The following is a 57671-nucleotide window of genomic DNA, read 5'->3' on the forward strand; positions in this document are numbered from 1 at the left end:
AAAGCCTGGGCAGGCAAATACAAACCCTAAAACAACACGACACGCCACCAATAGACACACAAATTGTCCGGTAACCCTTCATTTTGATACAAAGTGAGCGTCCTATTTTTGTGTTGCGCGGAGGGGCGGTTTGGCTTGTCAGCGCAGGTTTGTGGATTTTACTCGCTTGTCTATATGCGTCTGCGGGGGTCGCCGAGGTGATGCGCCTGAGGCTGATTTCAGCTAGTGGGTGCGTGCCTGGGAGTAGCCGCTAAAAAGTGTTGCTGGCGCTAAAAGGTTTGTATAGTGAACAGACTTCTTAGATCCTTTTTCTATTTTCTACTGGTAATCATGCGCGAGATCCGAGGCGTAGAGCATTATAGCTTCCCCAGCTTGGCGGATGGCTTGGCGTATATGTTCGCGTTTGAGGTCCAGTGAGCGTAGCTGGCCGTCTACTTCTGCGAGAGCTTCGATACGGCGGTATTGGGAACCGTGTCTTTCAGCGTAATCTGCATAGCCACCGTCCCCAACGAGGCAACCGCGCCATCCTCGCTTTTCAGTCGTTTCGATATCCGATTCATGGACTTTCCTATCTAAAGGATCTTGATAGATTTAGCGACTTTATCCAGATTTGCCTGGTTCTCTTTTTCGAACATGGCAGCAATGGAAACCACCGTATTGTCGTCAATCTTTATAAACCAGGCACGGCTCGTCAGGTTTTGATCACTAATCGTGAAGTCCAGGGTACGCACGTCATGTCCCTGCATTTTGATGTTTTCCACCCGACCTGGCTGTAGGTTGTACTCAAACCCGGTCGCTTGGGAAACGAACGTACCTTCTGCCTGTGGAATCTCAGTTACGTTAGGATCCTGATTACCGACCACATAGTTATACAGGTTTTTTGAAGCGTGGATATTGCTCCAGTTAAAGAATTCTCCTTCCGTATTGTCATAATCCTTTGGATAGGCAAACTCAACCTTGCCAGCAACTGTGTCAGTCATCCAGCCGTCGGGTACTTCCGGCGCTGCCTCTCCACCACCGGCGCAACCGGCCAGAGAAACTGCACAGACCGCAAACATGGCCCAAATCGCTTTGTGCTTCATTACACCCCTTTCTATCAACACCGACAATACACCACTACGTGAGTGTTACCACTGGTTTAGTGGACACCCAATTGGTACGGATGTTGTGTCCGTAGGAGAGGATGTTCATTGTGAGTCAGCAACGTAAGGGGGTTACACCGGAGTACCGGCGCGAGGCCGCGTATCTAGTGATTGAGTCCCAGCGCCCGATTGCTCATGTGGCGAGGGAAATTGGTGTCGCTCCTGGGCTTTTGGGCAAGTGGGTCAAAATGAGAGGGAGTGCCGAGGTGCCTGCGATGGGATGAGCGGGGCGGATCTTCGGGCTGAGAATGCTCGTCTGCGTCGTGAGTTGGCAGAGGCCAGGATGGACAACGAGTTTTTGCCAAAAGCGATACCCTTCTTCGCTGCGAAGCAACGCGAACGAAAAAGTTCGAACTAATGTGGCAGGAGAAGGCGAATTAAAGTTTCAAGCGTATGGCACGCCTGTTGAGGGTGTCTCGGTCCGGATACTACAAATGGGCTGGCAATCAGCAACTATTACAAGGAAGAACAACGGTTGATTTTTGCGTATTCTCCGAGCCGTGCGAGCGGTTCGGTGGCTGAGAAAGGGATGCAATCCGCGGCGGCGCAACGCTACATTGCTTTTCACGAGGCTGGCAAGGCTCAATGGCAGGGAATTCTTGATGAGGCTAAGCAGCCTTCGAGTGGTGTGTCTGGGATTCCTGGGGCTGTGGGTGGTGTGTCGAAGGTGTCGAGTGATCCGAAGGATGTTTTTGCGAAGTATGCGGATCGTCTGGAGGGCCTGACGGATGCTTTGAATGATTCCCAGAAGGCGACTTTGGGCATGATGTATAAGCTCGCTTCGAAGAAGGGAGGCGAGGACTCTATGCAGAAGGTTGAGGAGAAACTCGGTATTGACCTCGGTTCGAAAGCGGGTCTGGACAAACCAACCGCTGCAACGTCGTCGCATATTGAAACCGAGGCATAGCGCTTTGGAAGTATTTACGAAGCACCCTCGTGATTTCAACTATTTCCTGCGTTGTTGACTCACAATGAACATCCTCTCTTACGGACACATCATCCGTACTACTTGGGTGTCCACTAAACGAGGGTAACCTCTAAACCGTAATCTCCGTCTCGTTGACCGAAAAATCGAAATCTACGAAACTGACGGAAACGAGGAAGACCTTTTCAACCTCTTTCGTTCTAACAGCTGTGAATAGTTACCCCAATGGCATACGGGATCACTTCAGGTGTAGGAATTTGATGAGGAGCCACATGAATCGAGCAGAATTCCTGAAAATGATGGCTGCTGGCCAGGCACTCACACCCGGAAGTGAAGCCACGGAGTTCATGCATGCCCGCGCAGTCCAGACCCGGCTTCTGTGTCAGCAGCTGAACTCAGGGGTGCACAGCGCCGAGTAGCTCTGCGACATCATTCAGCAGATCACCGGCGAACCCGCCAATCCAACACTTAACGTGGTGACTCCCCTGACTATCGACTGCGGCATCAACCTGCATTTTGACGAGGGCGACTCACACGGATGCGAAATGTGCAATCACCGCGCCCGCTGACGGGTCAAGCGTGATTTCACCACCATAGGGCAGGACAAGTTGCGGTCGCGTATGGCCAAACGGCAACCCGATACACACCAGCAGGTCGCGCGTGTAGTCAACGATGTTGGACAGAAGGTACTCGGTGTAGGCCTCGCGGCGAGCCGTGACCACAGCTTCCGGCTCGTCGGGCATCTCCCGATTACGCACCACAGGACGGGCGAACACCAGACCTGCGGCGGCGTCCAGATACCCACGCTCCCCCATCGCGCGCACCCAGCGTCCCACGTAATCCGGCGGTGGCAGCATTTCGGATGTCTCCAGCAGAAGAATCGCACCTTCGAGTTCACGCGCCGCCGGCAGACGGTCCGCGAGCGCCAGCTGATCGATCACTTCCATGCAGCCGCCCCAGGTGCGCCCTCGTACAAGTGCGTCAGGGCCGATAAACTCGAGGGGAATTGCGCTTTCTCGTCGGACAGGCTCAGTCAGTGCCTGTGGCGTCGACCAGTCCCACCCGTAGTCCTCACTGTCTTCAGGCATGGGCAAGGGCAGGTCTTCCTGACCAAAAAGCGCTGCACGCACCGTTGCCAGGTGCTCGCTATCCACACCAGGGCCACTTCCGAAATGCACCATGGAGGCGCCACCGTGATATGACGCGATTTCGTTGCGCCACAACCAGTTCAGGATATTTGTGTTGTCACTGTATCCGAACACCGGTTTTGGGTCACGTCGGGCCAGAACAGGGTCAAGGAACCGGGTGATCCGGATCTGATCGTCGCCGCCCACGGTGGTGAAAATGGCGCGGATCTGCGGATCAGCAAGTGCGGCATTGAAGTCCCTAGCGCGATCAGCTGGTGACGCATTCATTGCCGCCGTGGTGGGGTATTCAACCACTTCCACATTCAGCAGCTCTTCCATGCGCGAGACCGCCTGGCGGTGAACCTCCGGGAAATAAGCCGGTGCCGCCCACGCAGGTGACAGCAGTGCCACTTTGTCGCCAGGCTCTGCAGGAACAGGTGCCGAAATCTGGTGTGCCATGGTTGCCATCGTAGAGCCACCGCGGGCACCTCTCCATGCACTCAGGCCCTGGCTGCGCCGAGCCAGGGCCTGAGATGTGTCCGCACCAAAGGTTCCAGTGCTTCTAGTCCTCCGTGGTGAACAGCGGATGGTCGATAAGTGAGACCGAGGGGTGCTCACATTCCAGATCCAGCACGGTGATCCGATGTCTGCCGGGTTTGAGCAGCGGCGACGGGACGTACAGTGCGTGCTGTGGCCCGATATTCCAGAAACGCCCCAGGCAGAAGTCATCAATCCAGGCGATGCCGTGACCGCATTGCGATACGTCCAGGTAGGCGTCCGCCTCGTCCTCGACGTCAAATGCCGCCGAGGCAAGAACTGGCAACCCGGCCGAAGCGCTGTGCTCAGAATTCGCCCCGTTCGCTTCCTCGCATGCGGCAAGGAGCGATTCTGGCGAAAGCGAGACAACCTGCCAATTGTTCAGGAAACGCACCCCGTACCAGATTCCTCGAACGACTCCCTTAGGATCGCCCAGGTGGGGGCCAAAGTTCACACGCCCCAGGTTCTCGACGAGTATTTCCAGCTCAACCGTTGTCCCCTCGAGCGATTGCCTCTCCGCAACATCGCCCAGCGCAGGCTCCAGCGATATTTCCTGGTCAGGATCGTTGCGATCAGCAACTCCCAGGAAGACCCCATTACCCCACACGTAGGCCCTGTCGTGCAGCTCCATGAACCGAAGCGGCACAATGGCGCCGTCAGACCAGGGGAAGACCGTGATCTCGCGTTTGAGCAGTTGGAATCCCAGGTCGATTCCCGCTTCTTCAAAGGTGGGAACCCACGGCCAGCCTTCACCTTCACTGTGCCACAAGGGCAGTGTGCGCAGGTTGTGGGAATGCTCGAGCTGCAGATCCAGGCGCGGCTGCATTGTGGGATTTTCCGTGATCCCCAGGCGTTCGCGTTCTGCCTCGTAATCGGGAAGATCCCGGTAGCGTGCGATCGTCTGTCGGTAGGCGTGGAATTTTGCCGTGAGCCTTCCGTCTTCAGCAATGGGAGCGTCGTAGTCGTAGCTGGTCGTGGTCGGCTGGTAGTCCTCCGCCTGGTTCGCACCGGCCCACAGGCCAAAGTTGGTGCCTCCGTGCGCCATATAGAAATTGACACTCATGCCGTGCGAGAGCATGAAATCAAGTTCGTTCGCACAGTCCTGGGCGTCTCTGTCGTGGTGGGGTTCTCCCCAATGGTCAAACCACCCGTTCCAGAACTCCATGCACATCCCCGGCCCGCCGTCTGTCCACTGAGACAGCACGGGGAGGACCTGTTCAGCTCGCGACCCGAAGTTACCGGTCGGATACGCGCCCTCCACGGTTCCGGCAGATAGCCACAGGGAAGCACCGCCGTCGCTTGTCACCAAGAGTTCATCGATCCCACGGTCGGTGACCATATCTCGCATAATCGCGAGGTATTGCGCGTCATCCCCCCATGAACCATATTCGTTTTCCACCTGGACGGCGACGACGTTGCCACCCCTGTTGGATTGGCGCTGCGCCACAATCGGGATGAGCTGATCGAACCAGCGGGACACTTCCGACAGGAACTTCTCATCGCGGCAGCGCAGCCGCAGGGATTTGTCGTGCGTCAACCACGACGGCAGACCGCCGTTTTCCCATTCGGCACAAATGTAAGGCCCTGGTCGCACAATTGCGTCCAGGCCAAGCTCCGCCGCAATGTCGAGGAAGCGGCCGAGGTCTCTGCCACCTTCAAATGACACAACCCCGGAAGCCGGGGCGTGAAAGTTCCACGCCACATATGTCTCGACGGTATTGCAGCCCATCAGGGCCAGCCGTTTGAGACGGTCTTCCCACAAATCCGGGTGCACTCGGAAATAATGCAGTGCACCGGAAATGATGAGATGCGGTTCATTGCCAAGCAGGAACTGCGCGCCCCGTACTTCCAGTGTTGGTCGCGTCATGATGATTTCAGATTCAAAATAGTGAGAATAGCATCTGCCGGCAAGGTGTTATTCGGTACCCAGGTAGTTTCTCCCTGAACAGGCCAGCCTGTCCACCTCATCGAGTTGAGCTCGGCTTTCCAGCCGGCAGTTGCTGTGGCGATGAACGGGGCCTCCTCAACCAGGATCTCCTGTGCTTCGACAGCCAGCTTCTTGAATGCATCATCCGTGCTTCCCGGTGGGAATTCTCCAAGCTTGACGCCGATCTCATCGAGACGCTCGTTCTTGAAGAACATCTCGTTGCCGTCATTCTTTTCTCCAGGCGTTCCGACGCGCGCCGAGTCAAAGTGCGTAACGATGTCCGTGATCTGCAGACCCTGCGTCGGGCTCGAGGACATCATGCCGTAGTCGCCCGATTCGACCAGCTGAGAAAATGGCTGGTCAGCCAGCTGGTTGATTCCCACTGTCAGGCCGAGGTTCTGCTTCCACTGGTCAGCTAGGATCTGCGCCGTCAGCACCCATTCGGTGTAGGGCTGGTAGACATCATATTGCAGAGTGTAGGACTGTCCGTCCTTCACCAGATTGCCGTCGACAACCTCCCATCCGGCGTCAGCCAGATCTTTCTTGGCGGCTTCGACATCCAGCTTTGCTTCCTGACCACTCGCGAGGATATCTCCGTACACGCTGGGGTCAAGACCAGCCTTCGTCGGCACTGAGTATCCAACGTTGACAGCCTTCGCGGCAGCTTCCAGGTCAATCGAATCGCGCAGCGCACGCCTGACTGCGGGATCGTCGTACGGTGCTTTCATCGTGTTGAAGACGATTCCGTCGCTGGTGCCCACCGGGTAGAAGGTATAGCTGAAGTGCTCGGGGTCCTTGCTGACGTATTCTTCATCAGCGTTTTCCCACCCGGCCGTGCCGTAGTCAATTGTCCCCTTCTTCAGGGCGTCCTTGGCGGCGTCAGCACTCATAGCCATGATCTTCACGGTCTTGACGTCAGTGGATGTGTCACCCCAGTAGTCGTCGCGCATCTTCAGTGTCAGCTGCTGAGGCGAGAAGGAATCAAGGACGAGGGGACCCGTCCCGATCGGCTCAGGGTTGGTGAAGGTAGCCGGATCCTCGTCTTTCCACACGTGCTCCGGAATGATCTGGCGCTTTGCGAATGAAACCAGGTCAGCGAACGCCGGTTCGTCGTACACGACCTTCACATGAGTGTCGTCGATAGCGCTGACTTCCTTGAATGGGTAGTACGCCTTGGTCTTTCCGTCGATCACGAGCTGCCAGGTGAACGCCACATCCTTCGCGGTGAATGGTTCACCGTCGCTCCACGTCGCATCGTTACGCAGGGTGAATGTCAGTTCTGTTCCATCCTCATTGAATTCCCATGATTCAGCAAGGAAGGGAAGAACCTCGCCGGCCTTGGTGCGATCAAGACGAACCAACGGCTCGTAGAAGAACGCTGTGCCCGGCGTAACCGCAGTTGCTGTCGGGGAGAACAGGTTGAAGTTCTGACTCCAGGTGGTTCCGCCCCAGCCGGCAATCTTAACCTCGGAGCTCGATGCGTCTCCGGAGGCACTCGACGATGCCCCGTCTCCCTTGTCGAAGGAGCACCCGACGCCGGTCAGCGTCACCGCTGACAACAGGCCGACTGCCAGTGCTCGTCTCCATCTCCTCATCATTGTGTGACCTTTCTGGTACGTAGTTGGATTTCTTTTATCGTTTTTTCGTTCTCTTGACTCGCCTGCTCGGATCCGGTGCAGCGCCAATCAGAACCCGCGTATAGTCGTGCTCAGGTTCGTGCACAATCTGTTCGGTCTGGCCCACTTCAACCAGCTTCCCGTGGTACATCACGGCCATCCGGTCAGACAGGTATCGCGCACTGGCGATGTCGTGCGTGATGTACAGGATGGACACGCCACGTTCATGACGCAGCTCATCGAGCAGATTCAGCACACCGATTCGTATCGACACGTCCAGCATCGACGTGGGTTCATCTGCCAGCAGCACAGACGGCTCCACAGCCAACGACCGCGCGATGGAGACGCGTTGCCGCTGCCCACCGGACATGGAACTGGGATACCGGTCGATGAACTCTGAGGCAGGAGTCAGATGCACGGTCTCCAGCAGTTCCAACGTTCGCTGCTCAACTTCCTGCCGACTAGTGGCGCGGCCATGCAGTTTCAACGCTCTGCCGATGATGTGACGCACCGTCTTCAGGTTGTTGAGCGAGGCAAACGGGTCCTGGAAGATCATCTGCACCTGCCCGTAGTACTCAATAGGCTTGATGCGGTTCGGCCCGCTGAGGTTCACCGTCTTGCCGTGCAGCAAAATCTGCCCGGAATCGATGTCACCGAGGAGGGCAAGGGCACGCGCCAGCGTCGTTTTTCCAGATCCCGATTCACCGACGAGGGCGACCACTTCACCCTTGTGCAGCTCGAGGCTGACATGATCGCAGGCAGTGACAGTGCTGCGTCCACCTGATTGCGCCTTGCCTTCAAAGGTGACGGTCACATCTTCAGCGGCGAGAACCACTTCAGTTTCGGGCATGGTCGTTCCTCCTCTCCACCATGACGGGGCAGGCCACTGAGCGCCTACCGCCAAGTTCAATCAGAGCGGGCGGTTTTTCCTCGCACCGCGCTTCTCTGAATTCACAGCGCGGCGCAAAGGGGCAGCCTGGTGGCAGATTCAACAGGTCGGGAGGGGTGCCAGGAATCTCGTGGAACTTACGCTTGGGCTGGGTCAACGAGGGGAAAGCATCCCGCAGACCACGCGAATACGGGTGGATCGGGTCATCTGCCAGGTCCTCGCCATCAGCAATTTCAATGAGCTTGCCGGCATACATGATTGCGATGCGATCAGCGATCTCGAGGAGCAACGACAGGTCGTGCGTCACGAAAATGACCGAGAATCCCAGCTTTTCCTGAAGTGCCAGAATCTCGTCGAGGATCTGGCGCTGCATGACGACATCGACGGCAGTGGTCGGCTCATCCATCACGATCAGTTCTGGATCGCATGCCAGCGCCAGCGCAATCAGTGAGCGCTGCCGCATCCCTCCGGACAATTCATGCGGGTAACGTGTCATGGCGTCAGGGCCAATGCCAACATCTTCCAGCAGCGACACTGCGCGTTCCTGGCGAGCCTTCTTATCCATCCTGGGATTATGGACTGCCAGCACGTCATCGAACTGTTTGCCCAGACGCATCACCGGGTTCAGGCAGGCCATCGCCGACTGCATCACGATTGACAGATCAACCCACCTCAGGGGGCGGATCTGGTCCTCACTGGCACGCGCCAGATCGATGACCTTTCCGTCTGGGGAATAGTAGCGAATTGCGCCAGATGCGATAACGGCGGGCGGTTTTTGCAACCTCATGATCGCTGTCAGAAGCGTCGATTTTCCGGAAGCTGATTCACCAGCCACGCCCAGGATCTCGCCTCGATGCAGCGTGAAGCTGACGTCGTTGCACGCCCGCGCATCGGCGTCAATACCAAGATAGTCGACGCACAGGTTGTCAACTTCCAGCAGTTTCACTGGCTCTGTCATGAGGTCACCGTCCCTGTATCTGCGCTCCACATCACGGGCTGATCGCTGGATCGAATCTCTCGGTCACGTTTCCTGTTGAACTTACGGGTGATGCTCGTCAATCGTGCGTTCAGTGAGGGGTTCGTGATTTCATCCAGACCGAAGTTCACCATTGCCGTCGCAAAGCCGATCAGGGCGATACAGATACCTGGTGGCAGGAACCACCACCACATGCCGCGCAGCAATGCGCCCTGCTGTTGTGCCTGCCCGATCTGCATACCCCAGGACATTCCGTTTGTATTTCCAATACCTAGGAATGCGAGGGAGGATTCAGCGAAAATGCCAGCCACCAGAGCACGCAGGAACATTGCCGAAATGATGCCGCCCAGGTGAGGCACGATTTCGACCATGACGATTCGCCACCTCTTTTCTCCGATTGAACGCAGAGCCGCAGTGAAGTCTCTGTTGCGAAGAGAAAGCGTTTGCGAACGGATGACTCGCGCACCACCGGGCCACTCCAGGAAGCCGATAATCAGGGCGATCATGACGATCCCGGCATTGTTGATGTAGCCGGCGATGATGAACATCAGTGCAAGGCTTGGGAGGGTCATCAGCACGTTCACGAAAGCCATCGTCACCTTGTCGATCAGGCCGACTGAGTATCCCGACCATGTTCCGACCAGGACAGCGATCACCGTTGCCAGAAGACCGGAAATCAAACCGACGAATACCGATCCGCGCGCGCCTTTCACCGTCTGCGCAAATACGTCCTGTCCGGCAAGGTTCGTGCCCAGAAGGTGTTCGCTGCTTGGCGCTGACCCCATGTTTTCGTAGTCGACGGCTGCCGGGTCCAGGTTCATCACTGTGGTAATGAACAGTTCACCGAAGATCGCAACGATCAGGAAGAAGATCAGGATAGAAATTCCGACCTGTACTTTGCGGCTTGAGAGAAATTGCTTGAGCATCAGTTCTCCCTCGTTCGAGGATCGAGAACCACGTACAGGGAATCTGCAACGAAGTTAGCGATCAGGACGGCAAAAACAATCATGAGGAAGATGTTCTGCATGACTGGATAATCCTTCGCGAGGATCGACTGCAGCAGCAGGTAACCGATCCCGGGGTAGGTGAAGACGATTTCACTGAGGACGACACCACCCACGATGCCTCCCATTGCCATGGCCAGATTCGTAATATTCGGCAGGAGCGCGTTACGCGCCGCGTAGCGGAACAGCACGGTTCGCTCGGGCAATCCCTTTGCTTTTGCCAGCGTGACGTAGTCTTCCGAAATCGTGGTCACCATCATGTTTCTCATCGAGAAAAGCCATCCGGCAAAACCGATCAGGATGAGGGTGAATGCGGGCAGTGCGCCATACCGCAGCACGCTCATCACGAAGTAGAAGTTATTGATGTCGAAAGGAACATCGGGGTCATATCCACCTGCACCAGGGAACCAGTTCAACTGGAAAGAAAAGACCCACAGCACGACCATCGATACCCAGAATGCTGGGAATGATGAGAACAACGTTGAAGCGGGAGTGAGGATGTTGTCGAGGCGCGATCCCGGGTTCCAGCCGACGATGGCTCCCAGAGCAGTTCCCACGAGCCAGGCGAGTAAAGTTGTCACACCTACCAGCAGGACGGTCCACGGCAACGCACCACTGATGAGTTCTCCCACGCTGGTCGGGTATCGCATGACGGAGATACCGAATTCGCCGTGCAGGACGTCCCAGATGTAGGTCAGGAACTGTTCCACGATGTTCTTCTGCGGATCGCCGTAGAGGGAATACATCGACTGAACCTGTTCTGCACTGAGCTTGGTTCCCGTTTGTTGTTCGATCTGGCGGGTCAACGTGACCACCGGATCGCCGGGCATGAAGCGCGGAATGGCAAAGTTCAAGACGACTGCCACAAAAGCAGTGACGACATAGAATCCCAGGCGTTTGAGCAGATAGACCAGCCCGGTTGGACTGTGTCGTTGCCGTGTCTTTTCCGCAGCGGCAACTTCTTCTACGGAAGCGACTCCTTCTCGAGACATCGGCACCCTCCCTTGGGTTACGTAGTCGATTCTTCACGCTACAAGTTGTGAGTATTACTTATATACGATCTTGGGATAATAGCGCGGCTCAGTTCAGTAGCCGTTATTTCACCTGGTTGTGATTGAAATAAGCAACAAGGTGTTCAGGAAGTTCGGGGATGTGGCGCGGCTCGTTCCCCTCGCGCAACGAACTCGTTGCCTGGATGCCGGCAGCCACCGCGTACCATGCTCCCAAAGGCGATGTGTCGGTCACCGCGTCGTGGGCAACGAATCGGAGGAACTCGTCAACAATCAGCTTGTCGGCGTCTCCATGCCCCTTCTCATCACCGATGATGGGGAACTGCTCGTCACCATCAGGGTTATAGATCGTGCGCTTATTCCACAAGCTGATGTGCCCGCCCTCGCCGTCACCGAAGTTTTCCAGACGCCCTTCGGTGCCGATCACCGTGTAGTTGCGCCAGTAATCGGGCGAGAAGTGGCATTGCTCGTATGAGGCCAGGACACCAGATTCCATTCGCATCAGCATCATGGACACGTCTTCGACATCGATAACGGCGTTCAAGCCCTTTTGGGTCATGGGCGGCCAATTGTCGAGGGAATACCAGTCGTGCATGAGCTCGTTGGAATGATCGCCGCGGTCGGTGATCTTGTCGTATACCATCAGGTCGCCCATTGCGACGACGTCTGTCGTGTGAGAGTCGGCCAGCCAGTGCATCACGTCAATGTCGTGTGCGGCTTTCTGCAGCAGCAGCCCCGTGCCGTGCTCACGCGTGGCGTGCCAGTCCTTGAAGTAGAAGTCGCCGCCTGCGCCCACGAAGTGTCGGCACCAGATCGTCTTGACTTCACCGATTCGCCCCGCGCGGATCAGATCACGCATGGTGCGCACGACGTTCATGTGGCGCATATTGTGACCGACGTACAGCTTCGATCCAGTTTCATATGCCGTCTCCAGGATGCGTGTGGCATCGTCAAGGTGGATGGCGAGCGGCTTTTCAACGTACACGTCGATTCCTGCCTTGAGCAGTTGACACGCGATGTCGGCATGGGTGTCATCTGGTGATGTCACAAATGCAACGTCAACGTCGCATTCAATGAGCTCGTCGACTGCTTCGCATACGGCAATCGAGTCCGGGTCCCGCTTGAGCTGTTTCTCGACGCGTTCGCGGCGCTGCGGATGCGGTTCACATGCTGCGACGATCTGCGCCGGAACACTGGCATTTTCGGCTCCCAGAGCCAGAGGGGCGCGGGCCCCGATCCCCACAACGCCGACTCTCAGTGGCGCAGATGAACTGGATGTGTGCTGAGTCGTCAACGTCGTATGCCTCCTGTTGAGTTGAGCTGACAGAATTGAGTGAAGGTGATGGAGCGTGGGCAGCTGCGAGGACCCTTCCCCGAAGAGGTGGCGATCTGCGTCCAGCAGTGCCCATGCGACGGCGCCAATTGAGGCGCAGGCCGTGCCGTAGGGAGATTCTTCGATTCGAAGATCAGGTGCGGATTCAGGGCGCAGACTGGCAAGTTTCCTCTTGATTGCTGCCATGACTTGCGTGGAGTTGGCGGGAAGGCCTGCAATGACGATGGTTCGCGGATCGACCACCACCCCCAGCGGTCCGATTATGCCGGCCAGTCGTTCGCCCCATTGGGCGTAGGCACGTTCGAGGGAGGCTCTGTCCTGCGGTGAATCCTGGGTGCCGACCTGATTGCGGGCAACGGATTCCTCCACGAGGGGCGCGTCCACCACGTCTGTGATTTCACCGGCATTGAATGAGCAGCCTCGGTGGAGTTGTCCTTTGAGGATCAGCCCCGTGTGGATGCCCAACTGGCAGTTCACGAACAGCAGGTCGTCATCGGCGGCAAGTTTTCCGTCGCTGACGCGAGTCACAAATTCACCCATTGCCGCAGCGTTGATGTCATTTTCGATTCGAACCGGGCATTCCAGATCGCGGCGCAGGGCATCACCGAATGGAAAACCAGCCCACGATGGGATCAGGTCTGAACGAACAATCGTGCCCTGGGCATCAATGACACCTGTGGTGGAGACGACGCAGGCGTGAACGGGTCCCCATTGGGGCCGCAGCTTTTCAATGAAGCGGGTGATGAGCGCCTCTACCTCGCGGTAGCGTTCCTGCCCGCTTTGCGCCTTCAGCTGAGCTACACGCGATTGGATGATGGAGCCGGACATGGAGATCGCGCTGATGGCCATTGTCCGTTGAAGCAGATCCACGCCCACAGCGAATCCTGCGTGGGGCGCCAGAGTGAATACGCGTGCCGGCCTGCCACCGTCAACGACGCTGCTTTGCTCAACGATCATTCCGCGTGCTGCCAGGCCTTCCAGGATCGGCGTCACGGTCGGTCGCGTCACGCTGCAGGCTTGAGCGAGCTGGGAATGGGTGGCGCCGCCTTGACGCAGCACGTTGATTACGTCCAGGGCACGCCGGTCTCCGCGCTCTGAACTACGCCGAGTGCTCATACTGCGTCCTCACTGCCTCATTGCCACGTCTTTCATGGGCATTATTGCGATGGACGTTCGCCCATCTCCCTTATGAAAGCCACTAATAAAAGTGAATATTAGAACGTGGGACCCATCGTGTCAATCTCACGACGCCTCGAGCGTGCACCTGCCCCGGATACGTTGGAACGCTCAGCGATCAGACAGATAATGCACTCAGAGGCCTTTGCAGGCATCCGGGCGACGAGTCCCGCGCATGTGAGCCGCTGCCACCAGCTGCAAAGAGGAGGACATATGTCTCACGTTCAGCACATCGCCGGCCGGTACGCCGATATTCACAAATGGCAAGAAGACCTGCGTGCTGACCTTCACCGCCATCCCGAAGTGTCGATGGAAGAAGAACGCACCAGTCAGACGATCATTGACGAGGTAACCGCCCTGGGCCTTGATGCCACCCGAGTGGGCCCGACCGGCGTGGTGAGCGTCGTTGCCAACGGTGACGGGCAACCCGTGCTGGCACGCGCACACATGGATGCGCTGCCCGCGCGCCCCTGAATCTGAGTACTACGACCAGTTCCCTCTGACCGTCAACGACCGCGACACGCATGATCGCGTCCGAACACCGTTCGACGCGTTCTTTGAGGACGGCGTTGTGGGTGATGGCGATCCGGTGACAGCGTCGGAGGACTTCTCCCGCATTCCCGGCGCCTGGGATGCGTCGTACCTGTACTGGAATGTGACGGGAACCGTGGATCCCAGCACGAGCGATGAGCCGCTCGCAGCTCATCACTCGCCGTTCTTTGCGCCCGCCACGCAGCCCACATTGCAGGTCATGACGCAGGCGCACATTGTGGCGGCACTGGCCTACCTGGATACTGACCAGCAGGGCTCACGCGTCGGCTCGAGCACCAGCACGCATGCCCTGCGCTGCCTCAACCGCGCTGTGACACCTCAAGCGTGGGATAGAACGACTCCCATCCGCCGCAGGATCGAGCCTTCTTGCCTGCTTCAACAATGAGCCCATGAAAGTGGGCCAGTTCAGGTGTCGTGAAGTCACCCTCGTCAATGAGGGGCTGAAGAGTGCGACGCGCGGCTTCATAGCTGCGAGGCACGGCCCACCCGGCGGCGCTCAGGAACCGGCGCGCATACAGGTCCCAGATGAATACGGGACGCTCATAGCCGTACAGCACGATGTCGTCGGCGGTTTCAGGGCCGATCCCCTTCAAGGCGATGAGGCTCGCGCGCAGTTCGTCGGTCGGCAACCGCGTGTGGGACGCGTCGTCGAGGAACCAGCGTGCTGCACGGATGAGGGTTTCGGACTTGGCGCGCATGAAGCCGCTGGGACGGATCAGGCGCTGCAGGTCGGCAGATGCAGTGGTCGCCAGTTTCTGCGCTTCGAGCAGGCCGGCTTCGCGCAGATTTGCCAGAGAATACTCCACGTTGCGCCACGCCACATTCTGCGTCAGGACGGCACCCACCACGATCTCGAAGCGGGTGTCGGCCGGCCACCACTGACCGGCGTCAATGCGCCTGCACAGCGCGTCAAAAAGCGCTCGCGCCGAGGGAGCGGCCGATGTCACTGCTCCTCCGTTGCATGAGAGACAGGTGCGACCAGTGAGCTGATCAGGTCAGCAATGGTGGCGTTGAGCTCGTCCAGCGGGCTGGATCGACGCCATACCAGGTTGATGGAGCGGTAGGGGCGCGGCGGGCAAAACTCGCGAAGAACCAGACCGTCGGGTTGCGCGATCGGAGGGATCGTCGCCAGCCGAGGCAGCAGCGTCACTCCGCTCCCGGCTGCGACCATGTAGCGCAGCGTCTCGAGCGACGTGGCGCGGAAGGCTGACTGGCGGGCACCGACTTTTTCGCAGATGCTGACCGTGCTGCGACGCATGCAGTGTCCTTCTTCAAGCAGAATCACCTCATGATCGGCCAAATCGCCCAAGTCAACGGGCGTGGTTTGCTCGCCTAGGGCTGACGTGCTCGAGGTTGCCAGCACGAAATCCTCGTCAAAAAGGTGCGCCACGGTCAGGCCCGACTCCGCAGACGTATCCGCCAGAACAGCCGCGTCAATTCTGCCGGATGCAAGCGCGTCCATGAGTGCGAGAGATTTTTCCTCGACGAAATGGGCGGTCAGGTCTGGCAACGCTTTCCCAAGTTCGGGCGCAAAGCGCGGCAAAAGGTAGGGTGCAATCGTCGGGAATACGCCGATGGCGACGGTGGCGGCCAGAGGATTCGATCCGCTGCGACCGACCTGCTCAATGTGGTCCAGGTCAGTGAGGATGCGACGCGCATAGTAGACAACGTCACGGCCAACCGGGGTGATCAGCACCTGCTGCGTTCCGCGTTCAACCAGCTGGGCTCCCAATTCCTCCTCCAGCTTCTTGACCTGCGCTGACAGCGTCGGCTGCGAAACGTGAGCACGCTGAGCAGCACGCGTGAAGTTCCGCTCCTCATCCAACGCGACAAGATACTCCAGGGCCCGAACGTTCCTCACCTTGACGCACTCCTTCCTGATGTGTGATCCGCTGAGCAGGCGGTGGATCCCCATCACCAACATGGCGAGCCCGAATCGCCTGGCTCAGTTCCTGCTCAGCGTGATCACATTTTTCGCTGCCGCCTGGTCGCGACCTAGTCGTGGTGCGGGGCGCGAATCAGGTAGTTGAACGCACTCAGTGCGGCGGTGGCGCCGGAGCCGAATGCCGTCACGATCTGCTTGTATGGTTCATCTGTGCAGTCACCGGCAGCAAAAATCCCGAGCACGTTGGTCTTTCCTTCGCGATCTGTCACAACCTCACGCCGGTCGCTCAGTTCCACCTCTTCGGGAAGCCACTGCGTGTTCGGAACCAGGCCGATCTGGATAAAAATGCCGTCCGTGTCGACCGAGCGCGTCTCGCCGCTTGCACGATCTTCATATGCCAGGGCAGTCACTTTCTGACCGTCACCGATCACTTCAGTGGAGCGTGCTCCGACAATGACATCAACATTGTCGAGGGCGTCCATCGCATCCAGTAGCACTCGGTCAGCTTTGAGCTGATCCAGGAATTCGACTACGGTGACGTGGCGCGCGACGCCGGCCAGGTCGATAGCCGCTTCGATACCGGAGTTTCCGCCGCCGATCACAACGACGTCCTTGTTCTTGAACAGTGGACCATCGCAGTGCGGGCAGAAGGACACGCCCTTATTGCGGTATTCCTCTTCGCCGGGTACACCCAGAGTTCGCCACGTCGCACCGCTGGCCACGATGACGCTCCTGGCGCGCAGGTGCCCGCCTGAACGTGTCACCACGGTATGCAGCGGATAGTCTCGCGAGTTGTCGTCAGCACTGACCGCAGCGATTTCAAGGCGATCCGCCCACTGCGGCACGTACACATCGATGTCGTACTGGTTGATGTGTTCAGTCAGATCGGCAGCCAGCTGAGAACCTGTTGTGTGCACCTGAGAGATGGCGTTTTCAATACTCTCGGTTTCCACCACCTGACCACCGCGGTGATCCATCACCATTGCGGTGCGGATACCCTTGCGAGCGGTGTAGATGGCAGCTGACGAGGCGGCCGGCCCTCCGCCGACAATCACCACGTCGTAGGGTTCTTCCTGATTCATCTGGTCAACCGCGGCCTGGGCGCCGCCCTCGTCCAGCATGGAAACGAAGTCGTCGAGTGTCGTGCGACCGGAGGAAAACATCTCGTCGCCCTCGAATGTGACGGGCACACTCATGATTCCGTGGTTTTCGACCTCGCTTTGGAAAGCGCCGCCTTCAACTGCGGTGTGGCGAATCGAGGGATTGATGATGGAGATCGTGTTCAGTGCCTGCACGACTTCCGGGCAGTTTTGGCACGTGAGCGACATGTAGGTCACGAACTCGCGCGGGCCTTTGATGCGCTGAATGGCCTGGCGTTGCTCGTCGGAGATCTTGGCGGGGTGACCGCCGACCTGCAGAAGCGCCAGGACAAGTGAGGAGAATTCGTGACCCAGTGGCAGTCCCGCGAACCTCACCTCGACATCCGTACCGATGCGGCGAACGGCGAAGGATGGTGTGCGAGGGTTTGCCTCGTCGGTGAGGGTAATGTTCTCACTCTTGGCAGCTATTTCCTCCAGCAGCTCCCGTACCTGCGCCGACAGATCGGAGTTATCCAGGCTTGCAGCGAGTTCAATCGGCGCTACTACTTTGGTCAGCAGCTGCGACAGTTGGGCGGAAAGCTGGTCATTCAAAACTGGCATGGCGTTACGTGCCTTTCACAAAATTGCGGACGCGGGAGGGCAGGTGTCGCCCTCGTGATGCGCCAATCCCGCACCGACGCGTTCTCACGTGCGGCGAGAACTTACGTGTGCGGGATGGCGTGACGTTCAGTGATGCGGGTCAGATCTTGCCGACGAGGTCCAGGGACGGAGCCAGCGTCTCTTCGCCTTCTTCCCACTTCGCGGGGCACACTTCGCCCGGATGCGCGGCGACATACTGAGCTGCCTTGACCTTGCGGATCAGTTCGGCTGCGTTGCGGCCGATTCCCTCCGAGGAGACCTCGAAGAACTGGATAACGCCGTCTGGATCGATGAGGAAGGTGGCGCGGTCAGCCAGGCCGACGCCTTCGCGCATGTTCTCGAAGTTGTTGGTCAGTTCACCTGACGGATCACCGATCATGTAGTACTTGATCTTGGCGATTGTGTCGGATGCTTCGTGCCATGCCTTGTGCGTGAAGTGCGTGTCGGTGGACACGGAATAGACCTCAACGCCCAGTTTCTGCAGCTCGTCGTAGTAGTCCGCCAGGTCGCCCAGCTCGGTCGGACACACGAAGGAAAAGTCAGCTGGGTAGAAGAAGAAAATGGCCCATTTGCCGAGGACATCCTGTTCGGTCAGTTCAACGAATTCGCCCTCTTTGAACGCTGTGGCCTTGAAGGGGCGGATCTGGGTGTTCATCAAGTTCATGGTTCTCCTATCCGAGTTTCGCCAACCGCTCACGCACATGACGAGCATGTCGAACGGTTTCTCACAACACTCTCAGTATAGACCAAACCAATGCAACTTACCACTTCAATAGATTTCCTCTATCACATGGTGTACGACCGCTAGTGCGGGAGGTCTGATTAGCTGCAATGCAGCGACGGGATAGCGTAACGCTGTACAGGAATGGCGCGATGCACCGCCAGGATGGATACGTCCGTATAAGACAAGCAGGCGTCTGCGCACATTCCCCTAGATCTTCGGGATCTTCGTGCACATACCCCTAGATCTTCCGCCAATTGTGCACATACCCCTAGTTCTAAAGCCCACCACGCCTCTCGAAATTTCCATCATGCGTCCTGACCAGCGAAAACAGAAAACAGTACGCAGACGGGAGGCTTAGATCTAGGGCTTCGTGCAAAAAGAAGCGTAGATCTAGGGGATTGTGCAGCTGGAAAGTTTAGATCCAGGGGGTTGTGCACGCTGAGCGTGATTTTCAGACCCGCAAACTCACCAGGCTTTGCCGGGTCGGCGACTCTGCCGGGCACACTGCACTGCCGAATCGGCAACTCCATCGGACGCGACGCGCTACCAGGCCGACATCAACATGAGCGATGCAGCGCCGAAGCAGCACCGTTATTGGGCGCGACGAGACTCCAGAACCGCGTCCAGATCGAACGCGACATCCGCCTGAGCGGCGACCTCTTCAGTCGAACGCATCTGCTGACCGGAAGATGAGCTCGCGTGGATAGGACGCCCTCGGACATCGGAAGGGACCTGAGGGATGCCTCGCAAATCAGTATCGGCGTGCACCACTCGGCCGGTAATCTCCTGGCGTGATGCGTAGGTCGGTGCAGGGATGCGCTGGACGGACCATGCGCGCTGCGTCTGGGCGACATCGCGGGTCGCCTGGTCGAGTCGTGCGTCCTCGTCATCAACACTGTGAGACGCCTGCGCCTCGTCGTCGACACGTTGGATTTCGATCGACGCGTCGGCTCCAAGGGCTTCATCCGGCCCCTCGTCGGTTGCCGTTTCAGACGCAGGAGCATGCTCCACAGTCTCGGAGGCGACGGGCGAAGGCGAGGAATTGCGGCGTGCCGAGGTGCCACGCGTCAGCTCCATAATCCGCTTTTCTTCGGCTTCACCAACGCGCTGGGAACGAATGGCGCTCCAGCGTGACACGCCAAGGCCAGCAGCAAGTGCCACCGCGGGAATCAAAACCCATGCCCATGACATCGTGGTCAGCGCTGCAATCAGCATCATCAGCACAGTGATTGCTGCACACACCCCACTGAGGATCATTCGGCGCTGACCTGCTGCCTTCTCACTGGCAATACGTGCCGCGCGGCGTGCACGCAGGCGCGACAGTTCGCGGGTGCGCACATAGTCTCGTTGCGCGTGGGTCGTCCCGTCGGGTCGACGTGCGGATCGCGATTCGTCAGCCATGGTGTCTCCTCGATGACCACGAAGGTGAGCAGGTTGTTGGGTGGCCGGCAGCGCCGGGCGCGCGTGGTAGTCATCCGCTCCAGCAGCATCATCGGATTGCAGCGCCTGATGCGCCAACAACGGTGTCGAGCCGCAGTGCGAATTGGCGGTGGATGAAGTATCGCCACTGTGATGGCGCAGTGCCGATTCCTCATCAATCAGACGCATCCTGGGCGAGAATCGGTCAGCCTCGCGGGACTGAGTGATCGCCGTGCGTCGGTCAACAAGGTGCGGCACAATCACGACGATCGTGATCGCGATTGCCATCACAACAATGATTCCACCGTACTCCACGTATTAACGCTACGGCACGGGCTGCCAAAAACAGGTTCTGACGCGCGCGCCGGCGCCAAATGAGAGGCGAATCAGGTCAGCGTCAGCGGCATTTTCCACACGGATTGGACGATGCCGCCCTCGGGCCAGGATTCCGTATCCAAAGCGAAGCTGACGTGATCAGCCCACCTGCCCGCAATGCACATGTAACGCTTCTTGTAGCCCTCTTCACGCAACCCGATTTTTCGGCACAATCCCAAAGATCGATCATTTTCCGGCCGGACGTTGACCTCCACCCGGTGCAAGCCCAGCTCACCGATCATCAGGTCGATGACGCCAGCCACGCACAGCGCACCCAGCCCCACCCCAGCGGCTTTCCTGACCATCCAATAGCCGATGACGCCCTGACACATCGCCCCCCACTGAACATTGGAGACGGTGATCAAACCCAGCGGTTGACGGTCGCATTCGACCATCATGACAAGGCTCGTTCCGCGCTTTTGCTGCCTGTCGACCTGACGCTGATAGGTCCAGATGTCGGGGAGTTCCTCTGTCGATCCGACCGGCAGCGTCGCCTCCCAGGGTTTGAGCCACGCAGAATTCTCGGCACGCGCTTTCTCGATGCGAAGATGATCGCTACCGTAGGCCGGACGGATCACAACACTGTCCCCGAGCTTCACGGCGCTATCACGCCCCGTTCGCGCAGCGCTCCCCGTCGCCCCGATTCTCGAGGCACTGCCATGCGGCCTGATCAGAGCGCGACCCACAGGATCGTCGATGCGAATCGTCAGCTCATCGGGGTGGCGTCCCCAGATCCGCGGCCTGCCGAACAGCATTAATCAAGCACCATGCATTGCAGGGCGTCACCGGCACGCACATTCGTGACCTCTTCGGGCACGACCGCCAGTGCGTTCGATTCAGCCAGTGCGGACAGCAATAGCGCTGCAGGTGATCCCATGACTTTGGCCTGGTATCCGGTTCGAGGCGACCCCGTCAGGCGCACGCGGACAAATTCGCGTCGCCCTCGTGGTGAATACCATGAGCGATCCACGCGAGCCTGCACGCTCGGCCTGCTGAGTGTCGTCCATCCCTGCATCTGTCGAAGAGCAGGACGCACATACACTTCGAAACACACCTGCGCGGATACAGGGTCACCGGGCAGGCAGAAGATCGGAGTCGCGTCATCTTCGTCACCGACGGTTCCAACTCCAAGGATATGCCCGGGCCATGCGGCCACATTGTCAAAGCGCACCGTGCCCAGCGCGCCGAGCACTTCGCGCACCGTATCGCCTGAGCCATACGAGATGCCGCCGGTCGTGATGATGAGGTCAGCGCGAACCAGCTGGTCCTGGATCGTTTCGCGCAGTGCCTGACGGCCATCAGGAACGGCTGCCACGCGGAAGGTTTGAGCACCCGCATCCGCCACAGCGGTGGAAAGGGCATGCCCGTTGGCATCGAACACCGTGCCGGGTCGTGCCTGTTCACCCGGCTCCACAAGCTCGTCACCAATCGACAGGATCACCACACGTGGACGTGGATGCACTGTCACTCGTGAGCGCCCCACGCCGGCCAGAAGCGCTACCTGGCGTGCACCTACACGCGTGCCGTGACGCAGAACCACGTCTCCCTCGACCACGTCTTCGGCGCGACGCCGGATGTTCTCACCGCGCGCCGGCTGGGTGCGCACGGTCACTTTAGCCATACCGCGATCCGTAAAATCCAGTGCGATCACCGCATCTGCACCTGTGGGCACCGGCGCTCCCGATGCAATGCGGATGGCAGTTCCCGGCACCAGCGCGGCCGGGTCAACATCTCCAGCCTTGACTTCCTCGGTGACCGGCAGGGTCACCATACTGTCCGGGCGCGCCCCTTCGAGGTCAGACGATCGCACGGCGTACCCGTCGCATCCGGCCAGATCCGCTACGGGAAGGTCGAAGCGGGCCTGCACGTCTTCAGCCAGCACGCACGACACAGCATCAGCGAGCTGGACTTCCAGCGGCGGCTGCTGGCCAACAGTTGACAGGCAGTCTTGGTAAAACTCTGCGACCGAACGCATTCAGGTTGTCCCTTCAGTGGTGCTCGGGTGACGTGCTGTCAGAATCGTCGAGGGCGTCCCCCGGCTGTGTTGCCATGAGCTCTTCCAGGAACGAGCGTACTCCGGGTCCCAGTTCCGGGTCCTCCAGCGCCAGTTCAATGGAGGCGGTGAGGTAGCCGAGTTTGTCTCCGGTGTCGAAGCGGCGGTCATCCAGAACCAGGCCAACTACGCCACCTCCTTCTTCGGCTGGCACGTCGATGAGTCGGGCATATGCGTCGGTGAGCTGGTATTCACCACCGTGACCGGGTTCGATATTTTCCAGTTCCGTGAAGATACGCGGATTGAAGACGTAGCGGCCCACCACGGCGTATTCGCTGAGCACCTCATCGACCGGGGGCTTTTCGACAACCTTGTTGAGGCGGAACAATGTGCCTTCCTCAATGTCGATGGGCAGGCCTTCCGGAATCGGCATCGGGGTGACGTCAACAGAAGCATAAGCGGTTGCCTGTTCGGGTGTGACACGCATGAGTGCGACAACCGATCCGCCGATCGCCGTGCGGATCGCGAGCATTTTCTCCAGCAGGCGGGACTTTGGGTGCATCAAATCGTCCGGCAGCATGACGGCAAAAGGATTGTTACCAACGTGGAAGCGTGACTGAAGGACGGCATGTCCCAGCCCCAGCGGATGTCCCTGGCGCACAGAGTGCATGCGCGCGAGGTGCTCATATTCGCGCACGATCTTGAGCAGTGATTCCTTGTGAGAGGCCTCCAGTGCCGCCTCCAGGCCGGGATCTGCGTCGAAGTATTCCTCGATGGCATCTTTGCCGGTGCGAGTGATGATCAGCATGTCTTCAATGCCGGCTCGAGTGGCTTCGCGCGCAATATATTCAATGGATGGTCGGTCAACGACCGGCAGCATTTCTTTGGGCACAGACTTCGTTGCCGGCAAGAATCTCGTTCCGCGTCCAGCTGCTGGGATCACGGCGTGACGCACGCGCGCGTGACGAGTGGGCTCAGTTTCGCTCATGTCTGCCACAGTATCCTAAGTAGGAGATGTTCAGTGCTCAGGAGGGGCCATGTTGCACGAAAAAGCTCCACTTCGCGCCAGAATTCGCGCCCAGCGGCGTGACAGGCGCGCCCGGTGGGATGCACTCCCTGGCCGCGAAGCCGATGAGTTGCGCCGGCGGGAGCAACGCGGACTGGTCCGCTCGTGGCTGCAGGCCTGTAACGCGCTCGGAGTAGGGTGTCCTCACCTCCCGGCACTGTTTGTTCCAACCACCACCGAGCCGGATGTCTCAGCCATCGTCGCTGAATCGGGTCGCTGCTTCCTGCCTGTTGTCGTTAACCGGCAGGGGCGTGCACTGGACGAACCTGCGTGGGGCTGTATTGATTTTCCTGATGCCAGCACATCTGCCTGGTCATCATTGACGACTGACCGTCTGGCAGCAGTCCTCGACCAGCCTTCTGCACGCTGGCCTGCCCAGCCTCATCTCTCCGATGCGCCCTATGCCGAACTTCCTGACAGCGTCGACATTGTATTGCTTGCGGGCCTGGCCGCCGACCTTTCGGGCACGCGCCTGGGCCAGGGCGGCGGGTGGTATGACCGGGCCTTAAGTAGGTGGAACACGGATCACGCTGAGAGGTCGCCGCAGGAAAGCGCACTGCCTGTGAGGCGCCGTGCTCCACTGGTCATCGCACTGTTCGATGAAGAGGTGTGGGATACAGGCGCCTTGCCTGTCGATCCTCACGATGTCGCCGTAGACGCGATTGTGACACCCACACGCATGGTGATGCTGACTCGCTGACGCCCGCGACACAGCCACACCTGTCAGTTCGCATACCTGATGGCGGCGCAGAGCAGGCATCAAAAGTGGCACAATCAGCCTATGAGCTTCCACCCACTCAGCAGTGAGCCGGCGACAGCCTCGTCCCCCCTGCCCAAGCGCGCCGATATCCGGCCTCGCGACGTGGAAGCTTGCTACGCGCACCTGGTTGACGTGCTCGACGGTGAGGTTGATCGTACGACAGGCACCCGCGCGCGCTATTCCACAGACGCCGGCAACTATCGCGTTCCGCCGCAGTTCGTTGTCTTCCCTCGTTCAACCGAGGACGTCCTGGCCGTGTGCGAGGCGTCGCGACGCTTCTCCATTCCGTTGACCAACCGTGGGGGTGGCACGTCATGTGCTGGCAATGCGTGTGGACCGGGCATCGTCATTGACTTTTCGCGCCACCTGAACCGAGTGCTGTCGATCGATCCGCAGGCGCGCACGGCCGTGGTGGAGCCGGGCTGCGTGGAATCCACCCTGCAGGAAGCTGCCCGCAAGTACGGACTGCGTTTCGGTCCGGATCCGTCCAGCCAGAACCGGGCAACGATCGGCGGCATGGTGGGCAACAATGCGTGCGGGCCTCACGCAACCGCCTGGGGACGCACGTCAGACAACATCGTCTCCCTCGACGTCATCGATGGACGAGGCAGACGCTTCACCGCTTCCACCAGCCACTCTGACCTCTCACAGGTGCCTGGACTGGACACGCTGATTGATTCCAATCTGGCGCTCATCCGCACGGAACTGGGGCGTTTCGGCAGGCAGGTGTCGGGTTATTCGCTTGAGCATCTGACCCCTGAGAAGCATCGCAATCTGGCGGCGATGCTGGTGGGCACCGAGGGGACGCTGACCACAATCGTGTCGATCACCGTCAAGTTGGTGGAGATTCCGCGAGCGCCCGTGCTGGTGGCGTTAGGGTATCCGGACATGATTGCTGCAGCTGACGATGTACCCACAATTTTGCGCTGTGAGCCGCTGGCTGTCGAAGGGATGGATTCGCGCCTGGTGGACGTGGTACGAGCTCACCGCGGACCCGGAGCCGTGCCGGCGCTTCCCAAGGGTGACGGGTGGCTGATGTGCGAGGTGTCGGCCGGAAGCGAAGAGGAATCGCTGGCACAGGCTCGCAGACTTGCGGCCGCATCTCATGCGGTCGATGCGGCGGTCTACCCTCCGGGGGATGATGCCACGCGACTGTGGCGCATCCGCGCTGATGGTGCGGGATTGGGTGGGCGCACTCCCCCATCTGAAACGTCAGCGACCGGTGAACAGGCATGGCCCGGTTTTGAAGATGCCGCGGTGCCACCGGACCGCCTCGGAGCCTACTTGCGTGATTTCACGGCGCTGATGGATGAGTATGACATTGACGGGCTGCTGTACGGGCATTTCGGAGATGGCTGCGTGCATGTGCGTCTGAACATGCCACTCGAGACCGGGGCTGGGGTGGCGCATTCGAGGCGTTTCCTGGAGGAGGCGGCTCAGGTGTGCGCCAGGCATGGCGGTTCAGTTTCCGGTGAACACGGGGATGGGCGTGCACGCACGGAACTGCTGCGCTTCATGTACTCCCCGGAACTGATTGACCTGTTCAACAACGTCAAGGCCCTGTTCGACCCCGATGACCTGCTCAATCCCGGTGTTTTGGCCTCACCGACCAACCAGATCGACAAGCTCGATGATTTCCTGCGGCGCCCTCGTGCACGCTCGTTGCCAGCGGCGGGAGGCTTCGCCTTCGGGGAAGACCACGGTGATTTCACTCAGGCGGTCCATCGCTGCACAGGTGTGGGCAAGTGTCGCGCGACGATTGACGGCACGTTTATGTGCCCGTCGTGGAAGGCGTCGCATCTGGAAAAGGACGTGACCCGAGGGCGGGCGCGCACACTCCAGGACGCTGCCAATGGGCAACTGATCCAGTCAATCACCTCACCGGAGGTGCTCGAAGCGCTCGACCTGTGTCTGTCATGTAAGGCCTGTTCGTCGGATTGCCCGGCAGGTGTGGACATGGCCAGGTACCGCTCTGAGGTGTTCTTCCGTAAGTACCGTGGGCGCCTGCGTCCGCTGTCCCACTATGCGCTGGGCCGCCTGCCCCTGTGGACGGGCCTGAGCGCCCGCATTCCGGGTGCATCCGCCCTGACCAACGCAGTGATGGGAGTAGATGCGATTCGCCGGGCTGCATTCGCACTGCTGGGTATGGATGCGCGTAGACCGATGCCCGCTCTTCAGTCCGGAACCTTCCAGCGATGGGCCAGGCGGCGGCACCTGGTTGCAGATGCGCCTCCGTCAGCAGTGCCGTCGAGTGCCGAGCGGCTTGCTGAGACAGCATCGCCTGCTTCCTCGTCCGCTTCTGAAGCCCGACGCTTCGCAGTGGTGTGGGCCGATTCGTTTTCACAGACGCTTGACGACCGGGGCGCGCGTGCAACGGTTGCGGTGTTGCGTCAGAACGGTTTCGAGGTGATTATTCCTCCCCATGCGTGCTGCGGCCTGACGTGGATTACGACGGGGCAGCTGACTGGGGCGAAGAAGAAACTGACGGCTTTGCTGGACGTTCTGGCACCGTTCGCTGTAGCTGGGATTCCAATCGTAGGCGTGGAGCCGTCATGTACGGCAGTCCTGCGTGATGATCTGCTGGATCTGCTGCCAGATGACCGGCGCTCAGTTCCCGTGTCGCGCGCTGTGCATACTCTGGCTGAAGTGCTGGCCACTGTTCCGAAGGAGGAGCGTGTTCTGCCTGATTTACATGGCACGACAATTGTGGCGCAGCCGCACTGCCACCACCATTCGGTGATGACGTGGAGCGCAGATCGGGCGCTGCTGGATTCACTGGGTGCCACCGTTGTCCAGCTGGATGGCTGTTGCGGTCTGGCCGGTAATTTCGGCATGGAAAAGGGGCACTACGATATGTCGGTCGAGGTGGCGCGCACCTCACTGCTCCCTGCCCTCAATGCGTATCCAGATGCCGTGTATCTGGCGGATGGTTTCTCGTGCCGCACTCAGGCTCAGCAGCTCGCTGACCGAGGCGGCATGCATCTGGCAAGCTTGCTGGCATCGCAGATCTAAAACCGCCTTGCGCCTCGCCACTCAGCGTCACGTTAACTGAACCAATCAGCACATGTGCCGTCCTGCCACCACACCCATTGACATGCCGAACATCGATAAATTATTATCGTTTATCGATAACCATGTGATGTTTGAAGGAGGCACACTCATGAAACCGCATACCATCATTGCCCGCGTGGTTCTGGTGATCTTCGGCCTCGGCATTGTCTTAAGTTGGCTGCTGCTCTGGTCAGAAAGCGACTACAGCGCCGCCGCCTGGCCGGAAATGGCACACCTGCAGTACCCGATCCTCGTCGGCTCCATCATCGCCACGCTTCCATTCCTCGCCATCCTGATCATCGCCTACCAGTTCCTATTGCTCGTTGAGCGCCGCACAGTCTTCACGCACCGGGCATTAACGCTGATTGGCCGCGCGCAGTGGGTGTGCATCGCCGCCACGATCTACTACGTGAGCGCGACCATCTGGTTCATGTGCGTCAGTCCGCTCCAGCACATCTCGATCCTTCTGATGGCGATCTTCATGGTGACGCTCAGCGCAGGCGGCACTGTTTTCTTCCTGGTCACCGGACACATTTTCCGCGCTGCGATTGCTGCGTGGGATGAGAATCAGCTGACGGTGTAGCCATGAGTATTCACGTCACACTGGACCGCATCTTGCTGGAACGCCGCATGACGCTCACTGACCTGTCGAAGCGCATCGGCATCACATTGGCGAACCTGTCGAACCTGAAAACCGGCAAGGCCCGCGCCATCCGCTTTTCCACTCTGAACGCACTGTGCGAGGCGCTCGACTGTCAGGTGGGTGACGTGCTCGAATTCTGCCCCGACACACCCGCCCCACCATCAGATTCCGACAATTCCTGACGCGGATGCCAGATCTGCGCGGGCCTGGCATCGACGCGAATCCCGCCTGCCATCACTCCCTGCTCGCCGCCGACAATGATTGACGAGGGCGACGCTGCCACATCACCATCTGCTGTGTGTGGCAGGACAACCGCCTGCCGTCCGCCGATGAGCATGCCGGTGGACAGCGCTTCAGCCGTCATGCCGTCTGCGCAGATCACCGTTGCCGAACGGGCAAGGATCCGGGCGGGCATGCCGCTGCGCGGGTCGATGACATGGTTGAAACGCTGCGCATGGTCGGGCGCCACGTCCACGAGTGCTCCTAGGTTGTCACCCGAAGTGGACAGTGACATGCGGTCAGGCAGTTCCACGTACCCAAGCCACGATGATTCACTGCTGCGCGGGTCGCGTATCCCCACGCGCCACGGTGTGCCGTCGGAGCGCCTTCCCAGGGCGGCAATGGAGGATGTTCCGATCGACACGAGCGCGGCACGGGCACCAAGTCGGGCACACAGATCCCGAGCCTGATCAGCACTGGCACCTTTCGCAATCGCGCCCAGGTCAATGCGTGCGCCGCCCTTCAGGCGTGCCCGCGATGCCGCCGGGTCAACGTCAAGCATCCCCGGTGAGCACAGTGGCAACATCTCGGCCAGCGCGTCGCTGCCCGGAGTGGTTGCGCTCTCCGTGCTCGTGGCAGCACCTGCGCCGGCGACAAGAGCTGCCAGCGCACCTGCCGGGTCCCACAGCTGACGCACCGGCTCAATCAGCGGGTTGAAACAGCCTGACGTGACGTCGATCAGGTCCTTGACGCGTGCCAGTAATGCGCACGTCGCCGGATCCACATCCACCCACTGTCCGCACGCAGTGTTCAACCGTGTCACATCGGAGTGCGCCGAAAAACGCGACCAGAGCCGCTCATGGCGTGCAACAAGTTCGCAGACAGCTTCCGTCATCTGCCTGGCGGAGCCGCCCTCGACAATGAGATCGACGCGCGTGCCCATCGCGGGAAAGGACATGCGCCACGATGAGTCGCGCAGATCAACAAGCAGCTCGGGGCCGGGTGAATCAGTTGGAGAACTCGTCGAGCTGGTCATCGTCGCTGAAGTCCAGGCCCGGCACGTCGATCTGGTCGGCCGCATCCTCCCCGGACTGGGTTTCCACTCCCTGAGCGGTCTGGATGGCTCGGATCGCCGCCTGCATGAACTGACTGTGCGCAACAGTGGCGCCTGAAATGACATCAACTTCGTTGGGGTCGTTCGTGGCCGTCAGCTCGTCGGAATACTTGTTGAACGCCTCCACCGCTTTCTGGGCGCGCTTATAGTAATCCTTGTTGCCCACTTCACCGGCGCTGGTCGTCCCGTAGTTCTGGTCCTTGAGCTCGCCGTCCTTCATGCGGGTTTCATAAGAGGTGGAGGTGATCTTGCCCCCTTCCACCGTGATATGAACAGTGCCGATGGCTCCCTGTTCGTCAGGATTGGATTCCCCGGTGTACTCTCCGTCATTCATGGGAAGTGACATGTCCACCGGTGGGATCGACGGGCCGCACGCGCTCAGAATCATCATGCCGAGCCCACCGAGCGACCCCATGGTGACAAGTCGTGAAAACTGTGAAGACGTCATGTTAGTCATCTGCGATTCATCTCATTGCTGACAGTGTTCGGGCGCCTCAGGACGCATCGTCACGAGGTTCAGGGGTTGGAACCTTTTCTTTCACGTCGCGACCCGTTGCCAGGTTCCCCGACGCCGCGCCTGCAGCTTCCGCATTGTCCCGGTCGTGGTCGTGCCACGTTTCCCTGGCGACTTTACCGTGATCCAGGCGGATTTCCCGCTGGCCACACGAAGCGACGAGGGCGTCGTGAGTCACCACGATCAGCGTGGTTCCATCGGCATGAAGCTGACGGAAAATATCCAGCACGATCTGTTCATTGTGCTCATCGAGGTTACCGGTCGGCTCATCAGCCAGCACCAGTTTCGGGTAGTTGATCAGGGCCCTGGCCACGCACACGCGCTGCTGCTCGCCGCCGGACAGCTGTCGCGGCAGGTGGGTGGCGCGATCGGCCAGTCCCACCCGGTCCAGTGCCGCCAGCGCTTCCTTTTCGTTGGGCACCGAGTGGTAGTACTGGGCGACCATGACATTTTCGAGGGCGGTCAGGTGCGGAATCAGGTGGAACTGCTGGAAAATCAGGCCGATGGTCTGGCAGCGCACGGTCGTCAGTTCGGAGGCGGTCAGCTCGGAAATGTCGCGCCCGTCGAGCGTCACGGTGCCTTTGGTGGGGCGGTCCATGCATCCCACGATGTTCATCATCGTGGTCTTGCCTGACCCGGACGGGCCCACAATCGACAGCCACTGCCCTGTCGGCACGCTCAGCGACACGTCATCCAGTGCGTGCAGGTCGCCGTAGATTTTCGAGACGTGCTCAAGTCTGAGCAGGTCGTCCTTCACCTGTGATGTCATTGTTTCTCCTTATTCTCCGCGCAGCACCAGTGCAGGGTCAACGTCGAGGGCGCGACGCACTGGAATCAGACATGCCAGCGTCGCGATGATCACTGATGCGAGCACAGTAACCACTCCCATCAGCGGGTGGAATGCGATTGTCCGGTGGAAGACGTTCAGACAGATCACGATCGCCAGAAGGTAGCCGAGCACCGCGCCGATCGCACCGCCCAGAATGCCGAGCATGACGCCTTCACCAAGAAATTCACGCACGATTGATTTCGAGTGAGCTCCCAGAGCTTTGCGCAGGCCGATTTCATTGCGTCGTTCCGCAACCACAGCCATCATCGTGGTGGACACGCCGATCATCGTCAAAGCCAGCACGATGATCGTGATCATTCCCATCAGCGAGCGCAGCATCGTCAGGACGCCCTCGTCAGAATGGGTCAGTCGAGTCACTGTCGAGGCCTTCACGCCGTCGACTGCGTCATTGATCTGCTTGGCGAGGGCGGAGACGGCTTCCGCCTGCCCGGCAACCGAATATTCAGATACGCCGTAGCTTGTGTCCTTGCCGGTCAGCTGCGACATGTCGGCGGTGCTCATGAACAGGAAGCCGTCTTCTGATCCACCTGTTTCAAGGATTCCGGACACTGTCAGTGAGATGTCGCGTGTGTCGACCGGATCGGGCGCCTGCCCCTTGCCGTTGCCTGGGGCGACCGGAGCGGTCGGCTTGTTCTGCGTCAGCTGTTCGATCGCGTCCTTCTTTGTGGTCGGCGCACCGGACTGAGCGCTTTGCGGCTGGTCTCCAACGTAGATTCCGTCCACGTTCTTCGACGGGTCGTATCCGGGCATCTCGCTGTTCTTCATGATCGTGCCGTCGGGCATCATGTGGGAGCCTTCGGGGATCTCAGGGGCCCCGCTCATCGCTGTGGTGCCCGGAGCGGTCGATGCGTCCTGCCTGCCGGACTGGGGGGCAGCCGAGGAGGCGCCTTCGGCGAGCTGCGACACGGTGATCGAGTCGCCCACTTTGGCATCAATGGTGGAGGCGATTTCACGGCCGATGAGCACCTGCCCGCCGGCTGAGGGCCATTCACCTTCGATGTACCAGTACGGGTTGATTGCCTTGACAGCATCAATGTCGGTTCCTGCCGCCACGTACGGCTGGTCGTTGATGGACACCGGCTGGTAGTCGAAAGCAGCTGAGCCAACGAGCGTTGAACCCGACGATTTCACCACTTCGTCGATACGGTTGATGGTCTGGTCAGTCAGGTTGTCGTTCTTCTCGGAGGGGACGACCACGAGGTTCGCGCCGTACAGGCGCATTTCCTGCGCCATCTGGCTGGGCACGTCAATGGCGATGGCAGCCAGTCCCGACAGGGTCGTGGCGCCGATGGCAACAGCAAGAACTGCGATCAGCACGCGGGATCGACGACGCAGGATCGAGGATGTGACCATGCGCCAGTACATTTTTCTCTTATTCACCGACTATCACCTTCCGTGAAGCACTTCTGCCGGCCGCAGCCCCAGCAGGAAGCGTATGGCAGGAATCGAGCCTGCCAGCACCACGATCGTCACAAGCACTGCAACGATTCCGGCCACTACGGGCGCAACTGCGATGGAGGAGGAAAAGACGGTTCGGCCGATGATCTGGGCGAATCCGATGCCGGCGAAGTATCCGGCGACGCCGCCCACCAGGCCGACGATCGTGATTTCTGCCAGCAGCATGCGCACAACGGCGTTGTCTTTCGCTCCCACTGCTTTGAGCAAGCCGATTTCGGGAGCCCGTTCCATCACGTTGGCGGTCACCAGGTTCGCGATCGCCAGTGCCGATCCGGCCAGTGACAGAACCGTCACCAGCAGCATCAGCATCTGGGTCTTCTCCATGATGATGCCTTCAGATTCTGAGACCTGACGCACCGGCCGCGCCACGGCATCTGTCATGGCTTCTTCGATCTGGTAGGCAATGGAGGACACGTAGGCGGTGCAGTACCAGGTTTCCCTCTCAGTCAGCGACAGGGATGCAGGGTTCTTGGCGGCTTTTCGTGCCAGGTCGTTGTCAGGGGTGGTCAGAGCCGACACTTCAACAGATCCGACGGCGCCGGGCTTGTCCAGGAATGTCTGAGCCAGATGCAGGGGCGCGTAAATCTGGGAGTCTTCATCTCCATCTGAGGTGAAGATACCGGAAATGGTGACGTCCTGGCTGTGTCCGCGTGCTGACAGCGGGATTGTCTGCCCGACGCTCCATCCTTGAGTCTGCGCCAGTTTCGAGCCGACGATGACGGAGTTGTCGTCTCCGTCCTGGGGCCACGCGCCGTCCATTGTCCACCATCCACGCAGGTTGGTCAGGCCGGTTGTCACCGTGTCGCCTGTGGGGAGTTTGAGATCGTGACTGAACCATGTGCCGGTCAGTTCAATGCTGTCATCGGTGGATGACTGGCCGGTTGTTGTCACCGGTACGGACAGCAGCGGCGAAAAGTCAACGATGTTGTAGGTCCAGAAGATGGTCTTGATGTTGCCGAGCTCGTCTTCCTGAAGGAATGCTTCCTGTTCAACCGGAGTGTCGAACTGATACAGATCCTGGACCACGGCCGCGCCTTTGGGGCGCACCACAATGTTGGCGCCGTAGTTTTTCAGCTCCTGGTTGATCTTGTCGCCCACGTCGAACATGACTGACAGCATGGATGTCGCAACCGACGCGCCGAGCGCGACAGTCAAGGCAATCATGAGGTGGCGGCCACGCTGACGGAACAGTGCTCCTTTGAGCATTCTCAGAAACATGTTGTCACATCCTGACTTCGTTCACCGTGATGTCGAATTATGTGCACGCAATGGGGCGCTGAACAGCAGATCATGCGAAGACGCTCGCTGCAGCTTCAAGTTGGGCGATGGGCACCGACAGCGTGCCGTTCGACACTTCATAGTCAATCGGGATCGGGTTGCATCCACCCTTGAATCCGATCGTGGCGATGTTCATGGCCACTTCGCACAGCTTGCAGATGACTTTGCCGTCTTTTTCGTAATACCCGGTCGGGCCGCAGATCTCGCACGCATCCAGGCCCACCCCGAAGGAGGATCCGGCTTTCTGGATGACGATGAAACGCACTTCAATGCCTGTTGACGTGGTGTAGGCGAATCGGTGCAAATGCCCATCTGAGACTTTATCGAGCTGCACGACTGCCTGGTCACCTGACACTTCAAACGGTTCAGGTTGGGACAGTTCAACGGTTGCCGAACTGATTGCAGCCCCAATAGTCAGCACGGCACCTGCTGCCGCACATGCCAAGAGGGAGCCGGCAGACAGGCGGCGCCACGACTTTGCTTCAGCCAGGCGGAGGCGACGCACAGCAGGGTTCGGACCGTCCTTGGGCAACGATCGCGACCGGATCCACACCAGGATTGAGGCCACTGCGACCAGTGCGGTGGCCACCAGGGTGATGGCATCTTCGTGGTTGATGGTCCACGCGATGGATTCGAAGATCGCGCCGGGCAGGTGAATGATCCGCTTGGCCTGCAGGATGCGGACGATAAGGATCACGTGTGTCAGTGTCAGGATACCGACACCCACTGTTGACATGATCGGTGCCAGCAGGGCACCGCGTTCGCACAGTTTGCGCACACCCACGGCCAGCAGGGCGACCAGGGCGACGCCGATGAGGTATCCGACGATGTTCTTGACGGTGTCGGTGGACACCAGGGACGTGTTGGGAGAGACGAAGGTTCGGATCTGAAGGAGCGCGGTGGGGGCCACCCGGAAGGTCGCCATGGCTGCATATGCTGCAGCAACCCACAGCGCTGCGCGGCGCTGCGTTGAGCTTGCCTCAACGCCTTTTCGAGCACGACCCCGTACCCGCCACACCATCACGAGGGTCACAGCGGCCAGGATGACTGTGGGAATCAGCGCCCAGAACGTGATGTCCTGGCGGTTGATCTGACGCGGAATCAGCAGGTGCACGATGGTCAGTACACCGCCGAGGGCGACTCCCGCAAGCGCACCCCAGATAATGGAGCGGTATCCAGGTTTGCGGCCTTTTTGGCCTCCCCCCATGCTGGGTACTGCCGCGCTGAGAGCACCAAGGGCGAGTGCCAGCAAGAGAGTGGTGGAGACTATTTCAACAATCTGCTGAATCATCAATCAACCTTTCATTGACGCACCAAGCTGGGGCCGGGTGCGCAAGCACCCTGCCCCAGCTCATACGTTTAACAAATGGTGCAGGTCAGGCTCACCATTCGACAGCGGTTGGATCCCACTGGAAGTTCTTGAACGTTGCAACCAGCGGCTCAGTCCAGTAGCGGCCGGTCACACCAGTGGTCTTGTCGACGTGCAGCATCCAGCCGTCCTTTTCAGGAGACTCGATGGTGATTTCAACGTCGTAGGTGCCTGCATCCAGCTTGGGCAGGTTCAGGCCGTAGTGCGGGCCGTCGTTGGCAACCATCGGCATGAAGGCGCCTTCCTGCACGACATCCTTGGTGCCTGCCTTGTACAGCTTGTAGGTCACGGTCAGGCCGGGGATGAAGTCGCCGACGCCGTAGCCCAAGTCGTTTTCACCAGCTGCAATGTCAGCTTCGAGGTGCATGGATGATTCCTCTTTGGGAACACCCATCTGAGGCTCCATGTCAACGGGCTGGAAGTAGACGCCGCCGACCTTCACGCGGTCGTTGTCCAGGTAAATGTCATCGCCGAGCGGGTTTTCCTGGAAGCCTGCGTCTTCACCTGGGGCAGCCGCTGCGTCGCCACCAGCGCTTTCAGCAGCGTCGCCTGCAGCGGACTGAGTGGTGGAGTTGTCAGAGGCGCCGCTCTCATTGGTTGATCCCTGCTGTGAGCAGGCACCGAGCGTACCGGCAACAACGAGTGCAGTCAGAGCAGCACCGACTTGACGTAAACGAATTTTCATTGAACTGTCTCCGTTTTATCTTCAGATGGGGTGGCATTATCGGCTGCAGCCTGCGCCCGATTACGTCGGGAGCCCCAAACGAACAGGCCGATAATGATCAGGAGAACGAGACCTTGAGCAGCCAGGTTCTCGACTCTGGGATAGATTCCCAGAAGATCTATGGTGGGCGCCCCGTTGATTGGTGTCAGCGGGAACGCGTCAGCTTCCTGTAGCTCCTTGATACCGGAGCCGGTGAATGTGATCGCCATGATCGCCAGCAGAATCGATGTGACGATGAAGAATGGTCGCAGCGGGATTCTGACAGCCAGCAGTCGGATCATCAGGTAGACGATGACCAGGCACACAGCGCCTACGCCCAGACCGACCCACACGTAATGCACCTGGTTGCCAGCTTGGGCGATGACAGGAAGGTAGAACAGGATTGTTTCTGCGCCTTCACGGAAAACCGCGAGGAATGCGATGAAGGCCAGTGAGAACAGGGAGCCCTGCGACAAGGAGCGCTCCGTCTTCGACTTGATGAACCGATCCCAGGCCGCCTGGCTTGACTTGCCGATCATCCAGTTGGACACCCAGATGAGCATGGCCACAGCCAGCAGTGCTGTGAGGCCTTCGATGAGTTCTTGGTTATGTCCGGCAAGTGCCGTGATGTTGCTCAGCAGCACAGCCAGCACAATGGAGCACACGATGGCGACTCCGGTGCCGGCCCACACGACTTTGGTCTTGTCACCGTGGCCCGCTTTGATCAGGTAGGCGATGACAGCGCCGACAACAAGGATTGCCTCGAAGCCTTCACGCAAGATGATGAGGAAGGCGGGCAGGAATGCGGACAGCCACGGGCTGCTTTCGGTCGCACCTGTTCCTTCGTACCCATCGAGGGTGTTGGCATCTTCACGAATGTAGTTCTTCAGCGTGGTGGCGTGCTGGTCGACAACGTCAGCATTGCCATCGTTCATCGCCTTTTTCAGCAGCGAGAATTCCATCTCCACTGTCGACACGCGAGTGCCGGAGATACGCGCCATGACCTGCTTTTCAAATCCGAGAGTTTCGTATCGCTGGTAGTACGCCACGTTCACGGTGTCCTTGCCAGCTTCAATGTCACCGTTCTTGAAGTGGTCCACGGCCTCATCGAGGATGCCGTTCATTTCCTTGGCGACCTGGCCCCACGGTCCGGGGCTGTATGACTCGCCATCGGCTGAGCCGCCGTCAAGGGTTGCCGCGTCTTCAACCAGCATGGTCTTGAGGGTGTCGGCGTGCTGAGTCACTCCCGCATCGTCACCGTCACCCATGGCTTTCTTCAGCAGCGAGAATTCCATCTCCACTGTCGACACGCGTGCACCGGAGATACGCGCCATGACCTGCTTTTCAAAGCCAAGCGTCTCATAGCGCTGGTAGTACGCCACATTGACGGTGTCTTTACCGCCTTTTGCGTCGCCTCCCTGGTATTTCTCCACTGCGTCGTCCAGAATCGAGCCCATCTCTTTGGCCACGGAGCTCCATGAGTCGTGTGCCGGTTGTTCTGCTGAGATGAGTGTGGATGCTGGGGCTGGTTGCGCATGAGCGGGCAGTGCCAGCATTGCCATAAGGATTGCCATTAACGCTACGACGCATGCCACACCGACTAGGCGCTGTGGCTCAATGCGATGCTCGAGTCGAGCTGTGCTCACGATGTGAGCCTCCCTTATTTCGTAAGTTAAGCTTCCGACCGCTGGCGACAAGACCAATCGACGTGCCTGACTTTTCTTCTTTGCTGCTCAACGCAGTATAACTTAGGTGCCACTAACTTTACTAGCATCGTACTCAGTCTCATTGGTTCCGTTTTGGCAACAGAACAGCCATTTTTGCGACACTTCAGGATTTTTTGTCTTTTCGTCACACCGGCATGACTTCGCTCACCATTGAGCAGTCGAGGCACATCGACGAGGGCGCCCGCTGGCCCCGCCCCCGATCATGTCACTCCAGGACAAGGAGCGCACCATGCCCTGGATTCAGCCTTCACACGTGCACAACTCATTAAATCTTCTGCGCCCACATACACGACTTACTTAATCCTCTGCATACACATGCACAACTCACTAAAAAGTCTCCAATTTTTGCACAATCCCCTTGATCAACAGTGGATAGGGACGCCCTCGACAATCCAAATATCCCGTGACCTGCGTGTTTGAAAATCGGCCGAAATGGCGGGGCGTTAAATTTAGTGAGTCGTGCATCTGGGGCGGTTAGTTTTAGTAAGTCGTGCACCCCGGCGGCCCGCCACACCGCCACGCGAAAACGCGAAGGGCTGTACCCGGCAGTGATACCAGGTACAGCCCTTGCAGCTGATGCATCGACAGACAGCTCACCGACGCGGCCGACGCGGCCGGCGTGACGGCGCTGCCTGAACAGGTGCGGCGCGGATCAGTCCTCTTCGGAGGCCACCGCGGCGCGGCCTGCTTCCAGACGTGCCACCGGCACGCGGAACGGGGAGCACGACACGTAGTTCAAGCCCACTTTCGAGAAGAAGTGGATGGAGGCCGGGTCGCCGCCATGCTCGCCACACACGCCGAGCTTGATTTCCGGCTTGGTGGAACGGGCACGCTCAACGCCTTCACGCACCAGGGCACCCACACCGTGCTGGTCGATTGTCTCGAACGGAGAGACGCCGAAGATGCCGGCATCGATGTACTCGGGGAAGAACACGCCTTCCACGTCATCGCGCGAGAAGCCCCAGGCGGTCTGGGTCAGGTCGTTCGTGCCGAATGAGAAGAAGTCGGCTGCGTGTGCCAGATCCTCAGCGGTCATGGCTGCGCGAGGCAGCTCAATCATGGCGCCGATTGTCACACCCGACAGGTCAACGTTCTTGTCCTTGGACACCGCTGCGATAATCTCTTCAGCCGATTCGCGGATCAGCTGAAGTTCACGCTCGGATGCGACCAGCGGAACCATGACCTCCGGATGCGGGTGCAGCCCGCGTGCAACAAGTTCGGCGGCAGCTTCGCACAGTGCGCGGATCTGCAATTCGAACAGGCCTGGCAGGTAAATGCCCAGGCGGACGCCACGCAGACCCAGCATCGGGTTGTCCTCATGCATACGGCGCACGGTGGCCAGCATCTTCTCATCAGCTGGATCAACCGTCTCGCCCTTGGCCTTGGCCACGGCAAACTTGATTTCCATGCTGGTCAAATCCGGCAGGAACTCATGCAGCGGCGGGTCAATCAGACGCACCGTCATCGACTTGTCATCCATAACCTCGAGCATCTCGAGGAAGTCCTGCTTCTGCAGTTTCTCCAGCTCATCGAACGCATCCTGACGATCCTTCGATCCGGCTTCAGACAGGATGGCGCGCTCAACCAGCGGGCGACGATCACCCAGGAACATATGCTCGGTGCGGCACAGGCCGATACCTTCCGCTCCGAACTCGAGCGCGCGACGTGAGTCTTCAGGAGTATCCGCATTGGCGCGCACATGCAGGCGACGTACCTCGTCAGCGTGCACCAGAATTCGGTCAACAGCTGCAATCAGCTCACGCATATCCGCATCATCGCCAGCAACCTCCAGGCCCGCCTCCAGTCCGTGCGACAGATAGGTCGTCACAGGTGAATCCGAAACCGGAACGTCACCAAGGAAAATTTCACCGGTGGATCCGTCGATGCCGATCGTGTCTTCAGAGGTGAGAACATGACCATCCACCTTGACGGTTCCGGCGGCGGCATCAATATCCAGCGCGTCAGCGCCCACCACAGCGGTCTTGCCCATGCCACGTGCCACAACAGCTGCGTGAGAGGTCTTGCCACCACGGGCGGTCAGGACACCCTCGGCAGCAACCATACCGGGAAGGTCATCAGGGTTCGTCTCACGACGAACCAGCACACACTTCACTCCATCGCGGGCCGCAGCTTCAGCCTGAGCGTTGTCAAAGACAATCTTTCCGACTGCCGCACCGGGAGATGCAGGCATGCCGCGGGCGATCAGTTCCTTCTGTGCGCTCGCATCAAACTGCGGGAACATCAACTGAGTGAGCTGGTCACCGGTAACGCGGCCGAGGGCTTCGTCGCGGGTAATCATCTTCTCGTCAACCAGCTGGGTGGCAACACGGAAGGCGGCGGCGGCAGTGCGCTTGCCAACGCGGGTCTGCAGCATCCACAGCTTGCCGCGCTCGATGGTGAACTCAATGTCACACAGGTCGCGGTAGTGAGTTTCAAGCTTGCGCATGATGGCACGTAGTTCCTGGTACGACTTGGGATCGCGCTCTTCCAGGGCTGACAGCTGCAGAGTGTTACGAATGCCGGCCACGACGTCTTCGCCCTGAGCGTTCGGCAGGTAGTCGCCGTACACGCCTGAGTGTCCCGTGGAAGGGTCGCGGGTGAAGCACACGCCCGTACCGGAGGTGTCACCCATGTTGCCGAACACCATGGTGCAGATGTTGACGGCGGTGCCCAGATCATCCGGAATGCGCTCGCGACGACGGTAGATGCGTGCACGCTCCGTGTTCCATGAACGGAAAACAGCCTCGGTGGCCATGTCCATCTGAGTGCGAGGGTCCTGTGGGAAGTCTTCGCCGGTTTCGTCACGCACGATCTTCTTGAATGTGTCAACCAGCGTGCGCATGTCCTCTGCGGTCAGGTCAACGTCGGCCTCAACGCCGCGTTCCTTCTTCAGCGAATCCAACGCGTCGGAGAACAGATCACCATCGATGTCCAGCACCGTCTTGCCGAACATCTGGATCAGGCGGCGGTAGGAGTCCCATGCGAAACGCTCTGATCCGGAAACTTTCGTCAGGCCTTCGACTGATTCATCGTTCAAGCCAATGTTCAGTACTGTTTCCATCATGCCGGGCATGGAGAATTTCGCGCCTGACCGGACCGAGACGAGCAGCGGGTCATCGCCTGCTCCGAGTTGGCGGCCCATGGTGTCTTCAACGCTGCGCAGCGCTGCGGTCACCTCGGTCTCGAGGGTGTCTGGCACGCTTCCATCTTTCAGGTAAGCCCGGCAGGCTTCGGTGGAAATCGTGAATCCAGGCGGAACAGGCAAACCCAGTCGCGTCATTTCAGCGAGGTTTGCGCCCTTACCCCCGAGCAAGTCCTTCATGGACTTGTTGCCCTCGGAGAAATCGTAAACATACTTGACCATCGAGGTCCTCATCTCTCGTTTCTCTCGTGACGCACCCGTCCTCGGGCGCCTTCGTGCCAACTCTACCAAAACTGGGACCTTGGTCACCGCGCGCAGGCCTTGAAAGCGCTGAAAGCTTCCACAATTCGCCAGAAGAATAATTCCGTCCGCTCACCGCCTCGCCCACCGGCTCCTCATTGGCGAGGGCGACCGCGCATCTGCGAAGGGGCTGCCAGGGCGAAAGTGGACGAATGCTCGGGTGCCTCAGGGAGATCTCAGGGCTTTCCCCGATAGCGCTCAATGCCTGTTATCAGGTGGAATGGTTCCATGAATGAACAGGTCACAACGGATTACTCTCGCAGGGTTTTCAGCCGAGACACTCAGCATCGTTTTCTCGGAGGTGTATGCGCTGGTATCGCCCGATACCTTGGTTGGGATCTGATCCTTGTGCGCCTGCTGTTTATCGCAACGCTGCCGCTTCCGGGGTCAGGCATCATGCTCTACCTCATATTGTGGTTCGTCATGCCTGCCGATGATGAGGGCGTCGCTTACCCGAGTGACATTCCTGTCACTGCCGATGCTCCCCACTAGAGCCATCACTGTTGACTGTGGGGCGAGTTGATGGTGATCGACCGTTCTCCAGCACGAAGTGTTGCGCCAATTGGGACAGCCTGACGATTTCCTCGCTCCAGTTCAAACACTGAACCGTCAGGTAACGTGACCGACGTGCCGTTCGCAGAAAAAGCATCCTCCACCCACACTCCGCCGGGAGCAGGACCCAGGCGCAGATGAGTGCGAGACAGTGAGCGTGTTGAGTCCTCGACAGTGACAGCACGTTCACTCGGTGACATCGTGACAGGTGCGCGTCCAATGACTGTCGTACCAATCACTGCTTCTTTCTCACCTGAATCGAATACCAGCCATATTTCAGCGTTCTTCTGATCATGCTGCGTGTTAGGCTTCGGCGTGCCGGCTCGATCCGGCTGCTCCTCCGGTGCAGGTGCAGAAGTGTCGTCACTATTCTCTGGCTTCTCGACTCCGGCGGCAGACTGGCTAGCCAGCGGAACTGCAGCCGAATTTGAAGCAATCGGCTCCGGATGAGCCACGTCAGGAGCAGGTTGCGCTGGCGCTGCTGGTGGAACGATAACGGAGAAGCCATCGGGCTGGGCTGGCTGGGCCGGTGTCACCTCAGGCTGTGCCAGTGGGTCGGGTGCTTCCTGGGGATGAGCCTGGCGCGGAGCCAACGACGGTTCGGGCTGTGACGGAACGGCAAAGGATCCCGCACCTGTCGGTTTCAGCCCGGGAGATGACAGGCTCGGCATCCACATGCCAAACGAGCGCTGGCTCTGCTGTGAACCAGCCTGCTCCTGTGGTTGCGGCTGAGGTGCCGGTGGCATCGACGGTCCGGGGACTCGCGCGTCACCCTCGTCCATCGGGTGCGACGAGGGCGAGGCTGGCCCAGTCCAACCGGTGTTCTCCGATGTCAGTGTGTGAGTAGTCTGCCGGCCATAGGCGTCGGGGGCCGTTGTCGGGCGCCTGAGCGGTGAGCGCAAATCAAGTGTCGCCGTACCCGCGAGCGAATCAACCCAATCGCGGCCATCTTTGCCCAGCCACACCACGATCACAGGCCCGATAACCGTGACGTGCAGTAAACCGATGATGGCGCTGCGAATTCCCTGACGTTTAAGTCCCGGTGCGTGATCCGTACCCGCTGCGACCGCGACGGTACGTGTGGCCAGTGCTCCCAAGGTGCGTCCGGTACGGGCGCGCACAAGCGTCAGAACCAAGAACAGTTCCAGCACGATAGTGCCGACGAAGATAAGAGACGGTCGGATAAACCAGGCAAGCGCTGCACATGCCCAGATTGCCAGCAGGTCAATCATGTACGAGCCGACCCGCAGGTTTCGCGACGCCGGGTTACCACTGGAGGTGGGGGCGCTTCTTTGCGAGGAGGGACGTGATTGCGTTCCGCGCGGTATCTGCGCGCGCATCGGACTTTGAGCTGGTGCAGTGGAAGGAATAGACGTCATAGTTACGATGCCACCTGTCGAATCACGTCAAATAAACCGGTAGAGAATACGGCGCACGGCAAGATGAACACCAGTGAAATTGACTGGGCAATGTCTCCGACCCGGCCGAGGAAAGCGGCGCCCTCGTCACGGCGTGAGACCAGCATGGCCGCACATACCACTGCGATGCCGCTGATTGCCAGCATCCCGCCAACGCCAAGAGGTCCTGCCACCTGCTGCCCCGTCGGGGACATGATGAGCGCGCCCGCCAGAGCCGTTGCGCATACGCGCGGGCCGATGCGAAATGCCTTCGAACGCGTATTGCGGGGCGTAAGTGAGAGGGCAAGAATTGCGCACACAACCGTCGCAGTGCCGACGCGTCCGTGCCACGAGGTCAGGTCAACTCGACTCGCCACCATCGGAATCGTGACACAAACCGCCACACAACAGATGATGACCAGCGTATCCAGAATCCCGGATGCCTCCCGCACCGTGCGCTCCACACGCGCATGCGTGATCCGCGAGGGTGATGCCACTTTCGCTTGACGCACCGCAGGCGCTGACGTGGTGACCAGTGGGAGGTCGAGGAGCTGCGTTTCAGGAATCCGCACCGCTGTCTGAGGCACAATCGCCAGGGCCAACACCAGCAACGCCAAGCCGATCGGCATGATCGTGGACCACGGAATCTGGAACGCCGTGGTCATGGACAGCACAGCAGCTAACACACCGAAAGCAACAGCGCTGGCCGCCGCCGAAGGCAGGCGAGTCGTCAGCCAATACAGAAGCGATACTCCAAACGCAACCCAGCACAGCATCGGGGGCGCAAGAACGATGGAAACGGGGGCCTGCGGAGGAAGCAACGCCAGGGATGCCACGCCGATGAAGAAACTCAGCGCCAGGCAGGCTGCGGTTCCCGCGTGCAGACGCCCTCGGAAAATCAGGGGAAGAGTCAGGAGGATCGACACGATGCCGGCACCGATGCGCACGCCCTGTGGAATCATGGCCGACCGTGCCACCAGGGGGGCGATAATGCAGGCCGCTTCAAGCCCAACGACGGCAATCATGATGCCCACGATGCCCAGCAGTCTGTTGAACCAGGGGGCCTCGGCGTATTCACGGGCCCTGACTTGCGCCCGGTCGGACGCTAGTCCACTGGCGACCGACAGAATGGTGCCGGACGGAAGATCTCGTCCCAGCGCTTGAGAAGGGGACACCAACCTGCCGCTCGGCAGCGTGATGCGGACGTCGCCCGTCGACGTATCCACATTCATCATCGCAAGCAAGCCTGACACCGTCGTGCCGACAGGGACGGCGACATCTGACCGGGTACCAGCCTGCTCGATAGTGGCCTGCGCAACCGATGTCATAGGCTGTCCTGTCCTTCGAGCTGGTGAACCTCTCGTTCTATCCCCACAATCAAGATAATATGAGATGCGCATGTATTTCATGTCAAGACCACCATTTGAGGTGAAAATATGGCAGAAGAGGACGCATCCCCAGATCGGGTCAGCTCGCCGGAGCTGCCTACGGGTACGATCCCGATCGAGGGGCCTCCGGATCAGGTTGAACCGCCTGGTATGGGAAATGTCCTGATGACGGTTGTCCCGATGTTCGGATCGATGGGTGTCATGATCTTTATGGTCATGAGTGCGAACAACAACCCGCGCATGCTCATGATGGGCGGCGCCATGGTTTTCGCGATGCTGTCCATGGTCGGTTTCAATATCTACCGCCAGATCGGCGGGCATCGCCAAAAAGTGGTGACAACACGCCGGGAATACCTCGCCTATTTGTCGGAGATGCGCCAAACCGTCCGCACTGCTGAGCGCAAACAGCGCGCCTATATCCGCTGGCACTTACCCGACCCGCTGGCTTTAACGCTGATTGCGCAGGACCGCGCCCGCCTGTGGGAACGAGCCCCAGGGGATGCTGACGCGCTCAACATGCGGATTGGCTCATCGACACAAGCACTCTCAATGGATCTTGACGTGCCTGAGCTTCCTCCGATGGCCAACCCCGATATCGTCTGTCATAGTGCGCTCAACCGGTTCGTGGAGACGTTTTCCAACATTGATCATGTGCCTTTCGGCGTCATGATCGGAGAATTCTCCCATATTGAGGTGGCAGGGCGGCACGATGTAGCCCGCGCGCAGGCACGTGCCATGCTGTGCCACCTGCTGACATTCATCGGTCCAGGCGCCCTGAAAGTCGCCGTCTTGTGCTCCGAGGAGGCACGCCCGCAGTGGGAGTGGGTCAAGTGGGCCCCGCATGCGCGTTCATCAGAGGAGCGGGACGCCCTCGGCCCTGCACGAATGATCACCAGCGACTACGCCGAACTGGAAAACCTGCTGGGTGAGGAGTTCACCACGCGCGGCACGTTCCGGCCGCGTGACGAAAACGTGCAGTGGCCGCACCTCGTGCTGATCGTCGACGATGCGAACATGCCGTCACAAACGCGCCTCGGGTCACTCGAAGGATGTCTGGGCGTCACCGTTATCAAGGTTCTCGAAAAGTGGGGACCGCTCGTCTCACGCAGCACGATGCGCCTGCTGATTCACCCGTACGAGCACAAGGATCCTGCCGATCGGCGAGTCATGGAAGTCGTGCTGATGGATCAGCGCCCCATCGTTGCCCGACCCGATGAGATGAGCATCGAGCAGGCTGAAGCACTGAGCCGACGCACCGCATTTTGGAGCGAAGGCGAGAAACGTTCCGCCGACAAACCTGCCGGCCGCTCAGACCCCGCCCGTTCGGAAGACCTGATGACGCTGCTGCACCTGCCGGATGTGCGCGACTTCGATCCAGATAAGGAATGGAAGTACCGCACCGGGCGCGACTTGCTGCGTGTTCCGTTCGGTGTGACGCCCGAGGGGATCCCCGTCCTGCTGGACATCAAGGAATCAGCTCAGCAAGGTATGGGCCCGCATGGCCTGCTGATCGGTGCGACTGGTTCAGGTAAGTCTGAGGTACTCAGGACTCTGGTGCTGGCAATGGCGCTGACCCACTCCCCCGAGCAGCTCAACTTCGTGCTGGTTGACTTCAAGGGTGGCGCGACGTTCTGGGGAATGGGCAAGCTGCCGCACGTGTCGGCCGTCATTTCCAACCTGGAGTCGGAACTGTTCCTGGTTGACCGTATGCAGGAGGCCCTGCGCGGCGAAATGGTGCGACGCCAGGAGCTGCTGCGAAAGGCCGGCAACTACGCCAACGTCACGGATTACGAGGCAGATCGGCGCGCCGGTAAACACGAGTATCCGCCGATGCCGGCACTGTTCATCATCCTCGACGAGTTTTCCGAACTGTTGTCGGCCAAACCTGACTTCATTGATCTGTTCGTACAAATCGGTCGTCTGGGGCGATCCATGTCGATCCACTTGCTGCTGGCCTCTCAGCGCCTGGAAGAAGGCCGTCTGCGCGGGCTGGATTCGCACCTGTCCTATCGCATGGGCTTGCGTACATTCTCCGGTCAGGAGTCACGTTCCGTGCTGGGTGTGACGGATGCGTATGAGCTGCCATCGATTCCAGGTGTCGGATATCTGAAGACCGGTACTGATCAGATGGTGCGTTTCCGCGCCTCGTATGTTGCCGCTCCCCCGCCGGCACGTTCCCACGCTCCACGCTCAGGCGAGCAGGCCGGCTCCCCCGAGTCGGCGCTCACGATCCTTCCGTTCACCTCCACTCCTCAGCTTTCGCTTGACGAGGATAACTCTGACCAGGATTCTGATCGCGAGCAGGAAGAAGCTCGCAACGAATATGTCGCCCCTGAGGACCGTCAGTGGGCGGATATGACACAGATGGATATTGCGGTTGCCAAGATGGTGGGTCACGGACCTGAAGCTCACCAGGTGTGGCTGCCGCCCCTGGATATCCCGGATACGTTGGACGCCCTCATGCCGGATCTGGATGCTGATCCGCGCCTGGGATTGGTTTCACAATCGTGGCGTGCGAAAGGCCGTCTGCGTGTCCCGATGGGCACCACTGACGTTCCGCTGGAACAGCGCCGTGAGACACTGGAATATGACCTGTCCGGCGCGGGTGGTCACATGGCCATTGTGGGTGGTCCACTGTCAGGTAAGTCTACCGCGCTGCGCACACTGGTCATGGCACTGTCGTTGACGCACACACCGCAGGAAGTCCAGTTCTACATCATTGATCTGGGCGGCGGCACCTTCTCAGCCTTTGCGGACGCACCCCACATCGCTGGCGTGGCGACGCGTGATACCCCCGACGTCCTCAACCGTATGCTTGCCGAGATCGAGTCCATCATCGTCGACCGTGAACGCTATTTCCGCGCGAATCGAATCGACTCCATCTCCACGTACCGGCAGGGACGCGCTGAGGGGCGTTTCGACGACGGATACGGTGATGTGTTCCTGGTCGTTGACGGGTGGGCGATCCTGCGCAGCGACTTCGAGGATCTCGATATGCGAATCCAGGCGATGTTGCCGCGAGCTCTGTCGTTCGGCGTCCACCTGATAGTCGCGACATCACGCTGGATGGATATGCGTCAGCAGGTGCGTGACGTCATGGGATCAAAGCTGGAGCTGCGGCTGGGCGACGTCACCGATTCTGAAGTCAACCGCAAGGTTGCGGCTACGGTGCCGGAGGGTCGTCCTGGGCGCGGCTTGGAAATGGGCGGCCACCACGTCCTCGTCGCATTGCCGAGGGCGGACGGTGACCACGACGTATCGTCCATGTCAGCCGGCATTACCGCAACGCTTGAGCGCATCGCAAAGGCTGCTCCCGCACCGGGTCCGAAACTGCGCCTGTTGCCCGAACGCATCACGGTGGAGGAAGTCCAGCAACTGGAGGGCGCGCAGGACCGCGAGGGATTGCTGCTCGGCGTGGAAGAATCCCGACTGGGCCCATGGGTCTTCGATCCTGCCCACGAATCGCACCTGTACCTGTATGGCGATTCCAAGTCCGGCAAGACCACATTCCTGCGCACTGTCGCTCGTGAAATCATGCGCACGAGTACACCGAAACAGGCCCAGATCTTCCTGGTTGACTACCGCCGCACCCTGCTCGGGGAGGTTCCCGAGGAGTACCTTGCGGGTTACATGACCACGCGTGATGATGCGACAGCGACGATCAATGATCTGGCTGAGTATCTGCGCACCCGACTGCCCAGTGACTCTGTGACAACTGAGCAGCTCCGTAACCGCTCCTGGTGGCAGGGCGCCGAGGCGTGGCTGCTGGTCGATGACTACGATCTGGTTGCCACACAGTCGGGTAACCCGCTGATCGCCCTCCAGCCGTTACTTGCTCAGGCTGTGGATGTGGGTCTTCACGTCATCGTGAGCAGACGAATGGGCGGTGCTTCGCGCGCTGCCTTCGAACCTGTCCTTCAGGCACTGTCTGAACTCGGTACCACTGGTTTGATGCTGTCCGGCAGCCCTGATGAGGGCGCGGTCATTGGCCGCATCAAGCCGAAGCGCCTGGTAGCCGGTCGTGCCCAGATCGTGTCACGCGACGCGGGACTCGTGATGGGTCAATTGGCGTGGACGGATCCGATCGCGTGACCTGGGTCTGCTGCGCCGACCCGATTGCAGCACCGGCCCGGTTGCAGGTGCGCGACTGGGTTCTAGCCAGATGATCTGAGCGTGACGCAAAAACGCGGGGTGTCGACTGCTGCCCGGCTGGTCAGCCCTGCGGCGGGGCGTAACGCATCGCCGGTGTTTCAACGACGCGGAACTCCACGCTGAGACCCTCCCCCAGGTCGATGCGATCGCGGTCGAATAGGACTACTGGATCCCACGTGGCGACACGGCTGACTTGCCCGTTTTCGTGTACGACTGTCGTGCCGTTAGCAGATCCCAGATCCATCACGGCCCACCGTTCAGGGCCTTGCGGCATGACGATGCAGTGTGACCGAGATATTTCCCCCTGCGGGCTGGGCACGCGAAGTGTTGTGGCAGGTGGGCGCCCTGTAATGACGCGCGAGTTCGGATCTCGACCAATGACCACATCCCGGGTGAGTTCAACAGGCGCTCCACCGGCATAGACGAGGTAGGCGCTGATTCGCGTGTGCGGTGTCTCAGGTGGGAGTGGAGACGGCGGAGGACCCGGGTATCCGTTCGGGGCCGCAGAATCATAGGGGCGTCCCTGAAAGGGACTGTCAGCAAATTGGGTGCCGCTGCTCGCACTGTCGGGGCTCTGCGACCTGGCTGATGGTTGAGCGGTGGGTGCCGCAGGCCGCGCAGCATAACGCACGGTGTGAGGTGCCTGGGGGCCCTGGCCCGAATCCTGTGAGTCCTGCGAGCCGCGACGTAGCTGGTTTTGTTCGCGTTGACGGCGCATCTGTTCGAGCATTTCAGGCGTCATCGTTTTTTCGAGCGATTCAGGGTTGAATCCTTCGGGAACGTCACTCGGAGCGGGTCCAGACGGCGTTGCCGGCTTGGCAGGGCCGTCAGGCACGTCACTGGCAGCAGACGCAGCAGGGGTGACTGGTGCAGCAACCCCGGCAGGTCCGACAGGCGGTGCCGGGTCACCTGGAGGTGTGGAATCGGCCAGCGGTGCTGGCTCAGTTGAAGGTGTCGGCTCAGCATCCACGCTGCTCGCGGTATTGTCACTATCGGCGAGGGTGCTCTGGCTCGCCTCAGGCGACACGTCATGAGGTGACGCGTCGCGCTCTGAGGCATCGTCACGATCTACTGCATCGAGAGGCGAGGACACCGGATCGAAGTAACCGATGCGCACTCGGCGAGCCTGAGCCGCGCCTGTGACAAGCGGCAGCCACGGATCACGGCGCTGTCGCTCAGCGATGCCATCTGCCTGGTCCGTGTCATTGCTGTCAGCATCAGGCTGATCCAGTTCGCCAGAGCCGAACTCGATCTCGATGGCGTCCCAGTGTGAAGAATCGGCCTGCACACCTTCGGACGTGATGCGCGAGGAGCGAACCTGCGGTTGGCCTGCTGCTTCAGAATCCGTCACCGGGCTCGCGCTCCAGATCCGAATCGAACATTCGGGATACGCATAGAGCTGCACCTGGTCCCCGCGAGTATCAGCGACAAAAACGCGTCCGCCTTGTGCACGAATCGATTCGAGCAGCTCGCCGGGGTCCCCCTCGTTCATGACACACGTCAGTGCGGCGTTCAGGCATTCAGAGGACACCAATGCCGTGCCGAACGGGCCGTTGACGGCGACAAACCCATGCCCTTGGGTGGATACGCGTCCAAGCTGCCACATCAGATGGTTTCCTCCGCGGACGAAGGAACCTCGTCGCCCGCTTGTTCGGCCGCATCACTGCCTGGCTGACGGCGAATCGTCTGCGTGGAGGAAGGACGCGCAATGCCGACAGTACGTTCAAACGGATTGACGGAATCGTCAGCTGGCCACGGCGGGTTCACGGATTCAACGAAAATCGTCACAACCGTCGCGTTGTCGCGTGTCTGCCGCTCCAGCGCCGCATCCACCAGCGCATTTGCCGCGCGTTGAGCATCATCTGACTGAGTAACGATGCGAACCATCTCCGCGTCGTCAATCGCCGAGTGCACTCCATCTGAGCAGATCACCACCCTGTCCCCAGGCGCGATCGTCGTCACGGTGAAGTCCGCCTGGGGCAGGCCCGGCATTCCGCCACCCAGGGCGCGTGTGATGATATTGGCTGCGGGGAGTTCGTCTGGTGACCATTGAGCGTCACGCGCTTCCTGCCGGGCCGAATGGTCTTTCGTCATGGCCCGGATCTGCCCATCGTTTATAAGGTACGTACGCGAATCGCCTACATTGAAGACAAGCCATTGGGGCCGCTCCTCGTGACTGGCGATGAGAACCCCCGTCAGGGTCGTGCCCGGCGCACCGGCCAGCACAATATTCGCCAGGTCTTTGTCCTCGTCGGACATGGACGAGGGGGTAGCCAGGGCCATCACTGCCTGCGCGGCGACGGAAATGGCATGATCAAGGTCGTTCACATCGGCTTCGCGGCCATTGAGAGCATCGCCGGACAGTGCGCCAGTGAAAGCCTGGATCGCCACTTCGGAGGCACGTCCGCCACCTGCATGTCCACCCATACCGTCTGCTACTGCGTAGAGAGGGGGCTGTGCTGCCCAATGGTCCTCATTGTCGGGGCGCGGACCCTGATCGGTTGCTGCTCCCCACCGCGTGCGTACAACGCTACCGAGACGAGATAGGTCCATGGCATACCTCTTCCTGTCGGATGTTCACTCCGAGTTTTTCACGTCCGGGCTCAAATGCATAGCGTTTGTGTGCCAGGAAGATCGATTGCCGCATCGACTGCGCCTCAGCTGCGTCCCTGGCTGCTCTTAGAATGGCTGCTGACGTGGAGTGCCGGTCCGAGGCGAACGCGCGCGGGCAACAAGCACGACGACCACAATTATGACGACAAGGACGACTGCACCTACTGCAATCCAGATGCCAAGCGGTATGCCATTGGACTGGCCGGCCCCGTCTGATGGTGCGGACTGAGGCAGTTGGCTGGCGTCAGACTGGCTGGCACCTGACTGCCCCGATTGGGTAAAGCGCGGTGAGGTGCCGGGCTGCCATTGATCGCCGTATTCGGGACGTGCAAAAGCGTCGTCTGCGCGCCCGCGATACACGTAGTCCTTGTCTCCGACATCTATCGTGAAGAAGGGGTCAATGAGGCCGTCGCGGTAATCGGCTCGCAGCTGATCATCAGGGCCGTGATCTGATTTGTGCAGCAGGGGGTTTTCGTCCTTGAAACGGGTTGGATCGGCGTTGAGGAACTCATGCAGCTGCGGAACTCCGAAACCGATCTGCTCATCCCAGTCTTCACGACCTGTTGACCACGAAAAAGCGTTGAGCACTTCGTACGGCGTTGCCTCGGGCCACTTCTGCATACCCAATGCCAGCATGCCGGCAGCCATTGGAGCTGAAAACGAGGTTCCCCATGCATCAGGTGTAATGACCGTGAGGTTGCCGTCAGGGTCCGGGTCGCGAAGCGTGATCTGTTCACCGGGAAGGACCACGTCCAATCCCTCGCCGTGGGAAGAAAACGTTGAGCGGTTGCCTTCAAAGTCAGATGAGCCCACAGCCAGCACACCGTTATCTGCGGCGATGTTGATAGGGAAATCCTCTTTATTGCCGGCAGCTGCCACCAGCAACACCTCGTGCAGCTCGGCGCGCATCGAGACATATTGGAGCAGCGAAGCGCTGCCACCGATCGTGATCACCACGATATCGGCGCCCGCATTGATGGCGGCATTGATTGCACTGACCACGTCGTCCTGGGCAGCGCACTGCGTGGACAGGCCGTCACTGGACTTATTGAACGTCGACGTCACCGCAAAGTTCACGATTGTCGCACCGGGTGCCACGCCGTAATCCGGCGAGGCGACTACTGACGTGACGGCGGTTGCGTGTGACACTTCAATAGGTTCGAATGCGGCGTCAGAGCACATTGCCTCGTGAGCGGCGATGTCGGCACCGGCCAGTTCCGGCACTCCCGTATCGGCCAGTCCGTCCACGATTCCGATCGTGATGCCGGACCCATCCAGCCCCTGCGAGCGCGCCTCGTCCAACCCCAGATAGTCCTCGTAGGCCTGGTCGCGAATTGTGTCATCGCCGTGGGCGGGGACGCCCACCATGCACAGCAGAGCGATGAGCACTGCTGACAGGCAGAGGCTGAGACTTCTGAGGGGGCGAGTTGATCGAATCGGGAAACTACTCACCAACGATCCTCGATTTCGCTTTCACTGGCATGTAGATCCTCCGCTGAACCTGCTCCTGACTGCTCTGATTCGTATGGTTCTGAAGCTGCGTCGTCTTCCAAACGGAATACATCGTATCCCACGAGCGCGGATTTTCTCTCGCTGTTGTCAGAGCCGGCACCGGTACCGCCCATGGGTGCCATAAAGCCTCGTCCCATTCCGCCTCGACCTGCGGCAGCCGCAGCTGAAGAGTTGGCCGCACCACCTGCACCCTGAGCTCCAAAGCCTGTCGCGCCCCGGGCAGCCATTCCTCCAGCACCACCTGTTGTGCCTTGCGCGGACATTCCTGCTGCACTTCCTCCAGCACCACCCGAGGTGGACGATGACACGATTCCGCTGGCGGGAACTCCCCGCGAAAATGCGGCCGCTGCGTTCGGTCCGGCCAATGACAGTCCTGACAGACCTGATCCGCCGGCCCGGGCAGCCAAAGTGGCAGCTCCTGCTCCCAGCAGACCTCCTGCCATGACAGCCGTCGAGCCGCCTACTCCCAGACGACTACCCTCCGCAGCGATTCCCTGATCGAGGAATGCACCGATACCCTTAGGGCGCGTTCCCTCCGGCAGATATCCCTTCAGGGGGCCGTCAGGTCTGATCGCACCATCAGGGGAGGAGCCTGACAGCGTTGCCTCATTGCGAGTTCCGCTTTCAAATGCCGTGGCACCTGAGTTGACGTCTCCGATGGACGCGCTCGACTCGCCTCGCATGTTCGACATCCACGAACCCAGTCCGTGACGTGTCTCAGATCCGGAGATCAACGGTATTCCTGCGCTTTGCCCGCGTCCACGAGAGCCAGTTCCATTTGGGTAGTCGTAATTCGCGTAGCCGACGCCCGATCCTGACCGTGAAGAATTATTCCCTGTGGAGGAGCCTCCTGACCTGTTCACTTGCTGGCCGCTGGAGATCACTTTCATACCTGTTCGAGATGCCGCGCGCAGGCCCGCATTCATTTTCGAAAGGATCTGGGCGGCTTCCGAATCGAGCTGGCTGATATCTTCAGGACGCTTGGGGCCTGCGCGGTGATACTCCGCGACAACCATCTCACCCTCACGTGCCGCCTGTCGGATAGCAACCTGCGCCTGAGAATAAGCCTTCGAATACGTCCTGACCGCGGCCGAGTAATCTTCCACCTTGCTCTGGCACCGCGATAGCCAACTCACAATGGCGTCATTGGTTTCGCCAGAAATATTCGTCCTGGCCTTATACGTGCTAATGATCTCGTTGCACTCATCGAGTTTTTCTGAAATCTTCTCGATCAACTCCGGCGTCTCCGCGCCTCGCACCGGAAGCTGCTGCACCGCTTCCAGTCGTTGGACGATTTCTCCAGCCATGATTCACCTATTCACTCCAGTAGTTCAACATGTGGAATCTCTCAGGGGCTTACTCGGGGTCTTCGGACTCCGAATTCCTGCGCTCGTTTCCATCTTCGGATTCCGAGTTCGTACGCTCGGTCGCGCCTTCTGAGCCCTGCTCACTCGTATCTGCCTCTTCGCCGCTTTGCTCGCGAAGGCGTTCCTGCTCCTGCGGGCGCTCGGCATTTCGGGCAGATTCTGCTTCCTTGACCTTCAACTCTGCTTCAGAGTCCGTATCGGAGCGTATGAATGCATTGATCGCATCGTCAACACCACCGGAGAAGGCAGTCAAGTCTGAATGAAGCAGATCGATGAGGACCTCCAGTTCATTCAAATTTTCAACGAGACGCTCACGGAACATCACCGCTCCGCTTTCAACTCCCCACTTCGCGCTGGTCTCACCCCTGGCAATGCTGCCAGTGGAAGTCTTCGCCGCTGTAACGTGAGTCAACCCGTCGTGGCGCAGCTTATTCAGCTCCGTCCGCGCAGCATCAACATCTACTTCCCAGCCTCCAGACACTGTTTCTCCTCTACACCTGTCGTGGTCGAACGATCGTTGTGTCCATGTCGTGAATCAGATCGAAATAGTGAACCGGCGAAAGGGACGCTGCCGCGAGAAACCGCCTGCAGCGTCCCTTTCGACAAGCACAAGGCTCAGACTACTGGAACAGTCCTGCGTTGTGGTGGTCAGTTGAGTTGTAATCCTGGTTAGCCTGCTCGACGAGAACGCTGATGCGAGCCAGGACGTCACGCATACCGGTCATGCCCTCGGTCCACTTTGCCTTGGCAACCTGGTAGGCCTGCTGTGCATCGCCTTCCCAGTTGGTCTGCAGCTGCTGGAGCTCAGAATCCATCTGATCCAAGGTGTTTTGAATGCCGGTAGCACCAGTGTTGATATCTGCTGAGGCGGTTGACAGAGCCCCGTAGTTTACTTTCAGATCCATTTCAGCTTAGTCCTCTCACATTCCAAGACGGCCGGCGACGGAGTTCATCGCAGCCTGGTGGTCGGCATCGGTCGTGTCGTAAGCCTGCTGCGATGAACGCAGGTTGGCTTCGAATTCGTTCAACGCACTGGTGATCTTGCGTGCATCCTCATCCCACTGAACCATCAGCTGCTGGAAAGCGGTAGATGCGTTGCCGACCCACTGTGAGCCGATGCTTGAAAGGTTGGAGCGCAAGGTGCTCAGGCGGCCCTCAAGATCCTGACGTGTAGAAGAAACAGTTTGAGCGCCTTTGAGGATTGCACCCTCTGCGGCGGAAACCTGTCCAGCCATGTTTTATCCTCCATAATCGGTAGGCTGCCGAGCACTCACTTCGAACACTCGGAAGATGACACACTTACTGAAACATACCCGCCCCCCGTTTGGCAATAGTCTGAAGTAAACTGTAAACGTTTCGTCACCGACGTGTTACTTGAAAGAATCGGCAAAAAAATCGAGATTTTTGCCCGTTTACGCTCGAAAGAAACGGTAGTTAACGCTGGTCGTCCGCGGATTCGCAGTATGCGGGGTGTTCACCCATCGAACCGTCAGCATGCCCTTCACGGTTTCCCTCTTTCATACTTATTGTTTGTTGATGTTCCAATAAATGAAATACCGTTTAGTCTTAGATGGGGCCCGAATTCCACGGGCGACGCATCCGAGAGGACCGTTCATGCCACAGAGCGTCAAATCACGCACCGGAACACTCATGCCAATCTCCGTCATGTGCGCTGGTCAAAAGCTCGATATGTCCGTACCGTCATCGTTGATCGTGGCGGAGCTGCTGCCGGGCATGGTTGAAGCACTTGGCCGCCTCGATCCAGAAACGGCAACTCAGGGATACCGACTCCTGACTCCGTCAGGGCGCGTACTCGACCATTCTCAAACCCTGCGCGCCCAACACGTCACTCCCGGCACACTTCTGACCCTTGAGTCCGAGGGTGGCAGCACAGTAGACCAGCGCTATGACGATCTGGTTGAAGCTATCGGCACATCCGTCAACAAACATCAGGACGCATGGACCAAAGGCGACAGTGCACAGCTGTCATCACACTGCGGAGTCATCCTGATCCTGACTGCCGCGGTGCTGCTCGCAATTCGCGGTGGACACACGATGGCCACCGCCATCATCGCAGCTGTCGGAGCCGCCCTCGTGTGCGCCACTGCAGCGATCGTGGCACGAGGAAGCAGCACTGCAGGAGCCGTTTCGCTCAGCTTGACCGTTCCCGTTCTTCTTGGGGTCGCAGGATTTGCCCTCATCACTGATGGGAACCTGGCGCACTTTTTCATGGCCATCGGCGTCGGCATCATGTTCGGCTCCCTTGCCACGATGGTGCTTCCCCCGGGGTTACGCATCATTGCCGGCGGCCCATTGCTCGCAGGGTTTTCCTATATGGTCGTCGGCGCACTGACTGCCTACGCCACAGTTTCGCTGCAACGGTCAGCGACGGTGGTGGTGGCTCTCCTGACGCTGGTCGTGCTGTCGACTCCGTGGATCGGGCTGGCACAGATGCCCTCGCGGATTCCCGCTCTTAACATCCAATCAACAGAGTCATTCTCAGGTGCAGCAGTCGATGAACAGGTAGTGACCGGACAGGCGCTGGCTTTATCAGTGAAGATCGCATCGTTCATGGTGATCATTACCTGCGTTCCGATGGTGGTTGCGACCGTCGAGGGTGTCCTGCTCATGGCATGCGTGGGGGCGGCATTCATGCTGGGGACGCGGTCGCTTCACGGCCGAATTGACGTCTTTATCGGGGTTGTCGCCGGCATGTTGATCACGCTCGCCACTGGGATCCTGGCAACTCTGGCGGTATCGTGGCTGCTTCCCTGGACGGTAGGCCTGACGGTCCTGGTCGCGATCCTGATCCTGGCGGCCAACGTCGTTAATTCGCGGCTGCGCCCGTGGCTCACTCGCCTGGCAGATGGAGCCAACGTCATCGCTCTGATCGCGATCATTCCGCTGACGTGCCTGGTGTGGGGGATCATTTAATGGCTTCCAATAAAGATATTCTCAATGCGCAACGGTTTAATCGCCGCCGACTCGTCACGGCGTTCATCTCCGGCACGCCTGGAGGCCGGGAACTGGAATCCAAATCGTTCGTGCCGCCCCTGATCGGCGGGATCGTCATTTCACTGCTGATGCTCGGCATTGCCTTCGCGATGGGAAAGTTCTCCCCCACCCTGCCGGATAACTGGCAGAACAACACGCTGATTATCGTCAAGGGAACAGGTGCGCGCTACTACTCCGTTCAAGGAGTGCTGCACCCGATCTACAATGTCACCTCAGCGCGTATGCGCACCCCGGCTGGCTCTCTGCAAACCGTTTCCGTGGGAGAAAAAGTGATCGCGGGTATTCCTCGCGGCGATGCGATCGGAGAACCTGAAGCACCCGATAATGTCCCCGCTCCCGCCGACCTGAAAGCAACCGAGTGGAACGCATGCGTCATGGAAAACGCGTCGACCCACACATGGGTGTCAATCCGACCCGACGGCCTCGAACCCGTGACGACAACGCTGGTCAAACAGGGCGACACCCTCTACGTCATTGCAGAGAATGTGCGTCACCGCATCGAACCCGAACATCTCGAAGTCCTTAAGAACACCCTCAACATCAACGATTCACCTGTCTTTGACGTGCCGGCTGACTGGCTCAATCTCTTCAATAACGGCACACCATTCACCCCCATCAGTCTCGACAACAGCGGTACGCCCGTCAGCGGGATGCCCTCGTCCGTCCACGATGCCGTCGTCGGCACGATCATCAACGTCAAATTTCCCGAGGGAGACCACCACTACCTCGTCATAGGCGATGGTCAGCTGGTCCAGCTCTCCGACGTGTCGTATGCAATGTACCAGGCCTCTTCCACCGGCAACCCGTACACAATTGACCCACCGACAGTGTCCGTCGGTGAAATAGCCAATATTCATGTCGTCACTGAAGGCGGTCCTGTTCCTGCGGACTGGCCTGACACCCTCGGCACGATTACCAATGAGCAGGCTCGGCCGTGTGCTCACCTCGACGTCAGTGACATCGAGAAAGGAAGCGTCCTGTCAGCCATACCCGCTGATTCACCAGATCTGGCATCCGCACAGTCGGGTATGGGCACGTCCGCCTCCCCCGCGGCCTCGAATTCTCCTCACCCGCCGGCCGTGGGGTCAACATCCGTTCTGGGCGGAAGCGGTGTTCTGGCACGTTCCACTTC

General features: G+C 59.5%; 49 protein-coding genes (1 of these 49 running past the window's edge). 13 read left to right on the forward strand and 36 right to left on the reverse strand.

Features of this window, described 5'->3' with window-relative positions:
• Window positions 1-431 precede the first annotated feature (431 nt).
• Window positions 432-560, reverse strand: coding sequence for a hypothetical protein (locus tag AC1DA5_RS07145; RefSeq protein WP_257525666.1), 129 nt, complete (start codon window positions 558-560; stop codon window positions 432-434).
• Window positions 561-572: 12 nt separating this feature from the next.
• A complete protein-coding gene (locus AC1DA5_RS07150) occupies window positions 573-1082 on the reverse strand; it encodes a hypothetical protein (RefSeq protein ID WP_058237810.1) in 510 nt (169 codons plus the stop codon).
• A 101-nt stretch (window positions 1083-1183) separates the two neighbouring features.
• Here AC1DA5_RS07150 and AC1DA5_RS07155 point away from each other — a divergent pair, with 101 nt between their 5' ends.
• The 3 genes from AC1DA5_RS07155 (at window position 1184) to AC1DA5_RS07165 (ending at window position 2486) form a co-directional block, all read left to right on the forward strand.
• Window positions 1184-1366 (forward strand): transposase, encoded by a 183-nt coding sequence (locus tag AC1DA5_RS07155; RefSeq protein WP_082628667.1) that lies wholly within the window; start codon window positions 1184-1186, stop codon window positions 1364-1366.
• Between the two features lie 251 nt (window positions 1367-1617).
• Window positions 1618-2049: a hypothetical protein gene (locus tag AC1DA5_RS07160; RefSeq protein WP_058237809.1), complete on the forward strand. Its 432-nt coding sequence runs from the start codon at window positions 1618-1620 to the stop codon at window positions 2047-2049.
• Window positions 2050-2339: 290 nt separating this feature from the next.
• Entirely contained in the window at window positions 2340-2486 is a 147-nt protein-coding gene (locus AC1DA5_RS07165; protein WP_480289707.1) for a hypothetical protein, read from the forward strand.
• 111 nt (window positions 2487-2597) lie between these two features.
• On the opposite strand, the gene AC1DA5_RS07170 is transcribed toward AC1DA5_RS07165, so the two are convergent.
• From AC1DA5_RS07170 to AC1DA5_RS07205, 8 genes are all read right to left on the reverse strand, one after another.
• Window positions 2598-3653 (reverse strand): S66 family peptidase, encoded by a 1056-nt coding sequence (locus AC1DA5_RS07170; RefSeq protein ID WP_092649047.1) that lies wholly within the window; start codon window positions 3651-3653, stop codon window positions 2598-2600.
• A 103-nt stretch (window positions 3654-3756) separates the two neighbouring features.
• Window positions 3757-5598: a glycoside hydrolase family 35 protein gene (locus tag AC1DA5_RS07175; protein WP_480289709.1), complete on the reverse strand. Its 1842-nt coding sequence runs from the start codon at window positions 5596-5598 to the stop codon at window positions 3757-3759.
• A complete protein-coding gene (locus tag AC1DA5_RS07180) occupies window positions 5595-7256 on the reverse strand; it encodes an ABC transporter substrate-binding protein (protein ID WP_092648223.1) in 1662 nt (553 codons plus the stop codon). Before AC1DA5_RS07180 ends, AC1DA5_RS07175 begins: the two co-directional genes overlap by 4 nt.
• Window positions 7257-7290: 34 nt before the next feature.
• A complete protein-coding gene (locus AC1DA5_RS07185; RefSeq protein WP_285016033.1) occupies window positions 7291-8124 on the reverse strand; it encodes an ABC transporter ATP-binding protein in 834 nt (277 codons plus the stop codon).
• Window positions 8111-9121, reverse strand: coding sequence for an ABC transporter ATP-binding protein (locus AC1DA5_RS07190; RefSeq protein WP_480289710.1), 1011 nt, complete (start codon window positions 9119-9121; stop codon window positions 8111-8113). The genes AC1DA5_RS07185 and AC1DA5_RS07190 overlap by 14 nt, the downstream gene beginning before the upstream one ends.
• Window positions 9118-10065, reverse strand: coding sequence for an ABC transporter permease (locus tag AC1DA5_RS07195; RefSeq protein ID WP_074026244.1), 948 nt, complete (start codon window positions 10063-10065; stop codon window positions 9118-9120). The genes AC1DA5_RS07190 and AC1DA5_RS07195 overlap by 4 nt, the downstream gene beginning before the upstream one ends.
• Entirely contained in the window at window positions 10065-11135 is a 1071-nt protein-coding gene (locus AC1DA5_RS07200) for an ABC transporter permease (protein ID WP_480289712.1), read from the reverse strand. The genes AC1DA5_RS07195 and AC1DA5_RS07200 overlap by 1 nt, the downstream gene beginning before the upstream one ends.
• Before the next feature lie 103 nt (window positions 11136-11238).
• Window positions 11239-13602, reverse strand: coding sequence for an ROK family protein (locus AC1DA5_RS07205; RefSeq protein WP_350309984.1), 2364 nt, complete (start codon window positions 13600-13602; stop codon window positions 11239-11241).
• Window positions 13603-13875: 273 nt separating this feature from the next.
• Here AC1DA5_RS07205 and AC1DA5_RS07210 point away from each other — a divergent pair, with 273 nt between their 5' ends.
• Together AC1DA5_RS07210 and AC1DA5_RS07215 are read left to right on the forward strand one after the other, a co-directional pair.
• Entirely contained in the window at window positions 13876-14136 is a 261-nt protein-coding gene (locus AC1DA5_RS07210; RefSeq protein ID WP_058237802.1) for a hypothetical protein, read from the forward strand.
• Window positions 14114-14599 carry a hypothetical protein gene (locus AC1DA5_RS07215; protein WP_480289714.1) on the forward strand — a complete coding sequence of 162 codons (486 nt, stop codon included), beginning with the start codon at window positions 14114-14116 and terminating at the stop codon, window positions 14597-14599. Before AC1DA5_RS07210 ends, AC1DA5_RS07215 begins: the two co-directional genes overlap by 23 nt.
• On the opposite strand, the gene AC1DA5_RS07220 is transcribed toward AC1DA5_RS07215, so the two are convergent.
• From AC1DA5_RS07220 to AC1DA5_RS07255, 8 genes are all read right to left on the reverse strand, one after another.
• Entirely contained in the window at window positions 14514-15161 is a 648-nt protein-coding gene (locus AC1DA5_RS07220; protein ID WP_480289716.1) for an endonuclease III domain-containing protein, read from the reverse strand. The two genes, AC1DA5_RS07215 and AC1DA5_RS07220, sit on opposite strands and share 86 nt — an antisense overlap.
• A complete protein-coding gene (locus AC1DA5_RS07225) occupies window positions 15158-16075 on the reverse strand; it encodes a LysR substrate-binding domain-containing protein (RefSeq protein WP_480289718.1) in 918 nt (305 codons plus the stop codon). The genes AC1DA5_RS07220 and AC1DA5_RS07225 overlap by 4 nt, the downstream gene beginning before the upstream one ends.
• A 134-nt stretch (window positions 16076-16209) precedes the next feature.
• Window positions 16210-17799, reverse strand: coding sequence for an alkyl hydroperoxide reductase subunit F (ahpF, locus tag AC1DA5_RS07230; protein ID WP_058237800.1), 1590 nt, complete (start codon window positions 17797-17799; stop codon window positions 16210-16212).
• A 139-nt stretch (window positions 17800-17938) separates the two neighbouring features.
• Window positions 17939-18502 (reverse strand): alkyl hydroperoxide reductase subunit C, encoded by a 564-nt coding sequence (gene ahpC / locus AC1DA5_RS07235; protein WP_058237799.1) that lies wholly within the window; start codon window positions 18500-18502, stop codon window positions 17939-17941.
• A gap of 651 nt (window positions 18503-19153) precedes the next feature.
• The gene (locus tag AC1DA5_RS07240; RefSeq protein ID WP_480289720.1) at window positions 19154-20296 is read right to left on the reverse strand and encodes a hypothetical protein; all 1143 of its coding nucleotides are present in this window, start codon (window positions 20294-20296) and stop codon (window positions 19154-19156) included.
• 71 nt (window positions 20297-20367) lie between these two features.
• Window positions 20368-21111, reverse strand: a complete 744-nt coding sequence (locus AC1DA5_RS07245; protein ID WP_480289721.1) for a GNAT family N-acetyltransferase — start codon at window positions 21109-21111, stop codon at window positions 20368-20370.
• The gene (locus AC1DA5_RS07250; RefSeq protein WP_480289723.1) at window positions 21111-22331 is read right to left on the reverse strand and encodes a molybdopterin molybdotransferase MoeA; all 1221 of its coding nucleotides are present in this window, start codon (window positions 22329-22331) and stop codon (window positions 21111-21113) included. The genes AC1DA5_RS07245 and AC1DA5_RS07250 overlap by 1 nt, the downstream gene beginning before the upstream one ends.
• 13 nt (window positions 22332-22344) lie before the next feature.
• Window positions 22345-23337 (reverse strand): UTP--glucose-1-phosphate uridylyltransferase, encoded by a 993-nt coding sequence (locus tag AC1DA5_RS07255; protein ID WP_285016023.1) that lies wholly within the window; start codon window positions 23335-23337, stop codon window positions 22345-22347.
• 49 nt (window positions 23338-23386) lie between these two features.
• On the opposite strand from AC1DA5_RS07255, the gene AC1DA5_RS07260 reads away from it, so the two are divergent.
• The 4 genes from AC1DA5_RS07260 to AC1DA5_RS07275 all read left to right on the forward strand — a co-directional run bounded on the left by AC1DA5_RS07260 (window position 23387) and on the right by AC1DA5_RS07275 (window position 28051).
• Entirely contained in the window at window positions 23387-24115 is a 729-nt protein-coding gene (locus AC1DA5_RS07260; RefSeq protein ID WP_480289725.1) for a 5-formyltetrahydrofolate cyclo-ligase, read from the forward strand.
• A gap of 81 nt (window positions 24116-24196) precedes the next feature.
• Window positions 24197-27187 carry an FAD-binding and (Fe-S)-binding domain-containing protein gene (locus AC1DA5_RS07265; RefSeq protein ID WP_092648216.1) on the forward strand — a complete coding sequence of 997 codons (2991 nt, stop codon included), beginning with the start codon at window positions 24197-24199 and terminating at the stop codon, window positions 27185-27187.
• 148 nt (window positions 27188-27335) lie between these two features.
• A complete protein-coding gene (locus AC1DA5_RS07270) occupies window positions 27336-27809 on the forward strand; it encodes a DUF2975 domain-containing protein (RefSeq protein ID WP_157886302.1) in 474 nt (157 codons plus the stop codon).
• A 2-nt stretch (window positions 27810-27811) separates the two neighbouring features.
• Complete coding sequence (locus AC1DA5_RS07275) at window positions 27812-28051, forward strand: helix-turn-helix domain-containing protein (RefSeq protein WP_070728209.1); 240 nt, start codon at window positions 27812-27814, stop codon at window positions 28049-28051.
• On the opposite strand, the gene AC1DA5_RS07280 is transcribed toward AC1DA5_RS07275, so the two are convergent.
• The 9 genes from AC1DA5_RS07280 to ppdK all read right to left on the reverse strand — a co-directional run bounded on the left by AC1DA5_RS07280 (window position 27982) and on the right by ppdK (window position 40465).
• Window positions 27982-29124, reverse strand: coding sequence for an FAD:protein FMN transferase (locus tag AC1DA5_RS07280; protein ID WP_480289729.1), 1143 nt, complete (start codon window positions 29122-29124; stop codon window positions 27982-27984). The two genes, AC1DA5_RS07275 and AC1DA5_RS07280, sit on opposite strands and share 70 nt — an antisense overlap.
• The gene (locus AC1DA5_RS07285) at window positions 29096-29659 is read right to left on the reverse strand and encodes an FMN-binding protein (RefSeq protein ID WP_058237791.1); all 564 of its coding nucleotides are present in this window, start codon (window positions 29657-29659) and stop codon (window positions 29096-29098) included. Before AC1DA5_RS07285 ends, AC1DA5_RS07280 begins: the two co-directional genes overlap by 29 nt.
• A 37-nt stretch (window positions 29660-29696) precedes the next feature.
• Complete coding sequence (locus AC1DA5_RS07290) at window positions 29697-30485, reverse strand: ABC transporter ATP-binding protein (protein WP_058237790.1); 789 nt, start codon at window positions 30483-30485, stop codon at window positions 29697-29699.
• A 9-nt stretch (window positions 30486-30494) separates the two neighbouring features.
• Window positions 30495-31931 (reverse strand): ABC transporter permease, encoded by a 1437-nt coding sequence (locus AC1DA5_RS07295; protein ID WP_480289764.1) that lies wholly within the window; start codon window positions 31929-31931, stop codon window positions 30495-30497.
• Window positions 31932-31952: 21 nt separating this feature from the next.
• Window positions 31953-33242 carry an ABC transporter permease gene (locus AC1DA5_RS07300; RefSeq protein ID WP_082628661.1) on the reverse strand — a complete coding sequence of 430 codons (1290 nt, stop codon included), beginning with the start codon at window positions 33240-33242 and terminating at the stop codon, window positions 31953-31955.
• Between the two features lie 70 nt (window positions 33243-33312).
• Window positions 33313-34593 carry a Fe-S-containing protein gene (locus tag AC1DA5_RS07305; RefSeq protein ID WP_058237787.1) on the reverse strand — a complete coding sequence of 427 codons (1281 nt, stop codon included), beginning with the start codon at window positions 34591-34593 and terminating at the stop codon, window positions 33313-33315.
• A gap of 91 nt (window positions 34594-34684) precedes the next feature.
• Entirely contained in the window at window positions 34685-35356 is a 672-nt protein-coding gene (locus tag AC1DA5_RS07310; protein WP_058237786.1) for an iron transporter, read from the reverse strand.
• Window positions 35353-37020, reverse strand: coding sequence for an FTR1 family iron permease (locus AC1DA5_RS07315; RefSeq protein ID WP_480289730.1), 1668 nt, complete (start codon window positions 37018-37020; stop codon window positions 35353-35355). The genes AC1DA5_RS07310 and AC1DA5_RS07315 overlap by 4 nt, the downstream gene beginning before the upstream one ends.
• A 733-nt stretch (window positions 37021-37753) precedes the next feature.
• Window positions 37754-40465, reverse strand: a complete 2712-nt coding sequence (ppdK, locus tag AC1DA5_RS07320; protein WP_480289731.1) for a pyruvate, phosphate dikinase — start codon at window positions 40463-40465, stop codon at window positions 37754-37756.
• A 306-nt stretch (window positions 40466-40771) separates the two neighbouring features.
• On the opposite strand from ppdK, the gene AC1DA5_RS07325 reads away from it, so the two are divergent.
• Complete coding sequence (locus tag AC1DA5_RS07325) at window positions 40772-41035, forward strand: PspC domain-containing protein (protein ID WP_480289733.1); 264 nt, start codon at window positions 40772-40774, stop codon at window positions 41033-41035.
• A gap of 5 nt (window positions 41036-41040) precedes the next feature.
• On the opposite strand, the gene AC1DA5_RS07330 is transcribed toward AC1DA5_RS07325, so the two are convergent.
• Both AC1DA5_RS07330 and AC1DA5_RS07335 read right to left on the reverse strand, forming a co-directional pair.
• Window positions 41041-42474, reverse strand: coding sequence for an FHA domain-containing protein (locus AC1DA5_RS07330; protein WP_480289734.1), 1434 nt, complete (start codon window positions 42472-42474; stop codon window positions 41041-41043).
• Window positions 42475-42476: 2 nt separating this feature from the next.
• Entirely contained in the window at window positions 42477-43820 is a 1344-nt protein-coding gene (locus tag AC1DA5_RS07335) for a hypothetical protein (RefSeq protein ID WP_058237782.1), read from the reverse strand.
• Window positions 43821-43928: 108 nt separating this feature from the next.
• Here AC1DA5_RS07335 and eccCa point away from each other — a divergent pair, with 108 nt between their 5' ends.
• Window positions 43929-47972, forward strand: a complete 4044-nt coding sequence (gene eccCa / locus AC1DA5_RS07340) for a type VII secretion protein EccCa (protein ID WP_480289736.1) — start codon at window positions 43929-43931, stop codon at window positions 47970-47972.
• A gap of 121 nt (window positions 47973-48093) precedes the next feature.
• Here eccCa and AC1DA5_RS07345 read toward each other — a convergent pair whose 3' ends face one another.
• The 7 genes from AC1DA5_RS07345 to AC1DA5_RS07375 form a co-directional block, all read right to left on the reverse strand.
• Entirely contained in the window at window positions 48094-49638 is a 1545-nt protein-coding gene (locus AC1DA5_RS07345; RefSeq protein ID WP_480289738.1) for an FHA domain-containing protein, read from the reverse strand.
• A complete protein-coding gene (locus AC1DA5_RS07350; RefSeq protein ID WP_074026241.1) occupies window positions 49638-50585 on the reverse strand; it encodes a PP2C family protein-serine/threonine phosphatase in 948 nt (315 codons plus the stop codon). Before AC1DA5_RS07350 ends, AC1DA5_RS07345 begins: the two co-directional genes overlap by 1 nt.
• 126 nt (window positions 50586-50711) lie before the next feature.
• Window positions 50712-52034, reverse strand: a complete 1323-nt coding sequence (locus AC1DA5_RS07355; protein WP_058237779.1) for a S8/S53 family peptidase — start codon at window positions 52032-52034, stop codon at window positions 50712-50714.
• A 59-nt stretch (window positions 52035-52093) separates the two neighbouring features.
• Window positions 52094-53464, reverse strand: a complete 1371-nt coding sequence (locus tag AC1DA5_RS07360) for a hypothetical protein (protein ID WP_480289741.1) — start codon at window positions 53462-53464, stop codon at window positions 52094-52096.
• A gap of 49 nt (window positions 53465-53513) precedes the next feature.
• Window positions 53514-54005, reverse strand: a complete 492-nt coding sequence (locus tag AC1DA5_RS07365; RefSeq protein WP_070728167.1) for a hypothetical protein — start codon at window positions 54003-54005, stop codon at window positions 53514-53516.
• A 139-nt stretch (window positions 54006-54144) separates the two neighbouring features.
• Window positions 54145-54429 (reverse strand): WXG100 family type VII secretion target, encoded by a 285-nt coding sequence (locus AC1DA5_RS07370; RefSeq protein ID WP_058237776.1) that lies wholly within the window; start codon window positions 54427-54429, stop codon window positions 54145-54147.
• A 15-nt stretch (window positions 54430-54444) separates the two neighbouring features.
• Entirely contained in the window at window positions 54445-54759 is a 315-nt protein-coding gene (locus AC1DA5_RS07375; RefSeq protein WP_058237775.1) for a WXG100 family type VII secretion target, read from the reverse strand.
• A 379-nt stretch (window positions 54760-55138) separates the two neighbouring features.
• Here AC1DA5_RS07375 and AC1DA5_RS07380 point away from each other — a divergent pair, with 379 nt between their 5' ends.
• Window positions 55139-56458, forward strand: a complete 1320-nt coding sequence (locus AC1DA5_RS07380; protein WP_480289743.1) for an EsaB/YukD family protein — start codon at window positions 55139-55141, stop codon at window positions 56456-56458.
• On the forward strand, window positions 56458-57671 hold the 5' portion of the coding sequence (gene eccB / locus AC1DA5_RS07385) for a type VII secretion protein EccB (protein ID WP_058237773.1). Its footprint extends 199 nt past the window's final position; the window shows 1214 of its 1413 coding nt (coding positions 1-1214); the start codon lies at window positions 56458-56460; its stop codon lies off the right edge, out of view. The genes AC1DA5_RS07380 and eccB overlap by 1 nt, the downstream gene beginning before the upstream one ends.

The organism is Pauljensenia sp. C0254C2 (assembly GCF_056583835.1).

Excerpts from the sequence above, each read along its gene's own strand:
- AC1DA5_RS07145 (WP_257525666.1), bottom strand. The coding sequence starts at position 560 with ATGAATCGGATATCGAAACGACTGAAAAGCGAGGATGGCGCGGTTGCC.
- AC1DA5_RS07150 (WP_058237810.1), bottom strand. The coding sequence starts at position 1,082 with ATGAAGCACAAAGCGATTTGGGCCATGTTTGCGGTCTGTGCAGTTTCT.
- AC1DA5_RS07155 (WP_082628667.1), top strand. The coding sequence starts at position 1,184 with ATGTTCATTGTGAGTCAGCAACGTAAGGGGGTTACACCGGAGTACCGG.
- AC1DA5_RS07165 (WP_480289707.1), top strand. The coding sequence starts at position 2,340 with ATGAATCGAGCAGAATTCCTGAAAATGATGGCTGCTGGCCAGGCACTC.
- AC1DA5_RS07170 (WP_092649047.1), bottom strand. The coding sequence starts at position 3,653 with ATGGCACACCAGATTTCGGCACCTGTTCCTGCAGAGCCTGGCGACAAA.
- AC1DA5_RS07175 (WP_480289709.1), bottom strand. The coding sequence starts at position 5,598 with ATGACGCGACCAACACTGGAAGTACGGGGCGCGCAGTTCCTGCTTGGC.
- AC1DA5_RS07180 (WP_092648223.1), bottom strand. The coding sequence starts at position 7,256 with ATGATGAGGAGATGGAGACGAGCACTGGCAGTCGGCCTGTTGTCAGCG.
- AC1DA5_RS07185 (WP_285016033.1), bottom strand. The coding sequence starts at position 8,124 with ATGCCCGAAACTGAAGTGGTTCTCGCCGCTGAAGATGTGACCGTCACC.
- AC1DA5_RS07190 (WP_480289710.1), bottom strand. The coding sequence starts at position 9,121 with ATGACAGAGCCAGTGAAACTGCTGGAAGTTGACAACCTGTGCGTCGAC.
- AC1DA5_RS07195 (WP_074026244.1), bottom strand. The coding sequence starts at position 10,065 with ATGCTCAAGCAATTTCTCTCAAGCCGCAAAGTACAGGTCGGAATTTCT.
- AC1DA5_RS07200 (WP_480289712.1), bottom strand. The coding sequence starts at position 11,135 with ATGTCTCGAGAAGGAGTCGCTTCCGTAGAAGAAGTTGCCGCTGCGGAA.
- AC1DA5_RS07205 (WP_350309984.1), bottom strand. The coding sequence starts at position 13,602 with ATGAGCACTCGGCGTAGTTCAGAGCGCGGAGACCGGCGTGCCCTGGAC.
- AC1DA5_RS07210 (WP_058237802.1), top strand. The coding sequence starts at position 13,876 with ATGTCTCACGTTCAGCACATCGCCGGCCGGTACGCCGATATTCACAAA.
- AC1DA5_RS07215 (WP_480289714.1), top strand. The coding sequence starts at position 14,114 with ATGCGCTGCCCGCGCGCCCCTGAATCTGAGTACTACGACCAGTTCCCT.
- ahpF (WP_058237800.1), bottom strand. The coding sequence starts at position 17,799 with ATGCCAGTTTTGAATGACCAGCTTTCCGCCCAACTGTCGCAGCTGCTG.
- ahpC (WP_058237799.1), bottom strand. The coding sequence starts at position 18,502 with ATGAACTTGATGAACACCCAGATCCGCCCCTTCAAGGCCACAGCGTTC.
- AC1DA5_RS07245 (WP_480289721.1), bottom strand. The coding sequence starts at position 21,111 with ATGCTGTTCGGCAGGCCGCGGATCTGGGGACGCCACCCCGATGAGCTG.
- AC1DA5_RS07250 (WP_480289723.1), bottom strand. The coding sequence starts at position 22,331 with ATGCGTTCGGTCGCAGAGTTTTACCAAGACTGCCTGTCAACTGTTGGC.
- AC1DA5_RS07255 (WP_285016023.1), bottom strand. The coding sequence starts at position 23,337 with ATGAGCGAAACTGAGCCCACTCGTCACGCGCGCGTGCGTCACGCCGTG.
- AC1DA5_RS07260 (WP_480289725.1), top strand. The coding sequence starts at position 23,387 with ATGTTGCACGAAAAAGCTCCACTTCGCGCCAGAATTCGCGCCCAGCGG.
- AC1DA5_RS07265 (WP_092648216.1), top strand. The coding sequence starts at position 24,197 with ATGAGCTTCCACCCACTCAGCAGTGAGCCGGCGACAGCCTCGTCCCCC.
- AC1DA5_RS07270 (WP_157886302.1), top strand. The coding sequence starts at position 27,336 with ATGAAACCGCATACCATCATTGCCCGCGTGGTTCTGGTGATCTTCGGC.
- AC1DA5_RS07275 (WP_070728209.1), top strand. The coding sequence starts at position 27,812 with ATGAGTATTCACGTCACACTGGACCGCATCTTGCTGGAACGCCGCATG.
- AC1DA5_RS07280 (WP_480289729.1), bottom strand. The coding sequence starts at position 29,124 with ATGACCAGCTCGACGAGTTCTCCAACTGATTCACCCGGCCCCGAGCTG.
- AC1DA5_RS07285 (WP_058237791.1), bottom strand. The coding sequence starts at position 29,659 with ATGACTAACATGACGTCTTCACAGTTTTCACGACTTGTCACCATGGGG.
- AC1DA5_RS07290 (WP_058237790.1), bottom strand. The coding sequence starts at position 30,485 with ATGACATCACAGGTGAAGGACGACCTGCTCAGACTTGAGCACGTCTCG.
- AC1DA5_RS07295 (WP_480289764.1), bottom strand. The coding sequence starts at position 31,931 with ATGTACTGGCGCATGGTCACATCCTCGATCCTGCGTCGTCGATCCCGC.
- AC1DA5_RS07300 (WP_082628661.1), bottom strand. The coding sequence starts at position 33,242 with ATGTTTCTGAGAATGCTCAAAGGAGCACTGTTCCGTCAGCGTGGCCGC.
- AC1DA5_RS07305 (WP_058237787.1), bottom strand. The coding sequence starts at position 34,593 with ATGATTCAGCAGATTGTTGAAATAGTCTCCACCACTCTCTTGCTGGCA.
- AC1DA5_RS07310 (WP_058237786.1), bottom strand. The coding sequence starts at position 35,356 with ATGAAAATTCGTTTACGTCAAGTCGGTGCTGCTCTGACTGCACTCGTT.
- ppdK (WP_480289731.1), bottom strand. The coding sequence starts at position 40,465 with ATGGTCAAGTATGTTTACGATTTCTCCGAGGGCAACAAGTCCATGAAG.
- AC1DA5_RS07325 (WP_480289733.1), top strand. The coding sequence starts at position 40,772 with ATGAATGAACAGGTCACAACGGATTACTCTCGCAGGGTTTTCAGCCGA.
- AC1DA5_RS07330 (WP_480289734.1), bottom strand. The coding sequence starts at position 42,474 with ATGACGTCTATTCCTTCCACTGCACCAGCTCAAAGTCCGATGCGCGCG.
- AC1DA5_RS07335 (WP_058237782.1), bottom strand. The coding sequence starts at position 43,820 with ATGACATCGGTTGCGCAGGCCACTATCGAGCAGGCTGGTACCCGGTCA.
- eccCa (WP_480289736.1), top strand. The coding sequence starts at position 43,929 with ATGGCAGAAGAGGACGCATCCCCAGATCGGGTCAGCTCGCCGGAGCTG.
- AC1DA5_RS07345 (WP_480289738.1), bottom strand. The coding sequence starts at position 49,638 with ATGTGGCAGCTTGGACGCGTATCCACCCAAGGGCATGGGTTTGTCGCC.
- AC1DA5_RS07350 (WP_074026241.1), bottom strand. The coding sequence starts at position 50,585 with ATGGACCTATCTCGTCTCGGTAGCGTTGTACGCACGCGGTGGGGAGCA.
- AC1DA5_RS07360 (WP_480289741.1), bottom strand. The coding sequence starts at position 53,464 with ATGGCTGGAGAAATCGTCCAACGACTGGAAGCGGTGCAGCAGCTTCCG.
- AC1DA5_RS07370 (WP_058237776.1), bottom strand. The coding sequence starts at position 54,429 with ATGGATCTGAAAGTAAACTACGGGGCTCTGTCAACCGCCTCAGCAGAT.
- AC1DA5_RS07375 (WP_058237775.1), bottom strand. The coding sequence starts at position 54,759 with ATGGCTGGACAGGTTTCCGCCGCAGAGGGTGCAATCCTCAAAGGCGCT.
- AC1DA5_RS07380 (WP_480289743.1), top strand. The coding sequence starts at position 55,139 with ATGCCACAGAGCGTCAAATCACGCACCGGAACACTCATGCCAATCTCC.